At 70.6% G+C, this 57,671-nt stretch carries 48 protein-coding genes and 1 pseudogene (2 of these 49 running past the window's edge); 25 read left to right on the top strand and 24 right to left on the bottom strand.

The genetic code is table 11. The features are described from left to right. Nucleotides 1-320, bottom strand: partial view of a DNA-3-methyladenine glycosylase I gene (locus JNB61_RS08400; RefSeq protein WP_159847653.1) — the 5' portion only. 253 nt of this gene lie to the left of the window's left edge; the window shows 320 of its 573 coding nt (coding positions 1-320); its start codon is at nucleotides 318-320; its stop codon lies off the left edge, out of view. A 247-nt stretch (nucleotides 321-567) separates the two neighbouring features. Here JNB61_RS08400 and JNB61_RS08395 point away from each other — a divergent pair, with 247 nt between their 5' ends. Then, nucleotides 568-969, top strand: a complete 402-nt coding sequence (locus JNB61_RS08395; protein WP_220290297.1) for a glucose-6-phosphate dehydrogenase — start codon at nucleotides 568-570, stop codon at nucleotides 967-969. A 54-nt stretch (nucleotides 970-1,023) separates the two neighbouring features. Here JNB61_RS08395 and JNB61_RS08390 read toward each other — a convergent pair whose 3' ends face one another. Further along, nucleotides 1,024-3,129: an acyl-CoA dehydrogenase family protein gene (locus JNB61_RS08390; RefSeq protein WP_220339318.1), complete on the bottom strand. Its 2,106-nt coding sequence runs from the start codon at nucleotides 3,127-3,129 to the stop codon at nucleotides 1,024-1,026. Nucleotides 3,130-3,351: 222 nt separating this feature from the next. Between JNB61_RS08390 and JNB61_RS08385 the strand changes: the two genes are divergently transcribed. Together JNB61_RS08385 and JNB61_RS08380 are read left to right on the top strand one after the other, a co-directional pair. Beyond that, nucleotides 3,352-3,708, top strand: a complete 357-nt coding sequence (locus tag JNB61_RS08385) for a VOC family protein (protein WP_220290301.1) — start codon at nucleotides 3,352-3,354, stop codon at nucleotides 3,706-3,708. Between the two features lie 16 nt (nucleotides 3,709-3,724). Next, entirely contained in the window at nucleotides 3,725-4,537 is an 813-nt protein-coding gene (locus tag JNB61_RS08380; RefSeq protein WP_220339317.1) for a glycoside hydrolase family 16 protein, read from the top strand. Between the two features lie 53 nt (nucleotides 4,538-4,590). On the opposite strand, the gene JNB61_RS08375 is transcribed toward JNB61_RS08380, so the two are convergent. Both JNB61_RS08375 and ddaH read right to left on the bottom strand, forming a co-directional pair. Beyond that, a complete protein-coding gene (locus JNB61_RS08375; RefSeq protein WP_220339316.1) occupies nucleotides 4,591-6,288 on the bottom strand; it encodes a formate--tetrahydrofolate ligase in 1,698 nt (565 codons plus the stop codon). Nucleotides 6,289-6,345: 57 nt separating this feature from the next. Continuing rightward, complete coding sequence (gene ddaH, locus JNB61_RS08370; RefSeq protein WP_220290306.1) at nucleotides 6,346-7,110, bottom strand: dimethylargininase; 765 nt, start codon at nucleotides 7,108-7,110, stop codon at nucleotides 6,346-6,348. A gap of 173 nt (nucleotides 7,111-7,283) precedes the next feature. Between ddaH and JNB61_RS08365 the strand changes: the two genes are divergently transcribed. Together JNB61_RS08365 and JNB61_RS08360 are read left to right on the top strand one after the other, a co-directional pair. Beyond that, on the top strand, nucleotides 7,284-8,762 hold the full coding sequence (locus JNB61_RS08365) for an APC family permease (protein WP_220290316.1): 1,479 nt from the start codon (nucleotides 7,284-7,286) through the stop codon (nucleotides 8,760-8,762). Next, nucleotides 8,759-9,652 carry a universal stress protein gene (locus JNB61_RS08360; RefSeq protein ID WP_220339315.1) on the top strand — a complete coding sequence of 298 codons (894 nt, stop codon included), beginning with the start codon at nucleotides 8,759-8,761 and terminating at the stop codon, nucleotides 9,650-9,652. The genes JNB61_RS08365 and JNB61_RS08360 overlap by 4 nt, the downstream gene beginning before the upstream one ends. Nucleotides 9,653-9,717: 65 nt before the next feature. Here the strand turns inward: JNB61_RS08360 and JNB61_RS08355 are convergent, their stop codons facing one another. Both JNB61_RS08355 and JNB61_RS08350 read right to left on the bottom strand, forming a co-directional pair. Beyond that, a complete protein-coding gene (locus JNB61_RS08355; protein WP_220339314.1) occupies nucleotides 9,718-11,511 on the bottom strand; it encodes a glycoside hydrolase family 3 protein in 1,794 nt (597 codons plus the stop codon). Then, entirely contained in the window at nucleotides 11,511-12,815 is a 1,305-nt protein-coding gene (locus JNB61_RS08350) for an MFS transporter (RefSeq protein WP_220339313.1), read from the bottom strand. Before JNB61_RS08350 ends, JNB61_RS08355 begins: the two co-directional genes overlap by 1 nt. A 178-nt stretch (nucleotides 12,816-12,993) precedes the next feature. Between JNB61_RS08350 and JNB61_RS08345 the strand changes: the two genes are divergently transcribed. Next, nucleotides 12,994-14,244 (top strand): TetR/AcrR family transcriptional regulator, encoded by a 1,251-nt coding sequence (locus JNB61_RS08345; RefSeq protein WP_308289202.1) that lies wholly within the window; start codon nucleotides 12,994-12,996, stop codon nucleotides 14,242-14,244. Nucleotides 14,245-14,259: 15 nt separating this feature from the next. Here JNB61_RS08345 and recQ read toward each other — a convergent pair whose 3' ends face one another. Together recQ and JNB61_RS08335 are read right to left on the bottom strand one after the other, a co-directional pair. Continuing rightward, nucleotides 14,260-16,272, bottom strand: coding sequence for a DNA helicase RecQ (gene recQ, locus JNB61_RS08340; RefSeq protein WP_220290326.1), 2,013 nt, complete (start codon nucleotides 16,270-16,272; stop codon nucleotides 14,260-14,262). Nucleotides 16,273-16,484: 212 nt separating this feature from the next. Continuing rightward, entirely contained in the window at nucleotides 16,485-17,021 is a 537-nt protein-coding gene (locus tag JNB61_RS08335) for a DUF1697 domain-containing protein (RefSeq protein WP_220290328.1), read from the bottom strand. Between the two features lie 154 nt (nucleotides 17,022-17,175). Here JNB61_RS08335 and JNB61_RS08330 point away from each other — a divergent pair, with 154 nt between their 5' ends. Further along, nucleotides 17,176-18,054, top strand: a complete 879-nt coding sequence (locus tag JNB61_RS08330) for an SDR family oxidoreductase (protein ID WP_220339312.1) — start codon at nucleotides 17,176-17,178, stop codon at nucleotides 18,052-18,054. 24 nt (nucleotides 18,055-18,078) lie between these two features. Here the strand turns inward: JNB61_RS08330 and JNB61_RS08325 are convergent, their stop codons facing one another. After that, nucleotides 18,079-20,763, bottom strand: a complete 2,685-nt coding sequence (locus JNB61_RS08325) for a DEAD/DEAH box helicase (protein WP_308291231.1) — start codon at nucleotides 20,761-20,763, stop codon at nucleotides 18,079-18,081. A 162-nt stretch (nucleotides 20,764-20,925) separates the two neighbouring features. Continuing rightward, entirely contained in the window at nucleotides 20,926-21,783 is an 858-nt protein-coding gene (locus JNB61_RS08320; protein WP_220339311.1) for an SGNH/GDSL hydrolase family protein, read from the bottom strand. 213 nt (nucleotides 21,784-21,996) lie between these two features. On the opposite strand from JNB61_RS08320, the gene JNB61_RS08315 reads away from it, so the two are divergent. Next, nucleotides 21,997-22,317 carry a GNAT family N-acetyltransferase gene (locus JNB61_RS08315; protein WP_220339310.1) on the top strand — a complete coding sequence of 107 codons (321 nt, stop codon included), beginning with the start codon at nucleotides 21,997-21,999 and terminating at the stop codon, nucleotides 22,315-22,317. A gap of 14 nt (nucleotides 22,318-22,331) precedes the next feature. Next, nucleotides 22,332-23,318 (top strand): pirin family protein, encoded by a 987-nt coding sequence (locus tag JNB61_RS08310; protein ID WP_308291230.1) that lies wholly within the window; start codon nucleotides 22,332-22,334, stop codon nucleotides 23,316-23,318. A gap of 115 nt (nucleotides 23,319-23,433) precedes the next feature. Here JNB61_RS08310 and JNB61_RS08305 read toward each other — a convergent pair whose 3' ends face one another. Beyond that, nucleotides 23,434-26,475 carry a S8 family serine peptidase gene (locus tag JNB61_RS08305; RefSeq protein ID WP_220339308.1) on the bottom strand — a complete coding sequence of 1,014 codons (3,042 nt, stop codon included), beginning with the start codon at nucleotides 26,473-26,475 and terminating at the stop codon, nucleotides 23,434-23,436. A gap of 140 nt (nucleotides 26,476-26,615) precedes the next feature. Here JNB61_RS08305 and JNB61_RS08300 point away from each other — a divergent pair, with 140 nt between their 5' ends. The 5 genes from JNB61_RS08300 (at nucleotide 26,616) to JNB61_RS08280 (ending at nucleotide 31,538) form a co-directional block, all read left to right on the top strand. Further along, the gene (locus tag JNB61_RS08300; protein ID WP_159847700.1) at nucleotides 26,616-27,167 is read left to right on the top strand and encodes an ECF transporter S component; all 552 of its coding nucleotides are present in this window, start codon (nucleotides 26,616-26,618) and stop codon (nucleotides 27,165-27,167) included. A gap of 79 nt (nucleotides 27,168-27,246) precedes the next feature. Next, nucleotides 27,247-29,172, top strand: coding sequence for an ABC transporter ATP-binding protein (locus tag JNB61_RS08295; protein ID WP_223214696.1), 1,926 nt, complete (start codon nucleotides 27,247-27,249; stop codon nucleotides 29,170-29,172). Then, complete coding sequence (locus tag JNB61_RS08290; protein ID WP_220339307.1) at nucleotides 29,169-30,017, top strand: energy-coupling factor transporter transmembrane component T; 849 nt, start codon at nucleotides 29,169-29,171, stop codon at nucleotides 30,015-30,017. Before JNB61_RS08295 ends, JNB61_RS08290 begins: the two co-directional genes overlap by 4 nt. Nucleotides 30,018-30,048: 31 nt before the next feature. Continuing rightward, on the top strand, nucleotides 30,049-30,921 hold the full coding sequence (locus JNB61_RS08285) for a siderophore-interacting protein (protein ID WP_220339306.1): 873 nt from the start codon (nucleotides 30,049-30,051) through the stop codon (nucleotides 30,919-30,921). Continuing rightward, on the top strand, nucleotides 30,918-31,538 hold the full coding sequence (locus JNB61_RS08280; RefSeq protein ID WP_308291229.1) for an ECF transporter S component: 621 nt from the start codon (nucleotides 30,918-30,920) through the stop codon (nucleotides 31,536-31,538). Before JNB61_RS08285 ends, JNB61_RS08280 begins: the two co-directional genes overlap by 4 nt. 71 nt (nucleotides 31,539-31,609) lie before the next feature. On the opposite strand, the gene JNB61_RS08275 is transcribed toward JNB61_RS08280, so the two are convergent. Together JNB61_RS08275 and JNB61_RS20470 are read right to left on the bottom strand one after the other, a co-directional pair. After that, complete coding sequence (locus JNB61_RS08275; protein ID WP_159847712.1) at nucleotides 31,610-32,773, bottom strand: acyl-CoA dehydrogenase family protein; 1,164 nt, start codon at nucleotides 32,771-32,773, stop codon at nucleotides 31,610-31,612. A gap of 147 nt (nucleotides 32,774-32,920) precedes the next feature. Continuing rightward, nucleotides 32,921-34,264: a M15 family metallopeptidase gene (locus JNB61_RS20470; protein WP_220339305.1), complete on the bottom strand. Its 1,344-nt coding sequence runs from the start codon at nucleotides 34,262-34,264 to the stop codon at nucleotides 32,921-32,923. 121 nt (nucleotides 34,265-34,385) lie between these two features. Here JNB61_RS20470 and JNB61_RS08265 point away from each other — a divergent pair, with 121 nt between their 5' ends. Further along, nucleotides 34,386-35,513, top strand: coding sequence for an Rv2578c family radical SAM protein (locus tag JNB61_RS08265; RefSeq protein ID WP_220339304.1), 1,128 nt, complete (start codon nucleotides 34,386-34,388; stop codon nucleotides 35,511-35,513). A 4-nt stretch (nucleotides 35,514-35,517) separates the two neighbouring features. On the opposite strand, the gene JNB61_RS08260 is transcribed toward JNB61_RS08265, so the two are convergent. Then, a complete protein-coding gene (locus tag JNB61_RS08260; RefSeq protein WP_220339303.1) occupies nucleotides 35,518-36,435 on the bottom strand; it encodes an alpha/beta hydrolase family protein in 918 nt (305 codons plus the stop codon). Nucleotides 36,436-36,505: 70 nt separating this feature from the next. On the opposite strand from JNB61_RS08260, the gene JNB61_RS08255 reads away from it, so the two are divergent. Together JNB61_RS08255 and JNB61_RS08250 are read left to right on the top strand one after the other, a co-directional pair. Then, a complete protein-coding gene (locus JNB61_RS08255) occupies nucleotides 36,506-37,171 on the top strand; it encodes a TetR/AcrR family transcriptional regulator (RefSeq protein ID WP_220339302.1) in 666 nt (221 codons plus the stop codon). A gap of 246 nt (nucleotides 37,172-37,417) precedes the next feature. After that, complete coding sequence (locus tag JNB61_RS08250) at nucleotides 37,418-38,698, top strand: glycosyltransferase (protein ID WP_220339301.1); 1,281 nt, start codon at nucleotides 37,418-37,420, stop codon at nucleotides 38,696-38,698. 11 nt (nucleotides 38,699-38,709) lie between these two features. Here JNB61_RS08250 and JNB61_RS08245 read toward each other — a convergent pair whose 3' ends face one another. Further along, a complete protein-coding gene (locus tag JNB61_RS08245; RefSeq protein ID WP_220339300.1) occupies nucleotides 38,710-40,362 on the bottom strand; it encodes a DEAD/DEAH box helicase in 1,653 nt (550 codons plus the stop codon). Between the two features lie 278 nt (nucleotides 40,363-40,640). Between JNB61_RS08245 and JNB61_RS20635 the strand changes: the two are divergent. From JNB61_RS20635 to JNB61_RS08230, 3 genes and pseudogenes are all read left to right on the top strand, one after another. Beyond that, nucleotides 40,641-41,390, top strand: a pseudogene (locus tag JNB61_RS20635) (hypothetical protein); the annotation flags it as partial. Between the two features lie 134 nt (nucleotides 41,391-41,524). Beyond that, nucleotides 41,525-42,154, top strand: coding sequence for an antibiotic biosynthesis monooxygenase (locus tag JNB61_RS08235; protein ID WP_159847729.1), 630 nt, complete (start codon nucleotides 41,525-41,527; stop codon nucleotides 42,152-42,154). A gap of 68 nt (nucleotides 42,155-42,222) precedes the next feature. Then, nucleotides 42,223-43,308, top strand: coding sequence for a DUF998 domain-containing protein (locus JNB61_RS08230; RefSeq protein ID WP_220290360.1), 1,086 nt, complete (start codon nucleotides 42,223-42,225; stop codon nucleotides 43,306-43,308). A gap of 58 nt (nucleotides 43,309-43,366) precedes the next feature. Here the strand turns inward: JNB61_RS08230 and JNB61_RS08225 are convergent, their stop codons facing one another. Together JNB61_RS08225 and JNB61_RS08220 are read right to left on the bottom strand one after the other, a co-directional pair. Continuing rightward, on the bottom strand, nucleotides 43,367-44,176 hold the full coding sequence (locus tag JNB61_RS08225) for a hypothetical protein (RefSeq protein WP_220339298.1): 810 nt from the start codon (nucleotides 44,174-44,176) through the stop codon (nucleotides 43,367-43,369). A gap of 64 nt (nucleotides 44,177-44,240) precedes the next feature. Then, nucleotides 44,241-44,981 carry a hypothetical protein gene (locus tag JNB61_RS08220; RefSeq protein ID WP_220290364.1) on the bottom strand — a complete coding sequence of 247 codons (741 nt, stop codon included), beginning with the start codon at nucleotides 44,979-44,981 and terminating at the stop codon, nucleotides 44,241-44,243. Between the two features lie 48 nt (nucleotides 44,982-45,029). Between JNB61_RS08220 and JNB61_RS08215 the strand changes: the two genes are divergently transcribed. Beyond that, nucleotides 45,030-46,181, top strand: coding sequence for a hypothetical protein (locus tag JNB61_RS08215; RefSeq protein WP_220339297.1), 1,152 nt, complete (start codon nucleotides 45,030-45,032; stop codon nucleotides 46,179-46,181). Nucleotides 46,182-46,293: 112 nt separating this feature from the next. On the opposite strand, the gene JNB61_RS08210 is transcribed toward JNB61_RS08215, so the two are convergent. Continuing rightward, complete coding sequence (locus tag JNB61_RS08210; RefSeq protein WP_220339135.1) at nucleotides 46,294-47,370, bottom strand: ABC transporter substrate-binding protein; 1,077 nt, start codon at nucleotides 47,368-47,370, stop codon at nucleotides 46,294-46,296. A 377-nt stretch (nucleotides 47,371-47,747) separates the two neighbouring features. Between JNB61_RS08210 and JNB61_RS08205 the strand changes: the two genes are divergently transcribed. Both JNB61_RS08205 and JNB61_RS08200 read left to right on the top strand, forming a co-directional pair. After that, nucleotides 47,748-48,155 (top strand): YciI family protein, encoded by a 408-nt coding sequence (locus JNB61_RS08205; RefSeq protein ID WP_220289063.1) that lies wholly within the window; start codon nucleotides 47,748-47,750, stop codon nucleotides 48,153-48,155. Continuing rightward, nucleotides 48,152-49,300 carry an RNA polymerase sigma factor gene (locus JNB61_RS08200; protein ID WP_220339296.1) on the top strand — a complete coding sequence of 383 codons (1,149 nt, stop codon included), beginning with the start codon at nucleotides 48,152-48,154 and terminating at the stop codon, nucleotides 49,298-49,300. The genes JNB61_RS08205 and JNB61_RS08200 overlap by 4 nt, the downstream gene beginning before the upstream one ends. Here the strand turns inward: JNB61_RS08200 and JNB61_RS08195 are convergent. Next, the gene (locus tag JNB61_RS08195; RefSeq protein ID WP_222855232.1) at nucleotides 49,285-50,316 is read right to left on the bottom strand and encodes a fatty acid desaturase family protein; all 1,032 of its coding nucleotides are present in this window, start codon (nucleotides 50,314-50,316) and stop codon (nucleotides 49,285-49,287) included. The genes JNB61_RS08200 and JNB61_RS08195 overlap by 16 nt on opposite strands. A 263-nt stretch (nucleotides 50,317-50,579) precedes the next feature. Continuing rightward, entirely contained in the window at nucleotides 50,580-50,783 is a 204-nt protein-coding gene (locus JNB61_RS08190) for a cold-shock protein (protein WP_159849084.1), read from the bottom strand. A gap of 619 nt (nucleotides 50,784-51,402) precedes the next feature. On the opposite strand from JNB61_RS08190, the gene JNB61_RS08185 reads away from it, so the two are divergent. Further along, nucleotides 51,403-52,617: an MFS transporter gene (locus JNB61_RS08185; RefSeq protein ID WP_220289061.1), complete on the top strand. Its 1,215-nt coding sequence runs from the start codon at nucleotides 51,403-51,405 to the stop codon at nucleotides 52,615-52,617. A 68-nt stretch (nucleotides 52,618-52,685) separates the two neighbouring features. Here JNB61_RS08185 and JNB61_RS08180 read toward each other — a convergent pair whose 3' ends face one another. The 4 genes from JNB61_RS08180 to JNB61_RS08165 all read right to left on the bottom strand — a co-directional run bounded on the left by JNB61_RS08180 (nucleotide 52,686) and on the right by JNB61_RS08165 (nucleotide 57,296). Beyond that, the gene (locus tag JNB61_RS08180; RefSeq protein WP_220339295.1) at nucleotides 52,686-53,180 is read right to left on the bottom strand and encodes a hypothetical protein; all 495 of its coding nucleotides are present in this window, start codon (nucleotides 53,178-53,180) and stop codon (nucleotides 52,686-52,688) included. A gap of 52 nt (nucleotides 53,181-53,232) precedes the next feature. Then, entirely contained in the window at nucleotides 53,233-55,326 is a 2,094-nt protein-coding gene (locus JNB61_RS08175) for an iron ABC transporter permease (protein WP_220339294.1), read from the bottom strand. Nucleotides 55,327-55,337: 11 nt separating this feature from the next. Continuing rightward, the gene (locus tag JNB61_RS08170) at nucleotides 55,338-56,372 is read right to left on the bottom strand and encodes an ABC transporter substrate-binding protein (protein ID WP_201448841.1); all 1,035 of its coding nucleotides are present in this window, start codon (nucleotides 56,370-56,372) and stop codon (nucleotides 55,338-55,340) included. A 66-nt stretch (nucleotides 56,373-56,438) separates the two neighbouring features. Beyond that, on the bottom strand, nucleotides 56,439-57,296 hold the full coding sequence (locus JNB61_RS08165) for an ABC transporter ATP-binding protein (RefSeq protein ID WP_308291228.1): 858 nt from the start codon (nucleotides 57,294-57,296) through the stop codon (nucleotides 56,439-56,441). A 127-nt stretch (nucleotides 57,297-57,423) separates the two neighbouring features. Between JNB61_RS08165 and JNB61_RS08160 the strand changes: the two genes are divergently transcribed. Beyond that, a protein-coding gene (locus JNB61_RS08160; protein ID WP_220339293.1) for a SulP family inorganic anion transporter crosses the window boundary here: on the top strand, nucleotides 57,424-57,671 show its beginning. Its footprint extends 1,471 nt past the window's final position; 248 of the gene's 1,719 nt are visible here — the first part of the coding sequence; it begins with the start codon at nucleotides 57,424-57,426; its stop codon lies beyond the right edge, outside the window.

Here is a 57,671-nt window from a genome sequence, read left to right as displayed (position 1 = left end):
ATCGTGGCCTCGATCTTGGCGCGATTGCGGATGATCCCGGCATCCGTCATCAACCGTGCGACGTCGTCATCGCCGAACGCCGCCACCGCCTCGGGCTCGAAGCCCGCGAACACCTCGCGGAACCGCGGGCGCTTTCGCAGGATCGTGATCCACGACAGCCCCGCCTGGAACCCCTCGAGGCTCATCTTCTCGAAGAGGGCGCGGTCGCCGTGCAGGGGCACACCCCACTCCTCGTCGTGGTAGCGGGCGTACTCGGAGTCGTCGCCGACCCAGGCGCAGCGCGCGCGGCCGTCGGCGCCGAGGCGGACATCGGTGCTCACCGCGCCAGCCTAGGCTTCCCCGCGGACATGCAAGTGGCAGCATCCGATCCGAGCGAGACACCGCATTCGCGATCAGAAACCATGCATGCCGAGGTTTCTTCACGGATCTGCGGTTTCTCACGCTCGGGCGTCGCCGCCGGGCGCGAACGTTCAGCCGCAGGACACCGGCTCGATTCCCGGATGCCCCCTGCGTCGCTTACCTTGGAATGTCGGGCTGTTCGCGCCCGCGCAGCTGGGAGGCAGGACCATGAAGATCGTCGCGTCGGCGGATTGGCGGGACTCGGTCCCCTTCGAGAACCCCGTGCTCCTCGCAGACGTGGTCCCGGGCGAGCCGACGCGCTGCTTCTCATGCGGCCCCGACTCCGCGCTGCTGCCCCGCACCGAGCTGTGGGCCTACAAGCACCGCCACCCCAAGAACCACGACGGCTACGTGCGCTTCTACTGCGCGTACCACGTGCCCGCCGCGGCCATCGTCCCTCAGGCGGCGGCGCCGACGGCCCGCGCGAAGTCGTCCTCGCCGCGTCCGGCCGCTGAGCGCCGCGTCGCCAAGCCGGTCGTTCCCGAGCGCGTCCGCGCGATGTGCCCGAACTGCTTCATCGAGGTGTCGGCGACCGGCGAGTGCGGCAACTGCGGCTGGACGGCGGACTGATCGCACGGCGACGGGTCGCAGCATCCGTCATCACGAGCCTCCCGCTTCTCGTACCTACTTCTTCTTGAGCGACTTCTCCGACACCGGCGCGTTGCCCGACGCGGCGAGCGCGCGGTAGTACTCGCGGGCCTCGTCCTGCCGCTCGCGCTCGGCACCGGACGCGATCGGCGCGCGCACGTGCTCGGGCGCGAAACCGTAGGCGTCGACGAGATCCTGCGCGTGAGGGCGCAGTCGCGCTGCGAGGCGGTCGATGTAGCGGGAGACGGATGCTGCGCGCTGCGTCGAGAGCCGGCCGTTGATGATGTACCACGCGAGGTGCTTCTCGATCAGGTGCAGGCCGAACAGATCGCGCAGCCACGTCAGGACCTGCTTGGTGCCCTCGTCGGAGACGCGGTTCACGCCGTCGGTGAAGGCCTCCCACTGCAGCAGCTCGCCATGGGCGCGCGCCGCCTCGATCAGCTCGGCCTGGTGGCTGTTGAACAGGGCGGCGGCTTCGCCGGGCGAGAGCCTGGTCGCCGGACGCAGCGCCGCGGCGACATCCGCCACCATCTGCTGCACGCGGCCGGCGAGCAGCTCGTGCTGCTGGTCGGTGCGCAGGCCCAGCTCGATCGAGCGCGCGGTCGAGCCGAAGTCGGTCACCGTCTGCCCGAGCTGGCGCAGACCCGCACCGTGGAACAGCTTGCCCGCCGTGTGCTTGGCGGCGAATCGCGCCAGCTTCGCGGCATCCGCGCCCTTGAACTGCTTGGCGTAGTCCGACAGGAGGCGCTTGCCGACCAGCTGGAGAAGGACGTTGTTGTCGCCCTCGAAGGTGACGTAGACGTCGAGGTCCTGGTGGAGGCCGACCATGCGGTTCTCGGCGAGGAAGCCCGAGCCGCCGCAGGCCTCACGGGCCTCCTGGATCGTGCGCAGCGCGTTCCAGGTGCTGAGCGGCTTGAGCGCCGCGGCGAGCGTCTCGAGGTCCTCGCGCTCGTCAGGGGTGTCGGTGCGTCCCGAGAAGACCGCGTCGAACTTCTTGAGCAGCTCGTCGTGGCTGAAGAACTGCGCGTAGTTCTGCGCAAGGAGGGGCAGCAGGCGCCGCTGGTGCTTGCCGTAGTCGAGCAGCACGACCTCTTCGGTGCCGGCGCCCGAGTCGAACTGACGGCGCTGGTTGGCGTAGGTGAGCGCGATGTGGAGCGCGAGCGCGGTGCCGGTGGTGGCGGCGCCGTCGAGCGACACGCGGCCCTGCACCAGCGCCCCGAGCATCGTGAAGAAGCGGCGGCCGGGGGTGGGGATCTCACTGCTGTACGAGCCGTCGGCGGCGACCTGACCGTAGCGGTCGAGCAGATTGAAGCGCGGGACGCGGACGTGATCGAAGGCGAGGCGGCCGTTGTCGATGCCGTTGAGGCCGCCCTTCACGCCGTCGTCCTCGCTGACGACGCCCGGGAGCATCGCGCCCTCGTCATCGCGGATCGGCACGAAGAAGCAGTGCACGCCGTAGTTGACGCCGCCCGTGATGAGCTGCGCGAACACCGTGGCCGCCTTGCCGTGCAGCGCCGCGTTGCCGAGATAGTCCTTGTACGCGCCGCGGAACGGCGTGTGGATCACGAACTCTTCGGAGTCGGGGTCGTAGGTGGCGGTCGTGCCGATGGCCGCGACATCCGATCCGTGCCCGGTCTCGGTCATCGCGAACGCGCCCGGGAGGCTGAGGTCGATGACGCCGGGGAGCCACGCCTCATGGTGCTTCTCGGTGCCGAGCTGGAAGATCGCGGAGCCGAACAGGCCCCACTGCACGCCCGACTTGATCTGCAGGCTCGGGTCGGCGAGCACGAGCTCCTGGAAGCCCGCGAGGTTCGCGCCGTTGTCGTTCAGCCCGCCGTAGGCCTCGGGGAACGCCCGGCGCGAGCCGCCGTGCTCGACGAGCAGATGCAGCTGCGTGAGCACGCGCTCGCGGTGCTCGGACATCGACTGCCCTTCGACGCGCCAGAACGCCGGGTCCTTGATCATCTCGCGGGCCTCGCGGCGGGTGTGCGCCCACGTGCCGAGGAGCAGATCGGTGACCGCGGCGATGTCGATGCGGGGATCGGATGCCTCGGCCGCGGTGTGCGGAGCGGTCGGGGCTCCGCCGGCAGGCGTGTTCTTGTGGACGGCGGGCTTCTTGGTGCGGACGGCGGCGTCAGCCATGTGCATCACCTCTCGGTGCGACGGGGAAGGATCACGTTCCCCTCGACCGTAGGACTCCCACAACCTCCACTCAAAGCGACTGGTGGAACTCCACAACACCAGTGCGACACGGGTGACGGATGCCTTGTGCGAGACGCACAGGCGAGCCGCCGCAGGAGCCGGTGCCCGGGTCGTTGCCGGCGCACCCGCGCGAACGTCCGCGGCGAGGCCTAGGCTCAGGGCATGGCCCCGCCGACCGCGATCACGACCGCGTTCATCCCCGTGCACGATCCGCGTGCGAGCGCGCACTGGTACGCGGACGCCTTCGGCCTGGGTGTGGTGGAAGAGAGCGACTCCTCGAGCGTGCTCGCCGGCTCGCACGGACAAGTGACGCTGATGGGCCCGAAGAGCGGCATCCATGTCGACCCGGGCCTCCCGTGGGCGACGTGCAACTTCCGCGTCGACGATCTCGCCTCCGTGCACGAACGCCTCGCGCGGCTGGGCGCGCATCCGAGCGACGAGCTCGGCGACCCCGAGCGCTGCCTGTTCTTCACCGCGACCGACCCCGACGGGAACACCATCCTCGTCACCGACCGCTGAGGGCCCGATGGCCGACATGACCGACGACACGACGATTCTCGACACGTCGCCGCTCGACCTCGACGGCCGCGAGCCCGACCTGGACGAGCGCTTCGGCGAGGGTGTGCTCGACGAGAAGGTGTGGTGGCCGCACTACCTGCCCCACTGGTCGTCGCGCGAGCGCACCGCCGCCCGGTACCGGATCGCGCCCGACGCGCTCGAGCTGTTCATCGACGCCGACACCGCACCGTGGTCCCCCGAGTTCGACGGCGAGAACCGCGTCTGCCACCTCCAAACCGGCCAGTTCTCCGGTGAGCGCGGAAGCCCGATCGGGCAGCACCGCTTCCGCGACTCTCTGGTGGTGCGCGAAGAGCAGCCCGAGCGCCGGCTCCACCTCCCGCGCTTCGGTGTGATCGAAGTGCGCATGGCCGCGGTGCGCCACCCCGACGCGATGGTCGCCTTCTGGCCCATCGGCTTCGAGGACCGCCCGGAGGACTCCGGGGAGATCTGCATCGCCGAGATCTTCGGCAGCGAGATCGACGACGACGGCGGCTGGGTCGGCGTCGGCGTCAAGCGCCAGCACGACTCGCGCCTGCGCGACGAGTTCGAGAAGATCCGCGTCGACGGCGACCTCACCGAGATGCACGACTACGCCGTCGAGTGGACGCCCGATGCCGTGCGCTTCTTCATCGACCATCGGTGGGTGAAGACCGTGCATCAGCGCATCGACTACCCCGTCCAGCTCATGCTCGACCTCTACGAACTGCCGCGCGCCGACGGCACGCGCGACACCGCCGCGCTGCCCCACACCCTCCGCGTCGAGCGGGTGCGCACGTTCCCACCCCGCTGACGCGCGCGCCCTCGACGCCCTGCCGGCGCTCCCGCACCGCCCGCGAGGGCGGCTCAGAAGAGCCCGACGATGCGGCCCTGGTCGTCCACGTCGATGGAGTTGGCCGCCGGCACCGCGGGCAGGCCCGGCATCGTCATGATGTCGCCGCAGATCATCACGACGAAGCGCGCCCCTGCCGCCAGTCGCACCTCGCGGATGTCGACGACGTGGCCCGTCGGCGCGCCGCGCAGCTTCGGGTCGGTCGAGAACGAGTACTGCGTCTTCGCGACGCACACCGGGTAGCCGCCATAACCCTCGTCCTGCAGGCGCGTGATCTGCGCGCGGACAGCGGTCGACGCGGTGATCTCCGACGCCCCGTAGATGCGCGTCGCGATCGCGCTCATCTTGCGCCACAGCGTCGCGTCATCCGAGTAGGTGAAACGCAGAGCGGATGCCTCGTCCCCTGTCTCCGCCGCACGCTCGTCGCACAGCCGCACGACCTCGCGCGCGAGGTCCTCCGCCCCGGCGCCGCCCTCGGCGAAATGCTTCGCGACGACCGCCGTGACCCCGACGGACTGGGCGGCCGCGACGAGCGCCGCGGTCTCGGCATCCGTGTCCTCCGCCCGATGGTTGATCGCGACCACCGTGGGGATCCCCCACGTCTCGCGCAACGTCTTCAGGTGGCGGATGAGGTTCGACGTGCCGCGCTCGAGGGCCGCGACGTCCGGGAGCGCCAGGTCGGCGACCTCGACACCACCGTGGTACTTCATGGCGCGCACAGTGGCGACCACCACCGCGACGTCGGGGCGCAGGCCGGTGGTGCGGCAGAGGATGTCGACGAACTTCTCGGCGCCGAGGTCGGCGCCGAACCCCGCCTCGGTCACGACGTAGTCGGCCATGCGCAGCGCGGAGTCGGTCGCGAGGTACGAGTTGCAGCCGTGTGCGATGTTCGCGAACGGACCGCCGTGCACGAACGCCGGCGTGTGCTCGAGGGTCTGCACGAGGTTCGGGGCGAGCGCGTCGCGCAGGATCGCGGCCATCGCACCGTGCGCCTGCAGGTCGCGGGCGCGGATCGGGGTGCGGTCGCGGCGGTAGGCGACGACGATCTCGCCGAGGCGCTCCTTGAGGTCGGCGAGGTCGGTGGCGAGACAGAAGATCGCCATCACCTCGCTCGCCACCACGATGTCGAAGCCGTCCTCGCGGGGGTAGCCGTTCGACGGGCCGCCGAGGCCGATCACGGCGTCGCGGAGCGCCCGGTCGTTGACGTCGAGCACGCGCCGCCAGGTCACGCGCCGCATGTCGATGCCGAGGGCGTTCCCGTGGTGCACGTGGTTGTCGATGAGCGCCGCCAGCAGGTTCGTCGCGATGGCGATCGCCGAGAAGTCGCCGGTGAAGTGCAGGTTGATGTCCTCCATGGGCACGACCTGGGCGTACCCGCCGCCCGCGGCGCCGCCCTTCATGCCGAACACGGGGCCGAGCGCCGGTTCGCGCAGGCAGATCATGGCGCGCTCGCCGATGCGGCTCAGCGCGTCGCCGAGGCCGACGGTGGTCGTCGTCTTGCCCTCGCCTGCGGGCGTCGGCGACACGGCGGTCATCAGCACGAGCCGCCCGCGCGGCTTCTCGCGGAGCGTCCGCAGATGCCGCAGCGAGACCTTCGCCTTGTACCGGCCGTAGGGCTCGAGCTCCTCGTCCGGGATGCCGAGCCGTTCGGCGATCCGGGTGATCGGCCGGAGTTCGGCCAGCTGTGCGATCTCGATGTTGCTCGTGGCCACGCTCGCTCCCCGCTGCGGGCCCCGTCGCCCGCCTCCGTCAGCCTATGCGGCTGGCGCTCACTCGTCGCGGACGCGCACCGAGAGGCACGTCACGCAGCCCTCGAGCTTCTCGAACTCCGTGATCGGCGTGGTGATGACCTCCAGCCCGCGCGACCGGTAGAGCTCGGCGGTCTCGGGAGCGTCTGCCGACATGAGCACAGTGGCATCGTCCAGCACGACGACGGCGGTGCCGTGCTCCTCGGGCACCGCGAGGAAGTCCGGGTAGGCGCCCGGGTCGTCGACAAGCGGCTCGAACCCGACGACGGTGCCGTCCGGAAGCGCGGTCACGCCGCTCTTGAGGTGCAGCACCTTCGACACGGGCACGGCGACGACGCTCCAGCCGCGCGGCGAAAGCAGGTCGCGCAGCTGCGCGATCCCCTCGTCGTTCGTGCGCAGCGTCCGCCCGACGTACACCGTGCGGCCGATCTTGAGCACATCGCCGCCGTCGAGCGTGCCCGGCAGCTCGATCGCGCGATACGGGATGCCGGCACCCTCCAGCGCCGACCGCGCGGAGGCGATCTCGCCACGACGGGACTCGGCACCCGGACTCGTCAGCACCGCGAGATCGCCGAACATGACCACGGCGTCCTCGATGAACACACCGTCGGCATGCTCATCCGCCGGGTCTACCTCGACGACCTCCCATCCCCGCCGGCGGAACACATCGACGTACGAGTCCCACTGGTGCTGGGCGAGCTCGGCGTCCACCGGCACGCGCTCGATGTGAGTGAGCTCGCCCTCCGCGAGACGGGGCGACGGGCGGCGGACGAGAAGGCGCGGCATGGGCGCAAGGCTACCGCCGCGACGCCGAGAGGCAGCATCCGTTCCCGACCTCTCGTCTGTGATCTCAGACTTCAGTCCTGCCGACAGGCCTATGCCGGGTGCGCCTCGCGCACCAGACTGGGGGGCACCCCCCGGGCGCCGTGGCCCGGGCCACACCCCGTGGGGAGTCCGATATGGCCGCACTCGGCGAGCAGCTCTTTCGACGCAAGCCCATCGTCATCCAGCAGAAGCACCACAAGGGCGAGGAGCTCGCCCGGAACATCGGGACCTTCCAGCTGATGATGTTCGGTGTCGGCGCGACCGTCGGCACCGGCATCTTCTTCGTGCTGAGCGAGTCGATCCCCGAGGCGGGGCCCGCGGTGATCATCTCATTCGTCGTCGCCGCGATCTGCGCCGGGCTCTCGGCGCTGTGCTACGCCGAGCTCGCGTCCGCCATCCCGGTGAGCGGGTCGACCTACTCGTACACGTACCACGCGCTGGGCGAGATCTGGGCGGTCATCATCGCGGGCTGCGTGCTGCTGGAGTATGGTGTCGCCGTCTCGGCGGTCGCGGTCGGCTGGAGCGGGTACTTCAACGAGCTGCTCGAGAACACCCTCGGATTCCGGCTGCCGGACGCGCTGTCGGTGTCGTTCATCCCCGGATCGGATGGCGCGGCGACCGGCGGCATCATCAACCTGCCCGCTGTCGTCCTCGTCGGCCTGTGCTGCCTGCTCCTCATCCGCGGGGTCGCCGAGTCGGCCACCGTCAACACGATCATGGTGCTCATCAAGCTGGGCGTGCTGGTGCTCTTCATCGTGCTCGGCTTCACCGCGTTCAACTCCGACCACTTCGAGAACTTCTTCGCGTTCGGCGCGGCCGGCATCAGCGCCGCGGCAGGGACGATCTTCTTCTCGTTCATCGGCCTCGACGCCGTCGCGACGGCGGGCGAGGAGGTGCGCAACCCCCAGAAGGCGCTCCCCCAGGCGATCATCGGCGCCCTCATCATCGTCTCGACGGTGTACATCCTGGTCGCGATCGCGGGGCTGGCCGCCGAGCCGGTGGAGTTCTTCTCGACCGAGGAGGCCGGCGAAGCGGGACTCGCGCAGATCCTGGAGAACATCACGGGCAACCCGATCTGGAGCACGATCCTGGCGGCCGGTGCGGTCGTCTCGATCTTCTCGGTGACGCTGGTGACGCTGTACGGCCAGACCCGCATCCTGTTCTCGATCTCGCGCGACGGCCTCGTCCCCCGCCGGTTCCTCAAGGTCAACGCCAAGACGATGACCCCCATCTACAACACGATCGTCGTCTCGGTGATCGTCGCGATCATCGCCGGGTTCGTTCCGTCCGACTACCTGTGGGACACCGTCTCGATCGGCACGCTGGTCGCCTTCAGCGTCGTGGCGCTCGCGGTCATCGTGCTGCGGCGCACGAAGCCCGACCTCGAGCGGCCCTTCCGGGTTCCGCTGTACCCGGTCGTGCCGATCCTCACCATCGCCGCGTGCGTCTACATCCTGTCGGGACTCGCGGCCATCACCTGGGTGATCTTCGGCACCTGGATCGCGATCGTGCTGCTTTACTACTGGTTCTACGGGCGCAAGCACGCGACGCTGAACGACTACACCTCCCCGGAGCAGATCGCGGAGCCGATCCACCCCGAGGACGAGACGTGACGTACCTCGTCGGCTACGGCCCGCGCCACGACGATCGCAGCGCGATCGAGCTCGCGTTCCAGTTCGCCCGATCGCACCCGGAGCCGGTGGTCGCGGTGTCGGTCGTCCCGCAGGGGTGGGGCACCCCGCTCGCCGGCGGCGTGGACCGCGAGTACGAGGACTGGGCCGCCGCCGAGGGCCGGCTGAGCGCGGAGCTCGCCCTGGCGGACTTCGCCCACCACCCCGGCATCCCCGCGGAGGCGGTGTGGGTCGCGGGCAGATCGGCGCCCGCGACGCTCATCGAGCAGGCGGTGGCACGGGACGCGCGGATGATCGTGGTGGGATCCGCCGAAGAGGCGGAGCCCGGCCGGGTCCGGCTGACCTCCAAGACCGACCGTCTCGTCCACTCCTCGCCGCTGCCGGTGGCCATCGCCCCGCGCAGCTACCGTACGACGAGCCCGGTCACGAGGGTGACCGTCGGCTTCCGGGACGACGACGCCAGCTGGTCGCTGCTCAACCGCGTCGCCGAGTTCAGCCGGGTCGCGTCGGCCAGGATGCGGCTGGTCACCTTCCTCGTGAACCCGTCGCGCAGCCCCGTCACCACCGACATCAGCCACGCGCAGACCCAGGTCATCGAGCTGTGGGCCGTGCAGGCCGCCGCCGCACAGCAAGAGGCGGCGGCGCATCTGAAGACCCTGGGGTTCTCGGACGACGAGCTCGACTACGGCATCGCCGCCGCCGGCGACTGGGGCACGGCGGTGTCGTCGGTCGGCTGGAGCGAGGGCGATGTCATGGTCGTGGGGTCGTCCTCGACGCACCGCCTGGCGCAGGTGTTCCTGGGCTCCAGCGCCTCGAAGATCCTCCGCAACGCACCCGTGCCCGTCGTGGTGGTGCCGGGCGCAGCCGACTGACAGGACGACGGATGCTGCGCCGCCAGGTCCGCACAGATCAGCGGCGCAGCATCCGTGTCGATGGGTCAGAGCGAGAGACCGTGGCCGAAGCGGAACAGCGGGTCGGCGGTGTCGAACGGTACGTCGGGGCGCGAGGCCTCGACCGCGGCCATCGAGCTCGGCACGTCGAACGGCAGCTTGCCCGTGGCGGGGGTCCCGCCGGTCAGCACGTCGAGCAGCGCGTCGGCGCCAGCTCCCCAGTTCGCCGTGACCGCGGCCGCGGCCTCGACGATCGGCCCGAGGATCGCGGGGCGATCGAGGAACACGTCCACGACGGTCGGCACCACCGCCGAGACCTCTCGCACGTGGGCGACGACCTCCTCGGGGAAGTCGAGAGAGCCGGCGTGGAAGAAGTTCTCGAACATCGAGGCGCGCTGCTCGTACGGCGCCTGCAGGCGCAGGATCGCGGCATCCGCCTCCGCCGGCGTGTCGACGACCTCGCCGAATCGCGCTGCGACCTCGGGCGCGATGCCCTCGACGTAGAGCTTCCCGCCGCGGCGCAGCGGCAGGGCGCCGTCGTTCGAGAGCACTGCGATCGAGGCGCGCTGCGCGGCCTCGCCGGCGGCGCGGAACTCGGGTGAGCCGACGATGGCGTCGGCCGCCTCGACATCGACGTACGGGTTCTCGAAGAGGCCGAGCTCGAACTTCTCGCGAAGCAGGCGACGCGCCGACACGTCGAGGCGCTCCTCGCTCACGCGACCGTCGCGCACGAGGCCGATGAGCAGCGACGGGTCGTGCTCACCGCCGAACTGGTCGGCGCCGGCGTCGAGGATCTTCACCATGCGCTCGGCGGGAGTCAGGTGCTCGACGCCCCAGGCGCGCGCGGCGAAGTCCGTGCCCATGATCGGCTGGTCGGTGATGAGGCCCCAGTCGGTGCAGACGATGCCGTCGAAGCCGAAGCGGTCGCGGAGGAGTCCGGTGAGCACGCCCTTGTTGAAGCCGAAGCCGACCTCCTCGTACTCGGTGCCGACCGGCATGCCGTAGTACGGCATGATCTGGCGCCCGCCCGCGGCGAAGATCTGCTCGAAGGGCTTGAGGTGCAGCTCGAACTGACCGCCGGGGTAGACCTGCTCGCGGCCGTAGTCGAAGTGCGGGTCCTCGCCGTCCTTCTGCGGGCCGCCGCCGGGGAAGTGCTTGGTCATCGTGCTCACCGAGCCCGGACCGAAGGACTCGCCCTGGAACCCCCGCACGTAGGCGGCACCCAGCTCGCCGGCGAGATCCGCGTCCTCCCCGAACGTCTGCAGCTGACGCGCCCAGCGCGACTCGGTGGCGAGGTCGACCTGCGGGTGCAGCGCCACGCGGATGCCCACGGCCGTGTACTCCTGGCGCGCGATGTCGCCGAAGCGCTGCACGAGCTCCGCATCCCGCGTCGCCGCGAGGCCGAGCGGCTCGGGCCACTGCGAGAACGGGCCGGCGAACATCGCGGCGCCCGGGTTGTCGCTGAACGAGTGGCGTGGATCCGTCGAGATCGACACCGGAATTCCCAGGCGAGTGGATGCTGCGAGCTTCTGCAGCTTGTTGTGCCAGGCGGCGATATGACCGGCCTTGGGCGCGACGCCCAGCAGGTTGAAGTGGTTCATGTGACGCCCGGCCACGTACTCGCGGTTGGACGGGATGCCGAAGGCGGAATCGCCCTCGGACAGCTCGCCGGCCTCGCCCATCACGATCATCGTCTGGAAGAAGAGACCCGCCTTCTCCTCCAGGTTCATCTCGGCCAGCAACAGCTCGACGCGTTCGTCGACCGGCAGGCTCGCGTCGAGCCATGGCCGGTTCTCGGGCGAGCCCGGGGCTGCAGCATCCGCCTTCAGAACGTCTGTCATCACTTCACTCCCTTGATGCGGTAGACGAGCACGGCGCCGGCGAGGGCGACGAGCGCGCCGAAGAGGTAGTACACGGTGTATCCGCCGAGGGCGGTGGTCGCGCCGATCGCGATGATGCCCGGGGCTATCGCGGGTGCGATCGACTGCGGCAGGGCGTTGGCGATGTTGAGCACGCCGAGGTCCTTGGCGGTGTCGTCGGGGTTGGGCAGCACCTCGGTCGCGAGGGCCAGGTCGACGGAGAAGAACGAACCCGCGCCGAGGCCGATGATCGCCTGCGCCACGACGAGCGTGGTCACGTCGGGGGCGAACGCGAGCAGCACGAGGCCGACCACCATGACGACGCCGGCGATCGCGACGAAGGGGCGGCGCTTGCCGATCTTGTCGGAGAGGATGCCGCCGATCGGCGACGAGATCATCATCGCCGCCATCGACGCGACGTTGGCGAGGAGGATCGTCTGGATCGCGGTCTGCTCGTCGAGCTGGAACTTCTCGGTCAGGTAGAAGGGCAGGAAGGTGGCGATGCCGGCGTAGCCGAACATCACGAGGAACTTCGTCAGCCACGTCCATCCGAAGTCCGGGTGCTTGACCGGGTTGAAGACGAACGAGCCGAAGAACTGGCCGATCGTGAATCTCTGCGCCGGCTTCTCGTCGAGGCGGCGGTCCTTGAGCACGAGCACGAACAGGACCGCGAGCGCCGTCGCGATCGCGGCGGGCACCACGAAGCGCGCGAAGTCGTCGGACAGGAACGTCACGAGGAACGAGCCGCCGAGGATGCCGAGCGGAGTGGTGATGCCGACGACGCCCGAGACCTTGCCGCGGCTGGCCAGCGGCACCTGATCGGGCAGGGTCGCGTTCGCCGCGGCGAGCACGGCGTTCATCGACGCCTGCACGATGCACCACGCGATGAGCACGACCCACACCGAGTCCGCGATGCCGATGAGCGCGAAGCCGCCGAGGCCGACGAGCGCGCCGCCGAGCACCCAGGGTCGACGCATGCCGAAGCGCGACGTCGTGCGGTCGGAGAGACGGCCGGCGAGAGGGTTGGCGATGAGCGCGAAGAAGGCACCCACACCCAGGACGAGACCGAGGTTCGCGGTCGCCTGCTCGGTGGTCGGCGAGATGTGCTGGATCTTGAAGGCCATCGACACCATCACCGGTGTCAGGAGCGCCAGGTAGACGCCGAAGTTCACCGCGGCGAGGCCGGGCGTGTAGCCGCGGGGAGTCTTGCCGGGCGTCGTGCCGGGCGCCTTGAAGCCGGTCGTGCCGGCGGCAGCAGCCATTGCGGCGGGCGACATCTCTGTCATCGGAGTCCTTTCTCGGGTGCGACGCGTGTCTGCTCCGACGCGCGTCCACGCACGAGCGTACATGAAACCAGACCGATTGGTAACTGAACTTCGACCGCTTGGTAATAGACGAGGATAGAATGGTGCACGGCGAGCGCAGAGAGGCGGGTTTCAGGTGACGACAGCTGCTCCTGGCGCCGTGCGCACCGCTCGCGCCGAGCAGACGCGCGCCGCGATCGTCGCCGCGGCGCACGACGCGTTCGTCACCCGCGGGTACCGCGCCACGTCGCTCCGCGACATCGCGGCCGCCGCGGGCATCAGCCACCCCGGCCTGCTCCGCCACTTCGCCACGAAGGACGAGGTCCTCGCCGCCGTCGTCGGCCTGTTCGAGCGCGACAACGAGACGTTGATGCTCGAGCGTCTGGCGGCCGAGGATCCCGGGACCCTCGCGTACAGCGAGCTGGCCCGTCGCAACCAGACCGTACCCGGCTACCTCGCGCTGTTCGCCGCACTGACCGGCGAGGCATCCACCGCCCGTCATCCCGCGCACGAGATCATGCGCGACCGGTACGCCCGCCTGCGCGAACTGTCGATCGACGCCATCGAGGAGGCGATCACGCAGGACACCGTGGCCGCTGACCGCGACGCCGCGGGCGAGGCCGTGCGCATCGCGGCCGCATGGGACGGGCTGCAGCTGCTGGCGCAGTACCTTCCCGAGCGCGTCGACATCGCCGAGACCCTCGAAACCTACGAGGAATCACTCGCGCTGCCCGTGGGCTGGCGCGACGCCGACGACCCGCCACCAGCGTCGACGGCTGCTCCGGTGCCGCCGCTGCCCTCATTCTCGACGACGGATGCTGCGCCCCCGGGTTACCGCGTGGGCCGCGAGCGCCGCGCGCTCATCATCGCCGGCGCCACGGCTCTCTTCGCCGAGGAGGGGTACGGCGACACCAGCCTGCGCGACATCGCCGAGCGGGTCGGCGTCTCGAAGTCGACGCTGCTGCACTACTTCGGGTCGAAGGAGGATCTCCTGAGCGCCGTGCTGAGCCACCGCGACCAGCAGATCGAGTCGCGCACGGACCACACGCCCGCCGAACGCGCGGCCGACGAGCTGCGGGGTCTCCCCCGCGGGGCTGTCATCGACGCGGCGACGGCACCCGGACTCATCGAGGTGTACGCGGTCCTGTCATCGGAGGCAGTGCCCGCCGACCACCCGGCGCACGCGTACTTCGAGCATCGCTTCCGTAGCGTCGTCGACCACTTCGCCGCGCTGTTCCGCGCCGCCCAGGCGGACGGCGATCTCCCCTCCCACCGAGATCCGGAGTTCGAGGCCCTCTGGCTCACCGCCCTGTGGGACGGCCTGCAGTACCAGTGGCTCTACGACCGTTCCTCGGTGGATGTCGCGGCCCAGCTGTCGGCCCACCTCGACGACGTGCTGCCGCGGGCCTGACGCGGCAGCACGGATTCAGGCGGCGGCGACAACCGCGAGCACGGCCTCGCCGTAAGCCTCGCGCTTCTTCGCGCCGATGCCCGAGACACCGTCCAGGTCGGCGAGACTCTCGGGCCGGCGCTCGGCCAGCGCGCGGAGCGTCGCATCGCCGAACACGATGTAGGCGGGCACGCCGAGCTCCTTCGCGACGCCGGCGCGCCACGCCCGCAGAGCCTCGAACAGGCCGGCGTTCGCCGGGTCGAGAGCTTCGGGAGCGGTGGTCTTGCGCACCCGTGCCACACCGCCGGAGCGGCCCATCACGTCGCGGCGCAGCGGCACCGGCGTCTCGCCGCGCAGCACGCCGCCCGCCGATTCGCCGAGCGCGAGGGTGCCGTACTCGCCGCGGGCGACGAGAACGCCGCGAGCCAGCAGCTGGCGGATCACACTGCGCCAGTCCTGGTCGCTGAGGTCGGCGCCCAGACCGTAGGTCGAGAGCTGGTCGTGACCCTGCTGACGGATGCGGTCGGTCGAGGCGCCGCGCAGGATGTCGACGAGGTGGCCCGCACCGAACGCCTGACCGCGCTCGCGCTGCAACCGCACGATGGTCGACAGCAGCTTCTGCGCCGGAACGAGGCCGTCCCACGTGTCGGGCGCCTCGAGGCAGGTATCGCAGTTGCCGCACGGGGCGGAGGCTTCGCCGAAGTAGGCGAGCAGGTTCTGGCGGCGGCATCCGACCGTCTCGCAAAGACCCAGCATGGCGTCGAGGTGCTGACCCAGCCGGGTCTTGAAGGCACGGTCGCCGGGCGACTGGTCGATCATGCGCCGCTGCTGCACGACGTCGCCGAGTCCGTACGCCATCCAGGCGACGGATGCCTCGCCGTCGCGACCCGCGCGACCCGTCTCCTGGTAGTACCCCTCGACGGACTTCGGCAGATCGATGTGCGCGACGAAGCGGACGTCGGGCTTGTCGATCCCCATGCCGAACGCGATCGTCGCGACCATGACCACGCCGTCCTCGCGGAGGAATCGGGACTGGTTCGCGGCGCGCGTCTCGGCCGGAAGACCCGCATGGTACGGCAGCGCATCGACACCCTGGGCGCTGAGGAACTCGGCCGTCTGCTCCACGGACTTGCGGCTCAGCGCGTAGACGATGCCCGCCGCACCCGACCCCTGAGAGCGGATGAACGCGACGAGCTGACGCCGCGGGTCGGACTTGGCCTCGATGCGGTACTGGATGTTCGGCCGGTCGAAGCTCGACACGAAGTGACGCGCCCGCGGCAGCTGCAGCCGGTCGGTCATCTCGCGGTGCGTCGCCGGTGTCGCCGTCGCGGTGAGAGCGAGACGTGGCACACCGGGGAACCGCTCGGCGAGGGCGCCCAGCGCGAGGTAGTCGGGCCGGAAGTCGTGGCCCCACTGCGATACGCAGTGCGCCTCGTCGATCGCGATGACGCTGAGCCTTCCGCGCGCGAGGAATCGCAGCGTCGCCTCGGTGTTGAGCCGCTCGGGCGCGACGTAGAGGAGGTCGAGCTCGCCCGAGAGGTAGGCGCGCTCGACGGCCGCGCGCTCCGGCGGCGCCTGCGTGGAGTTGAGGTACGCGGCGCGAACGCCGTTGGCGACCAGCGCGTCGACCTGGTCGTGCATGAGGGCGATGAGCGGACTCACGACGAGTCCGGTGCCCGCACGCACGAGCGCCGGCACCTGATAGCAGACGCTCTTGCCACCGCCGGTGGGCATCAGCACGACCGCGTCGCCGCCGGCGATCACATGCTCGACGATCGCGCCCTGCTCACCGCGGAACGCGTCGTACCCGTACACCTCGCGCAGCACGGTGCCCGCGTCGGCGCCGGTGAAGTCGCGACGCGGACCTGCTCCGGCGAACGGGTCGATCGACGTCGAGCCGCCCGCCAGCGGATCGGGCGGCGGCATCCATCCGTCCTCCGGCGGCGCCCACGAGTCGTCCGGCGGGGGCGCACGGTACTCATCGGCCGGCGGCGCCCAGGCGGGCTCCCACGCGAGGTCGGCGTACGGGTCGCCCTGGGGGGTGGTCACCTGTCCCAGGGTAGCCGCGGCATCCGACGCCCTTCCCCGCGCGCCCGCCACGGTGCACAACCTGAGCCGAACCTCTCTCACCGGGTCGTGTGGAGGAGCGGGCCGGCGTCCTCAGCTGAGGACCAGGGCCGGACTGAGGAGGGCGTCGCGTGGCGTGATCCTCATCTCAGCTCATGTCCTCAGATGAGGATCGAAGCGGCGCAGACGTGGACTCAGCACCACTTGTCGGCGATCGCCGTGATCACGTTGAGGTTGCGGTTGGTCGCGACGCCGAGGAGCTTCTCGGCCTTGAGCGCGTCGACCGAGCCGGCCTGATAGCCCGGGCCGAGAAGCGCATGCGCCGCGCGACCTGACACGACCATCTCGCCGGCTGCGGAGTCCAGCGCAGCGATCCGGGTCCGGCTTTCGGTGGACGGTTCCTCTTTGAGCAGATAGACGTAATGACGCGCGAGGCCCGGGTTCTCCGCCGTCAGCGCCGAAGCCTCGGCGGCGATCGCCTTCAGCTCGGCTGTCGTGAACACGATCGTGGGCACGTCGAACCCGCGATCCGCGGCGAACGCGTCCTCGAGGGTCTTCTCGATCTTCGCTCGCGAGCGCATCGGCGTCGTGAACCGCACATTGCCCGTGTTGATGTGGGTCTCGACATCGGTGAACCCGACGCTCTCGACCACGCGCACGATATCGGCCTTCGGGAACTTCCGGTTCGCCCCGAGGTTGATCGCACGCAGGAACGCCACGTATGTCGGCATGACGCCATCATCCCGGATGCCTCCTCCCATCGCATGCGGTAGCCTCGCCGTCATGCAATGCCTGTGACCCGCATCCGTCACCCTCCCGTTCGTCGCATTCCGCGCCGACACAGAATCACGGATGCCGCGTGCCGGCGTCCCGGAAAGGCATCGCATGTTCTCCTCCTCGTCGTCCCTGCCGCTCGCCGGCAAGACCGCTCTCGTCACCGGCGTCTCCCGCCGGCGGGGCATCGGCTTCGCCGTCGCCACCCGGTTCGCGCGCCTCGGCGCCGACGTCTTCCTCCACCACTACCGCCCGCACGACACGCGTCTGCCGTGGGGCGGCGACGACCTCGACGCCGTGCGCGAGGGCCTGCGCGCGGAGCTCGCCCCCGGGGCGCGGCTCGGCGACATCAGCGCGGACCTGCGGGACGCAGCATCCGTCCCCCTGGTCATCGAGGCCGCTCGTGCGCTGACCGGGCGGCTCGACATCCTGGTGTGCAACCATGCGCAGTCGGGCGACGACGGGTCGATCCTCGACATGACCGCCGAGCGGCTCGACGCGTTCTGGCAGACGAACACGCGCTCGACGCTCCTGCTGACGCGGGAGTTCGCGGCGCTGCACGCGGGTCCGCTCGATCCGGGGTCGCGTCCCGGCGAGCGCGTCGAACGCCGCGGTCCGTTCGCGGAGCCGACCGGGCGGGTCTTCTGGATGACGTCGGGGCAGATCCACGGCGCCATGCGGGGCGAGGTCGCCTACGCCACGAGCAAGGCGGCCCTCGCGGGCGTCACGAAGACGGTGGCGGCGGAGCTCCTCGACCTCGGCATCATCCTCAACACGATCGATCCCGGTCCCGTCAACACCGGCTACCTCGACGCTGAGACGACCGACCGGCCGCTGGACGAGATCGAGGCGTGGATGCGGTCGACGCCCTTCGGCCGCTACGGCGAGCCTGCCGATCCCGCCCGGCTCATCGGCTGGCTCGCGACCCCCGACGGCGCGTGGGTGGTGGGCCAAGTGCTCTCGACCGACGGCGGCCTCGGGCTCGGCTGACTCGGGGACGAACCGCGCACCCGTCTACAGCCGCACGACCTCCGTGACGCGCACCACCGCGGTGCCGGCCTCCTCCGAGGCCGCGAGGTCGACCACGCCGCGGATGCGCCAGTCGTGGTCACCCGCCGGGTCGTCGATCGTCTGCTCGACGCGCCACAGGCCGGAGGCCGCAGCATCCGTCTCGTCCACGGTCACGAGCCTGGGCGAGCGCGCCGCCCCGCCGGTCAGGATCTCGTCGTGATCGTCGAAGTAGGCGTCGAGCGCGGCCGGCCAGTCGACCTCGGGGTCGAGCTCGACGAGCTCCTCGTCGCGCTGCAGCGCAGCCAGCTGCACGCGGCGGAACAGCTCGTTGCGCACCAGCACGCCGAACGCACGCCGGTTGGTGAGCACCGACGGCGGGGCGGGCGGCACGACCGGTGCGTCGGGGTCGTCGGCGGGATTCACCAGCGCCTCCCACTCGTCGACGAGGCTCGAGTCCACCTGTCGCACGACCTCGCCGAGCCACGCGACCAGGTCGTGCAGGTCGTCGGTCTGCGCCTCGGCGGGCACGGTCTGGCGGACCGCGCGGTACGCGTCGGACAGGTACCGCAGCACGAGGCCCTCGCTCCGAGCCAGCTGGTACAGCGAGATGAGCTCCGAGAACGACAGCGCGCGCTCGAACATGTCGCGCACCACGGACTTCGGCGACAGCTCGAAGTCGCGCACCCACGGCTGGCTCGACGCGAACACCTCGTAGGCCTGACTCAGCAGCTCCTCGAGCGGCTTGGGGTACGTGACCTCTTCGAGCAGCGCCATGCGCTCGTCGTACTCGATGCCGTCGGCCTTCATCGCGGCGACCGCCTCGCCGCGGGCCTTGAACTCCTGTTGCGACAGGATCGGCCGGGGGTCGTCGAGCGTCGCCTCGATCACGCTGACGACGTCGAGCGCATAGTGCCCGGTGCCCGCGCCGCTCCCACGCCGTGGTGAGGCGGTCAGACTTCGCAGAACCGCGCCGTCCTCGGACGATTCCGGCGAGATCGTGCGAGCTTCGTCAGATTCTGCGAAGTCTGTGAGTCGCGAAGGCGTCGCAGACCGGTCCTCAGGGTCGAGCAGCTCGATCGCGGCGAGTGCGAACGGCGACAGCGGCTGGTTGAGCGCGAAGTTGGGCTGCAGATCGACGGTGAGACGGATCTGATTCCGGATGCCGGAGGCCGCGGCATCCGTCCCGCCCCCGCGGTCGACCTCGACGACCCCCGCAGTCACGAGCGTGCGGAAGATCGCGATCGCCCGTCGCGCAAGCTCATAGCGGCGGGCGCGCGGCTCGTGGTTGTCGAACACGAGGCTGCGCACGTTCGAGAACACGTCGCCGCCGCGCGCGATGACGTTGATGAGCATCGCCGCCGTCAACGAGAGCTGGGGCACGAGGGGCTCGGGCTCGGCCTCGACGAGGCGCTCGAACGATCCGATGCCCCAGTTGACGACGCCCGTCGGGGCCTTCTTTCGCACGATCTTCTTGCGCTTGGCGGGGTCGTCGCCGGCCTTGCGCAGCGCCGCCTCGTTCTCTATCTCCCACTCGGGTGCCATCACGACGACGGTTCCGGAGGTGTCGTAGCCGGCGCGACCGGCACGACCTGCGACCTGATGGAACTCGCGGGCTGTGAGCTGGCGCATCTTCGTGCCGTCGAACTTCGACAGGGCCGTGATGAGCACGGTGCGGATCGGCACGTTGATGCCGACGCCCAGCGTGTCGGTGCCGCAGATCACGCGCAGGAGCCCCCGCTGCGCGAGCGTCTCGACGAGGCGACGGTAGCGCGGCAGCATGCCGGCGTGGTGCACGCCGATGCCCGCGCGCACGTAGCGCGAGAGGGTGCGGCCGAAGGCGGTCGTGAACCGGAAGCCGCCCATCGCCTCGGCGATGGCGTCGCGCTGCTCACGCGAGACGATCCTGATCGACGACAGCGCCTGCGCGCGCTCCATCGCGGCCGCCTGTGAGAAGTGCACGATGTACACCGGCGCCTCGTTCGTCTGCAGCAGCTCCTCCACGGTCTCGTGGACGGGCGTCCGCGCGTACGAGAAGTGCAGCGGCACCGGGCGCTCGACGCCGGTGATGCGCGAGACGGGCCGGCCGGTGCGGCGCTCGAGATCTTCGGCGATCGAGGTGACATCGCCGAGCGTCGCAGACATCAGCACGAACTGCGCACGCGGCAGGAGCAGCAGCGGCACCTGCCACGCCCACCCGCGCTCGGGGTCGCCGTAGTAGTGGAACTCGTCCATCACGACCTGGTCCACCGCGGCGTCCGCGCCCTGGCGCAGCGCGAGGTTCGCCAGGATCTCCGCGGTGCAGCACACGATCGGGGCATCCGGGTTCACCGACGAGTCGCCGGTCACCATGCCGACGTTCGCGGCGCCGAAGATGTCGACCAGGGAGAAGAACTTCTCGCTCACGAGCGCCTTGATCGGCGCCGTGTAGTACGTGCGCCCGCCCCGCGCGACGACGGCGGCGTGCGCCGCGACGGCGACGAGCGATTTGCCCGTGCCCGTCGGCGTCGACAGGATCACGTGCGACCCCGACACGATCTCGATGACGGCCTCGTCCTGCGCCGGGTACAGCGCGAAGCCCTGATCCCCGGCCCACTCGACGAACGCGTCGTACAGGGCGTCGGCGTCGGGCGCCCCCGCGGGCGCGCCCGAGGCCTCGGCCGCGGCCCTGATGGTCTCGAGAAGCGTCACCGTCCGAGTCTGCCAGGTCGCAGTATGCGTCCTTCCTCGCTTCCGGCGACCGCGACGGCGTGGGGCGAGCCGACATATCGATGACGGATGCTGCGGCCCGCAGCATCCGTCATCATCTTCGGCCGCCCGTCTGCGGTGACGCCGGCGCCCCGCCGGTCGGTCTCAGAGCTTCGAGAGGATGACCTGCATGTACGCGGTATAGCCCTCGAAGGTCGGATGCAGGAAGCCGGCCGGATCGTTCACCGGGTCGGTCCCGAACCACGGGTCGTTCGGCGCCTCCGGCACGAGCTGCATGCCGTGCCCGGCGAACGCGTCGACCACGTCCGCGTAGACCACGTTCGCACCGGTCCCGGCGGCAAGTGCCACGGCGCCCTCGATGGCGGCGTTGAGGGCGTCCGTCGCGGTGTTCACGGCGACGACCAGGGAGCTGAGGGCCTGGCACACCTCGATGCTCAGGAATTCCAGACACAGTTCGAGATTCACCGGCTCGAGCAGATGCGGGTAGCCCGTGACGACGATCGTGGCGTTCGGCGCGCGCTGCGCGATCGCCCCGATCAGCATGGCGAGCGGTTCGACGAGGGCGGGCGCGCCTCCGATGGCTGCCTGGACCGCTGCCAGGCACGCGTTGAGGTCGCCGCCGTCCGGAACCGTCGCGCACTGCGCGTACACCTCGTCGAGGCCGAGGTCGTTCGCGCCGACGGTGAGCGTCACGAGCGTGGTGCCGCGGTTCACCTGCGACAGCTGGTCCCAGGTGTCTTCGATCGTGGCGCCGGTGCACGCGGCGTTGCGCAGCAGATTGATCCTCGGCACGTCGTCGAGCTGGGCGGCGTAGCCGCCGTCGGTCCGTGCGCAGGAATCGAGCGGCACTCCCCCACCCTGCCCCGCCGCGATGGAGTCGCCGAGAGCCACGTATTTCACAACGGCAGGCGGCTGTGCGGCCGTCGCGCTCGCCGCGCCGGCCCCTGCGAAACCGAGTCCGAGTGCCACCGCCGCGAGCGCGGCGAGAATGCGTCGTTTCATGATTCCCCTTCGAATCCTTGACCGGATCGACTCCCCCGAATCGAACCACGGGTGCATCGCCGTGCTCCTCGCCTGCCACGACGCCGCGGATGAGCCTGACGATAGACCTGCCGCCCCCTTCCCGCCAGGGGTGCGGCGTGCACGCACGTGCACGCGCGGTGGCGGAATCACGCCGCGCACACGTACGTTGAGAAAGACGACGAAGGGACCGAAGTGACCGAGACGCAAACGCAGACCATCGTGACCCGCAACGACGAGGACCGCCGCTACGAGGGGCACGTCGACGGGGTGCTCGCGGGATTCACCGTGTTCCGCATCGACGCGAAGGGCCGCCTGCACTTCCCGCACACGGAGGTCGACCCCGCATTCCGAGGCCGGGGCATCGCCCAGACGATCGTGGCGGAGGCGATGGCGGATGTCGCGCGCCGGGGCGAGACGGTCGTGCCGCACTGCCCCGTGGTGGCGAAGTACCTGCGCACGCACGAGGTGCCCGGGCTCACGATCGAATGGCCCGACCAGCCCCGCCCGGAGTGATCGGAGCCGCTGACGTGACCCGACTGGACGCCGACGACGCGGTCGCCACCGAATCCGCTGTCGAGTGCGCCGGCCCGCGCACCCTGCTGCTCGAGGCGAGGGAGGTGCCGCTTGGCGGCGTCCGCGCGATGTCGGTGCACCGGGCGCTGCCGCAGCGCGAGCTGCCGCTGGTGGGCGCGTGGTGCTTCCTCGACCGGTTCGGACCGCAGGAGACGCGCATGCGCGTCGAGCCCCACCCGCACATCGGCCTCCAGACGGTCACCTGGCCGTATCTCGGCGAGGTGCGCCATCGCGACTCCGTCGGCAGCGACGTGGTCGTGCGCCGCGGCGCGCTCAACCTCATGACGAGCGGCGCGGGGATCGCCCACTCCGAGTACTCGGTGGGTGAGGATGCCGCACCCCTCGACGCACTGCAGCTGTGGGTGGCGCTGCCCGAGTCGCGACGTCACGGGGGCCCCGCGTTCGAGCAGCACGCGGTGCTGCCCGAGCTGGAGCTGCGGCCGGCCGCCGGCGAGGCGGGCTCGGCGACGGTCGTGCTCGGCGAGCTCGCCGGCGTCGCCTCTCCGGCCACCGTGTACACGCCGATCGTCGGGGCCGAGCTGCGGATCCCGGCGGGCTCGACCGTGACCGTGCCACTCGACCCCGCCTGGGAGCACGCACTCGTCGCCGTGTACGGTGAGGCCCTGGTCCCCGCGGACGCCGGCGGCGCCGTCGTGGTCGACGCGGCGCACCTGCTCTACCTGGGCACGCACCGCGACGACGTCGTGATCTCGAGCCCCGCCGGCGCGACGCTGTTCCTCCTCGGCGGCGAGCCGTTCGAGGACGACGTCGTCATGTGGTGGAACTTCGTCGGCCGCACCCACGAAGAGATCGTCGAGGCCCGCGAGGCCTGGGAGTCGGGCGCCGACCGCTTCGGCCACGTCGTGGACCACGGGGATGAGCGCATCCCCGCCCCGCCGATGCCCGCCGTACGCCTTACCCGGCGCCGGCGCCGCCTGTGACGCGTGCGCGGCACACGTCTTCGGTGAACGGATGCTGCGGCCCACAGCATCCGTCACCCGAAACGCGCAGAGGCGCCCGGGCCTGAACCCGGGCGCCTCCGCCGTGGCGAGAAGGTCAGCCCCTCGCGCCGGCGTCCACCGTCACCACGGTGCGGACGGCGGAGTCGCCGTACTGCACGAGGCCGAGGTAGCGGGTGTTCGCCCTGAGCTTGCTCCAGCTCAGCGTGTACTCGGCGTTCACGCCCTGGGTCACCGACAGCGGGTTCGGCGTGGCGACGAGCGACGGCTTGGCCGCGGCGACGTTCGCGTAACGCAGATCCCACGGCAGCTTGCCGTCGGCGGGGACGCTGAACACGTCGACGCGCACCAGGTAGGTGCCCGGCGTCGGGGTGAACAGGGTGACCTGCTCGTCCGCCGCCTCGGTGGCCGACTGGGTCACCGACGTGGCCGTCCAGTCCTGCTTGCTCTTGATCTTGTAGACGAAGAGGTCGAGGTCCGCCCCGTCCGCCTCGGTGGCGGCGTCGAGGTCGAACCGCGACACCGTCGTGCCCGCCGGCACGTCGACGACGAAGTACGTCGTGCCGCCGTCCGCCGCGCCGGAGTTCTCGTTGCCGGAGTGACCGCCGGCCTTCACCGACCTGTCGTACAGCTGGGTGAAGGGCGTCAGGCCCGAGACGTTGAGCGGCAGGTCGCCGTTCACACCCGACAGGATCGTGACCTTGGCCGAGCCGCTCGTGCCGGTTCCGGTGACCTCGGTGGGCGCGTCGGCCGTGACCGGGTACACGGCCAGCGGCGAACGCACCGCGGTGTCGCCGCTGGTCCAGGTGAGCGAACCCGTCGACCAGGCCTCCACTGCCGTCTCCGACGTCGGGGTGAACGTCACGGTGAACTGCTGGCTCGCGCCGGCGGCGATGGTGAACTCGCTCGGCGAGACCGCCACGTCGAGGCCCGGCACGCCCTCCACCGACGCCGTGTACGTGCCGGCGGTCGTCGCGGTCACCGTGCGGGTGACCGTCTGCTCCTTCGCGAGCGTCCCGATCGCGATGGACGCCAGGTTCAGGTCGCTGGGGTCGATCGGCTCGGCGTCCTCCGTGAGGTCCGTCTGGAAGACCCCCTCGAGGTACGCCGCCCAATCATCCACGTCGTTGAGGTAGAGCAGCCCGGCGTCGAAGAACTTCTCCGGGTCGACATGACCGGCACCCTGTGCGAAGACGTCGGTGCTGGTGCTGCCGTCGCCGTTCTTGCTGTCGTACGCCGTCGTCATGAGCGCCGACTTGATCTCGGCCGGGGTCGCATCCGGCCGCTCGCCCAGGTAAAGCGCGCCGAGGCCCGCGACATGCGGCGACGACATCGAGGTGCCGGACTTGAAACCGAAGGTCGGCTCGGCGTCGGGTCCGTTGTGCTCCGCGGCGAGGATGGCGACACCCGGTGCCGTGAGGTCGGGCTTGAGCACGTCGCTGCCGTCCGCGAGCATCGGGCCGCGGCTCGAGAAGCCCGCGATCACCGGGGTGGGCGTCTCGACGCCCGTCGTGTTCCCGCTCACCAGACTCAGCGTCGCACCGGACGTGCCGCGCACGAAGTCGAGCAGCGCCGTGCGGTGCTTAGCATCGATGTGCACGGTCGGCACCGAGTGGAAGTCGTTGTCGAGCGAGCCGGCCGTGACGTTGACGAGCACCATGCCGATGCCGCCCGCCTCGTCGACCGTCTGCGACTTCTGGACGCGGGCGTTGGTGCCGCGGTCGCAGACCACGATCTTGCCGGCGACCTTGGCTGCGTCCAGCGTGTCGAGGAAGCAGAGCGCCGCCTGCGCCGGGTCGGCCCCGGCCGCCGCGACGTCGCCGGCGTAGACGACCTCACCCTGCACGGATCCGCCGAACGGCACCGTGACGGAGACACCCGCCGCCTGCTGGCCGTTCCACTGCACGGTTCCCTCGTAGGTCGGGATGGTGGATGCTGCCACCGTCGTGTACCAGGGCGACGCGTGGTCGGCGGTCGACGCACCGGGTCCGTCGTTGCCGGCGCTCACCGAGACGAAGACGCCGGCTGCGGCGGCGCCCAGGAACGCGTCGTCGAAGGCGTCCCACACCGAGGTGGCAGCGCCACCGCCGATGGAGAAGTTGATGACGTCGACGCCGTCCTCGGTCGCCGCGTCGATCGCGGCGACGAGGTCGACACCCGAGCAGGTGTCGTCGTCGGTCACCAGCACGTCAGGCCCGGCGTAGCAGGCCTTGTAGGCCGCGACCTTGGCCGCGGGCGCGACGCCCGAGATGGTGCCGAAGTCGATGCCTTCGACGGACGCCGGGGTGTCGAGATTGCCCGCCGCGGTGCTCGCGGTGTGCGAACCGTGGCCGTCACCGTCGCGGGGCGAGAGGTAGTCGTACTGGAAGTCGAAGCCGCTCGCCGCCGCGCCCTCGGAGAAGTAGCGCGCGCCGATGAGCTTGGTCGAGTAGTCGTCGGCCGTCCAGTCCGCCGTCGTGCCGACCGGCGAGCGGAACTGGGTGCCGTCAGCCTTGTCGAACACGACCTCGCCGGCCTCGATGTACGGCTCGGCACCGGCGGTCGTTCCGAGCGCGTCGCCGGCGAACGCGGGGTTCTCGGGCGAGATGCCGGTGTCGATGACGCCGACGACGACGCCTGCGCCCGCAGCATCCGTTCCGCCGACCTGCTCCCACACGCCTCCCTGGCCGCTCAGGCCCAGGAACTCGGTCGAGGGGACGGCGGTCGGGTGCAGGATCTCGTCGGGGTAGACCGCCTTCACGCCCGGGGTGTTCTGAAGCTCGGCGGCCTGCTCCGGCGTCATCGTCGCGCTGAAGCCGTTGAGGGCCGTGTCGTACGTCGCGATCGGAGTGACGCCGACGGCATCGGCCGCCTTCTTCTGGTTGCCCTTCAGATACGCGGAGTACTTCTTGGCCGCCGGCGTGTGGGCGTCGAACTTCTTGCCCTTCTGCGGCGTCGTCGGAGCCAGCCCGGCTGTGCCTCCGGAGTACCGAGCGACCGGCGCATCGTCGAGGACCACGATGTACTGGCCGGTGGGCGAGACGATCGGGGCGGGTGGTGTCACCTCCTCCGGGACGGCGCCGAAACTTGCGGTGGCGGTGCCCGTGAACAGGGCGGCGAGTGTGACGACCGCGACTGTTCTGACGGAGGAACGACCCATGTATGGCCTCCATTGATTTGTGGGGGATTCGCCGCGACGCTTCATCAGGGCGCAGCGAACTCCAACGTAACTGCCAGGTGAATCCCAGTTAATGAGGATTCTGTGAGAAACGCGAGCGCGGCTCCCAGTACGCTGGGCAGGTGGCTCCCCGGACCCGGATTTCGACGAGCGTTCTGCTCACCTGTGCGGCGATCGGCGTCGCGACCGGAATCCTTCAGGCGGGCGCCGGGGCGATCAGCGGGTTCGTCTCGGCGGGCGCCCCGATCCTCTACGGCCTCGTGCTCGGTGTGCACGTGCTTCCCGGCGTGGTCGCCCAGGAGCTTCTGCGCCGCCCCTGGGTCGCGCTCATCACCCATATGGTCGCCGCGCTCGTCGCCAGCGCGGTCGTGCCGCTCTGGATCGGCCGCTACATCGGCACCGCCCTCCTCATCGGGGGACTGCAGGAGCTCATCGCCGCGACCTCGCGCTACAAGCGCTGGGAGCCGTGGCGTTTCTTCCTCTCGGCCGTGATCGTGGGCGCCGTCATCGCCGCCGCGATCTGGTTCGCGGCCGATGTGACGCGCTTCCCGCTCTGGGGCCAGATCGTCTACGTCGCGCTGTTCATCATCGGGCCCGTGGCATGGACGGCGGTCGGACTCGCCATCGGCTCCGCATTGCGTCGTGCGGGGGTCGCCCGGCGCAGTCAGCGCTGATTCTCGCGGTGAGGCGCCGTTTCCCCGGCGCCGGGTAGGCCGGTAAGTTAGGGAAGGCTAAGTTTCCCTCGACGATCGGATGACCGTGTCCTCTGCCGTGCCGCTGCTGCGGGTGCGCGAGCTCGGCGTCACACACGACGGCGAGACCACGCCGGCGCCGGCATCCGTGTCATTCGATATCACCCCCGGCGAGGTGGTGCTGCTGCTCGGTCCGAGCGGGTCGGGCAAGTCGACGCTGACACTCGCGCTGAACGGGCTGCTGCCGCAGGCCGTTCCGGCGACGGTGACGGGATCGATAGAGGTGGACGGACTCGATACGCAGACGACACCGGTCGCCGAGCTCAGCACCCGCGTCGGAATGGTCTTCCAGGACCCCGACGCCCAGCTCGTGACCGGCACGCTCCTCGATGAGGTGGCCTTCGGGCCGGAGAACCTGCGCATGCCGGTGGCCGAGGTGCTCGCCCGCGCGGAAGAGGCCCTGCGTCGCGTGGGCCTGTGGGAACGCCGGCGCGAGAACCCCGATCGGCTTTCGGGCGGCGGGCGCCAGCGGCTCGCGATCGCCTGCGCGCTCGCGATGGGATCGCCTCTCCTCGTGCTCGACGAGCCGACGGCCAACCTCGATCCCGCCGGAATCGAGGAAGTGTACGGCGCACTCGCCGAGCTCGTGACGGCCGGCGACCGCGCCATCCTCCTCGTGGAGCACAACCTCGACGCCGCCGTCGCCTTCGTCGACCGGGTCGTCGTTCTCGACCACGACGGCTTCGTCGCGGCAGACGGCCCGGTGGACGACGTGCTGCGCGGACGCGCCGAGGATCTGCACGCCATGGGCGTGTGGCTGCCGGTCTCGACGATCGCCGCCCTGCGTCTGCGCCGCGCCGGCTTCGCACTCGAACCGTTGCCGCTGACACCGGACGAGCTGCGGGAGGCACTCGACGCCGAGCCTGCCCCGATTTCTCGCTCGTTGAGCGAGCGAGCAACGAGCGAGTCGAAACGCGCCGAACCGGCGAGCAGTGCCACTCGAGTCATCACCGTCCGGAACCTCACCCTTCGGCGAGGACGCACCGAGGTGCTCCACGGCGTCGACCTCGACGTCCTCCGCGGCTCCTTCGTGGCCATCGTCGGGGCGAACGGCGCCGGCAAGACCAGCCTCATCCAGGCGCTCGCCGGCGTCGTCTCGCCTCCCAAGGGCACCGTGCACGTCGACGGGCTCGATGTCGGACGGGCCGACGCGCGCACCCTGAGCTCGCGCATCGGGTTCGTCTTCCAGAACCCCGAGCACCAGTTCATCGCGCACACGGTGTTCGATGAGATCGCCCACGGTCTTCGCCGCCAGCACCTCCCCGACGACGAGGTGCGCACCCGCACCGAGTCCCTGCTCACGCGGTTCGGTCTCGTGGCGAAGGCCGACAGCCACCCGTTCCTCCTCTCGGGCGGACAGAAGCGCCGCCTGTCGGTCGGCACCGCGCTGGTCGCCGGCGCCCCGGTACTCGTGCTCGATGAGCCGACCTTCGGCCAGGACCGCGCCCGTGCCGACGAACTCCTCTCGCTGCTGTCCGAGCTCAACGCCGAGGGAACCACCATCGTCGTCGTCACCCACGACATGCAGCTCGTGACCGACTACGCTGACCACACCGTCGTGCTGGCCGACGGGCGCGTGCTCGCCGAGGGCCCGACCGCCGACCTCTTCGCCGACGACGCGCTCATCGCCCGGGCGGGCCTGCGCCCGCCTCCGCTGCGCCGCGCGCTCCGAGGCGTGCGCAACCACCCCGAGCTGTCCCGCATCGCCCGCCTCGCCGACCTCCCCGAGCTGTCCCGCATCGCCCGCCTCGCCGACCTCCCCGAAGCTCCCGAACCCACCCCGACGTCCCGTTCGCAATTCAGGACGGATGCCGTGGAGACGACCCGAAGCCACCCGCCGCGCGCCATCGATCCTGAATTGCGAACCAGATCGGCGCCGACGGCCACGCATCCACCGGCCCCGCACGCCTCGGGAGGTGCCGCGTGACCGGCACCGGCCCGCTGACCGCGGCGACGGCGGCGCACTCGAGCTTCGATCCGTACGCGCGGCGGGTCGAGGCATCCGCCGTCAGGTTCCTCTATGGGTTGAACCCGCTCGCAAAGCTCGCCGCACCGCTGCCCGCGATGGCGCTGCTCGTGTTCGTGCGGGATCTCGCCACCCCTGCCGCGTTCCTTGCGCTCGCGTACGTCGTGCTGCTGGTGGGGGTGTCGTTCACCCGGCGTCTCGCGGCGATCCTGTTCCTGGCGCTGCCGCTCAGCGCGGTCGTGATCGGCTTCGGCTTCGCGCTGTGGACCGACGCGTCACGCGTCGACCAGTCCGTGGTGGTGTGGCAGATCGGCGCTTGGACGATGTACGGCGGTGCGCTCCAGGTGGGTTTCGCGACGGGGCTGCGCCTCGCCGCGATCGTCGCGCTCACGCTCATCGCCGGCCTCTCGACCACCGGCCCCGACCTCGTGCGCGCGGCCGTGCAGCAGCTGCGGGTGCCGTACCGCATCGGCTACACGGCGCTGGCGGCGTTCCGGTTCGTGCCGCGGTTCGGGCACGAGCTCGACGTGATCCGGCAGGCGCACCGGGTCCGCGGCGCCCACGGCGGCCGCGGGCCGTTCGCCGCGATCGCCCGCTGGTTCGGCTACATCGTGCCGCTCATGGCCGGCGCCATCCGCCATGCCGAGCGCGTCGCCCTCGCCATGGACGCCCGCGCCTTCGGCGCCCACCCCGACCGCACCGAGCGGTACCTCGTGCCGTGGCGCGTGCGCGACACCGTGTTCGTGATCGCGTTCTGGGCGGCCTCGGCCGCATTGTTCGCCGTCTTCTTCCCCTGGGGCATCTGACCCCCTCGCCCCCCCAACAAGGAGCACCGACATGGCTCACCCCCGACTGGTCAAGCCCGAGACACAGGGGCTCGTGCACCTCACGGTGCTGCACTCCGAGCGCCTGTCGCCGCACTGGATGCGCGTGACGCTCGGGGGCGGTGAGATCGACCGGTTCCGCGCGATGGGCTACGACCAGTGGTTCCGCCTGTTCCTCCCGCTGGGCGGCGACGAGGGTCTCGAGCGCCTGCCCGCGAAGGCGAACAAGATGTTCGGGTACCTGAAGTACCTCCGCATCCCCGACGGCGTGCGGCCGGTGATGCGCAACTACACCGTGCGCGCGTTCCGTCCCGCGACGGTCACGACAGGCGCCGAGATCGACGTCGACTTCGTGCTCCACGGCTCCGCCGCCGATGGCACGGCGGGCCCGGCCTCGCGCTGGGCGGAGTCCTGCCAGGCGGGCGAGAGCGTCGTCGTGATCGACGAGGGCCTCACCTTCAACCCCGACCGCGGCACCGACCGCGTCGTGCTCGTCTCCGACGAGACGGGGCTTCCCGCGATCGCCGGAATCTGCGCCTCGCTGCCGTCGCACGCGACCGGACGCGCGATCGTCGAGGTCCCCTCGGCCGAGGACGCGCTCGACTTCCCTCGGCCCGCCGGCGTCGACCTGCGCTGGATCGTGCGCGAGCACGGCGTGAAGCCCGGAACGCCCGCCCTGCAGGCACTGCGTGAAGCCACGATCTCGGATGCCACGACCCACGCGTACATCGTCGGCGAGCAGGCCCTCGCGACCGAGGGTCGCCGGCACCTCGTCGGCGAGCGCGGCGTCTCGAAGGACTTCGTGAGCTTCTGCGGCTACTGGCGCGTGGGCGCTGCGTCGCCCGCACCGAAGTCCCAGCGCGTGAGCGCCGAGGCCCACTCGTGAGCGGGCCCGCCGCCCCCGCCGCGCCCACGCCACCGCGGAGCAGTCGCGGCCGGGCGACGACGGCCTACCTGCTGACCTGCGCCGCGATCGGAGTTGCCGGCGGCGTCATGCTGTGGGGCGCCGGCTGGATCTCGACCGTGCTGTTCGCGACCGTCCCGTTCGTCTCGGTCGCGATCGCGGGGCTCTGGCTGCTGCCCGCGACCGTCGCGCTGCGGCTGCTCGAGCGTCCCTTCGCCGGGATCCTCGTCGGCCTGATCTCGGGATTGGTCGTGTTCCCGTTCCTCGGAGCCGCGATCTGGTGGGCGTTCTTCGCCGAGCTGGCGTTCCTGGTCACTCTGTACCGGTCATGGCGCACCTGGCAGTACTACGCCGGCGCCGTCTTCGTCGGCGCGATCTACCCCGTGCTCGCCGCCGCCTCGTTCGACCTGTGGGCGATGCAGCCGTGGGCGCTCATCACGTTCTTCGCCCTCACGATCGCGAGCTGCGTCGCAGGCGTCGCGCTGGGCATCCTCGTGGCCGACCGCCTCCGCAAGGCCGGCGTCGCGAAGCTCGCCCGCCGCCGCGGCCTGGCATCGCGCGGCCTCGGCCGGGGTGCGGGGCCTGCCGGCCAGCACTGATCCGGACGACGGATGCCGCGAACCGGCGCCTGTGAAAGGCGCAGGTCGCGGCATCCGGTGTCGAAATCGGGTCAGCGCTTGCCGACGATCTGGCGCGACACGATGTCGCGCATGATCTCGTTCGTGCCGCCGTAGATGCGGTGCACGCGGGCGTCGAGGTAGGCGCGGGCGATCGGATACTCGGTGATGTAGCCGTAGCCGCCGTGCAGCTGCACACCGACGTCGAGGAGCTCGGCCTCGCGGTCGGTCGTCCAGAACTTGACCTTCGCGGCTTCTTCAGCGGTCAGCTTCTCGTCCTTGTAGAGCATCATCGCGCGGTCGACGTACGCCCACATCACGTCGACGGTCGTGGCCATGTCGGCGAGCTTGAAGCGGGTGTTCTGGAAGTCGGCGATCCGCTCGCCGAACGCCTCGCGGCTGAGCACGTAGTCGCGGGTCCAGACGAACGCGGCCTCACCCGCGGCTGCCGCGGCCACACCGATCGACAGGCGCTCGAGCGGCAGGTTCATCATGAGCTGGATGAAGCCGAGGCCCTCCTTGCCGCCGATGAGGTTCTCCTCCGGCACGAAGACGTCGGTGAACGACAGCTCGGCGGTGTCCCAGCCGTGGAAGCCCATCTTCTCGAGCTTCTTGCCGTGGTCGAAGCCCTGCATGCCGTCCTCGAGGATCAGCAGGCTGAACGCGTCGGGGCGGTTGCCCTCGCCGGTCTTCACGAACGTCACGACCATGTCGGCGGTCTTGCCCGAGGAGATGAAGGTCTTGGCGCCGTTGACGATGTAGCCGCCCTCGACGCGCTTGGCCGTGGTCTTGATGCCGCGCAGGTCGCTGCCCGCGCCGGGCTCGGTCATCGCGAGGGCGCCGAGGATCTCGCCGGTCGCCATGCCGGGGAGCCACTTCTCCTTCTGCTCCTGGGTGCCCATGTGCACGATGTAGGGCACCGCGAGGTCGTCCTGGATGCCGAGTGCGCCGGCGAGCGAGCCCAGGCCGGCGCCGATCGTCTCCTCGAGCACGATCGAGCGGAAGCGGTAGTCCTGCAGCATGCCTGCGCCGCCGAACTCCTCCGGAACAGAGAGGCCGATGATGCCGGCCTCGCCCGCGGCGAGCATCGTCGCGCGGTCGATCTCACCATCGGCGTCCCACTGCTTGCGCTTCTCGTCCGACGCGTAGCGCTTGACGAACTCCTTGACGACGTCTCGGAACGCCTCGTGGTCCTCGTCGTAGATCTCGCGCTCCATGGTGCGCCTTCCTCTCGTCCTCGAGTTTGTGGGAGACGCGCCTCCGGATGGAATTGCATCTCACGAGATATGGTACTCAGTTTCAGCCGTCACGGATGCCTCTTCCCGCGGCATCCGTGATCCGCACAGTAGTGCAGACGCCCGACGTCAGCCGAGGTAATCGGGTGCCGGATCGAGGGCGAAGAACTCCTCGAGGGAGGTCCAGCCGCCCTCGTGATACGCCTTCGCGAGCTCGGGCCCGATGTAGCGGAGGTGCCACGGCTCGGGGAGGTAGCCGGTCACCGGCGTGGCTCCCTCCGTGTAGCGGACGATCCACCCGTGCTCCCACGCGTGCGCGGCGACGAATTGACCCTGCGGCGTCGCGGCGAGCTGGTCGAGCGTGCCGCACGAGCCGGCGCATGCGACGACGTCGGCGCTGAGGCCCAGCTGGTGCTCGCTGTATCCGGGCCGCGCGCTCACCTGGTCGGCACGCTCGCCCTTCTCGGCGAAGTGCCGCCCGTACGTCGCCTGCTGGGTCTGGTACGAGCGGAACCCGCTCTCGAGTGCGATCTCGCCGGCTCCGGCGGTGCGGGCGGCGGTCACGAGGGAGGCGAGAGCGGATGCCGCGTCCGACCGCAGCGCGCCGCCTTCGACATTGCGCACCCCGTCGGGGAGGACGAGCGCGCCGGGACGGTAGTCGATGGGATTGGCCGGGCGGATCTTGTCCATGACGGTCCAGACCCGGGCGGAGTCGCCGAGATCGACGCAGGGAGCGCGCCCCTCGACCACCGCGGTGCGGAACGCCTCGCCGCCGCCGGCCGCGACGATCGCGGCCTCGTCGTCGCCGCGCTGCACGGCCGAAGCGACGTCGGGGAGGGAGCAGATGTCGGCTGCCGGCGGGGATTCCTCGACCTGGGGAACGGGAAGCTGCTCGATCTCGGGCAGCTCGAGCGTCATCGTCAGCGCGGGAGCGGCGCCGGCGGCCTGCGGCTCGGACGGAAGCATCATCGCGGTCATCGCCGCCGACCCGAGCAGCAGCGCCGCGCCGGTGGCGAGCCCGGCCACCAGGACGAGGCGCTTGGTCAGCCGGCGCGGTCGTGCGTGGCGGACGGGCTGTGCACCCTCGTCGACGTCGAGCAGTTCGGCGGCGCGCGCCGCGCGCCGCTCGCTGACCACGGGCCGGGGCGACCGGACCGCTCGTCGACGCCCGCGAACCCGCGCCTCGGGGATGTGATGCGGCGTCGAATCCGTCCGTTGCGGCGCGATGCCCGTCGGGCGGAACTCGAGCGGCAGCGACGAGGGCGCGCCCGCCGAGATCGAGCCCGGCACGAAGTCGTCGCTGGGCAGTTCGAACGCCAACAGGTCATCGGGTGCATCGGCGGCCGGGGTGCTCGCGGCCGGAGCGGCTTCCGCCGTGCGGGCACGCTTGTCGGCCTCCTCGCGCATCGCCCGGGCGGCGCGACGAGTCTCGGGGACGGCTCGGGGGGTAGCGAGCCGGCCAGGCTCCGTCACGTCAGCCATTCTCACCTGTGACGGCCCGTTTTGGCCAGGCACGCGGCATCCGTCCCGTTGATGTTCTAGACACCGCCACGCAGCGCTTGACTTAAGTTCGAAGCTTTGTTCTGATGGACGCATGCGATGGCAGGGTCAGGAGTTGGGGGTGGCGGATGCTGCGGCCCTGCCCGGCCTCGAACAGCTGAACGGTCTGGTGCGCTCGGTGACCACCCCCGAGTTCGCGGGGGTGACCTTCCACGAGGTGCTGTGCAAGTCCGCCCTCAACCACGTGCCGAGCGCGTCGGCCATGCCCTTCGACTGGACGGTGAACCCGTACCGCGGATGCTCTCATGCATGCACATATTGTTTTGCCCGGGGCACCCACGAGTACCTCGAGCTCGATGCGGGGCGGGACTTCGACACGCAGGTCGTCGTGAAGGTGAACGTCGCCGAGGTGCTCCAGAAGGAGCTGCGACGCGGCAGCTGGCAGCACGAGCCGGTCATGCTCGGCACCAATACCGATCCGTATCAGCGCGCGGAGGGGCGCTACAAGCTGATGCCGGGAATCGTGTCGGCGCTCACGGAGTCGGGCACGCCGTTCTCGATCCTCACGAAGGGCACGCTGCTGCGGCGGGATCTGCCGCTGTTGACGGATGCCGCCAGTCAGGTGCATGTGACGCTCGCCATGTCCATCGCGGTGTTCGACGACGAGCTGCAGCGCCTCATCGAACCGGGCACACCCAATGCGACGGCGCGGCTCGAGACAGTGCGCGCCGCGACGGAGGCGGGGTTCCGCGTCACGGTGTTCCTGATGCCGATCATCCCGCACCTCACGGACTCGATCGCCGCGATCGACCACGCGCTGTCGCGCATCAAGGAGGCGGGCGCCGTGCGGGTCGTCTACGGCGCGCTGCACCTGAGGCCCGGCGCGAAGCAGTGGTTCCTCGAGTGGCTCGCCGAGCGGCACCCCGAGCTCGTGTCGTCGTATCGAGGGCTCTATCCGGGCGCGACCGCGTACGCACCCAAGGCCTACCGGTCGTGGCTCGCCAAGCGCGTGCGCCCGCTGCTGCGCGTCCACGGCCTCGACGGCCAGGCCGAGGAAGAGAATCCGCGGGGTGCGCCGGTGGCGGGTCTCGCCGATCGCGCCGATGCGCGCAGCGCACCGCCCATCGTCGTGACATCGCGCGGGCGCGCCGCGGCGACGTCGCTGAGAGCGGCCTCTGCACGGTCGGCGCCCGGGGCAGAGGCTTCCGCTCGCCTCTTCTGACGCGCTACGCCGCGGCCGGGGCCTCGCCGAGTTCCTCGACCTCGGCCGGTGCGGCCACATCGAGCGGCGAGCGGACGTGGCCCAGCACCGCATCGAGCACCGCGTCATCGGTGAGGATGCGGTTGTGCCCGAGGCCCTGGGTGGCGAGCAGCCGCGACCCGTGGTTCGCGGCGATGATCCGCCCGGCCTCGCCGAACGGCACGACACGGTCGCCGTGGTCGTGAGCCACGAGGAGCGGCACACCGGCCGGAAGCGGGCGCCGCACGCTCGACAGCCAGGCGAACGGGTCGGCTTCACCCGGGAAGTACCGCCTCGCGAAGAGCTCCCGCATGCTCGTCGCGACCGCGTCGGGGTAGCCGAGCATGCCCTGGAACTGGCTCAGCAGCAGGTCCGCGTCCGCGGGTGCGGCGATGGTGACGACACGCGCGGCATCCACGCCGCCTGCGACGCCGACGAGGGTCGCGAGTCCGCCGAAGGAATGCCCGACCATCGCCTCGAAAGCGCCGTGGCGCTCCTGAAGAGCGGCGAACACGCCGAGCCAGTCGACGAGATACGTGCGGCGACCGCCCGACGCTCCGTGGGCGGGGGCGTCGAACGAGACGACCCGATACCCCTCGGCCACGAGCTCGCGCACGAGCATCGAGAACTGACTCGCGCGCCCGTTCCAGCCGTGCGACAGCACGACGGTGCGGGGGCCGTCGCCCCACTCGTAGGTGTCGACGTCGACGCCGCGCCGGTCGACCCCCGGCACGCGGACTGTGCGAGGACGTGCGCGCAGCATCGTGGGCTCGTCATCGGCGTGCACCGGCCGGGGCTTCGCGACGTAGCCGAAGAGAGGCATGGCCACCGCGGCTCCCCACCGCGGCGAGAGGGCTGCCGCGGCGCGAACGGAGGCGCCTGCGGCGGTGAGTGCGAGATTCATGGTGCTCCGATCAGAAGAATACGAACGGTCGTACTTATGAATACGAACGATCGTACGGTAATCTCGAGGCGTGACACAAGCCCCCGTCGACCGGCGCCGCATGAGAGGCGACGAGTCACGCCGCGCCGTGCTCGCTCGCGCGGTCGACGCCGCGACGGTCGACGGGCTCGACGGCCTCACGATCGGCCGACTGGCGGATGCCTCGGGGCACAGCAAGAGCGGGATCGCGACGCTCTTCGGCTCCAAGGAGCAGCTGCAACTGGCCGTCGTGGCCGCTGCGCGCGAGGTCTTCATCGACCGCGTCGTCGCTCCGGCCCGCGCGCGGACGCCCCGCGGGCTCGTGCGTGTGTGCGCGCTGCTGGGCGACTGGCTCGCCTACTCGCGTGATCGCGTGTTCCGCGGCGGATGCTTCTTCGCCGCGACGTCCGTCGAGTTCGACGCGAAGCCGGGCGTCGTCCGCGACGCGATCGTCGCCGCGTCGAGCGAGTGGGAGGACTACCTCACCGTGAGCATCGAGTACGCGATGGCCGCGGGTGAGCTGCCCCTCCTCGACGACGCGCGCCAGCTCACATTCGAGATGGTGTCGTTCCTCGAGGCGGCGAACACCCGCTCGCTGCTCCACGCGAGCGAGGAGCCCTACCGCCGGGCCGAGGCCGCGCTCCGTGCGCGCCTCGTCTCACTCGGCGGCGGCGATCCCGAGCTCATCGCCACGATCGGCGCAGCGCCCGCGGCCTGACCCGGCGCCCACGCCCCGCATCGCCGCCGAGGCAGGGCCGGCTCCCACCCCGCCTTCGCTGGGCTGCAGCATCCTCAATCGAGGAACAGAGCCGAAATGCGGCCACACCCGGCGCATCTTGGTCCTCACGTCGGCCCATAACCTCGAATGAGGAACGGATGCCGCGGCCCACCGTCCCCCCGGAAGCGCGTCCTGCCGCGCGCGAGGGCCCTGGTGCGTCTGCCCTGCTTGCGACACGATGTCTCAATGGCCCGATTCCTGATGACGGCCATGCCATTCACCGGGCATGTCCTCCCGCTGTGCGCGGTCGCCCAGGCGCTCGTCGCACGCGGCCACGACGTGCGCTTCTACACGGGCGGCGCGTTCCGCGCGCGGGTCGAGGCATCCGGAGCCGTCCACGTGCCGTGGCGCGATGCGCCCGATTTCGACGAGAACGACCTGCGCGCGACGTTCCCTCGGCTCGAGGGTCGCAAGGGCCTCCGGCAAGTCTTCCTGAACCTCGAAGACGTCATGATCGACACCGCTCCGGCGCAGGTCGCCGACCTGCAGGCCGAGTGGGATCGCGAGCCCTGGGACGCGCTCGTCACCGACGACACCTCCATCGGCGCGGCCCTCTTCGCCGACCGGTCGGGTTGCCCGCGAGCGACCATCGCCGTCCTGCCGCTCAACCTCACGAGCCGTCAGGGCCCGCCGAGCGGCATGGGCCTCAGGCCGGGCCGCACTCCCCTCACGAAGGCACGGGATGCCGCGCTCAGAGGCATCGCACCGCTCGCGATGCGGCCGCTGACGAAACCCATCGTGCGCGCGCGGGTCGCGGTCGGCCTGCCGCCCGCCACGCTGACGTTCGAGCAGACGGTGCTGTCTCCCCAGCGCATCCTCGCGAGCGGATCGCCGTCGCTGGACTTCGCCCGCACCGACCGCCCCGCGCACCTCGACTTCGTCGGCCTCCTCGCCGCGCCGCCCGCCACCGCGCCGACCGACCTCCCGCGATGGTGGGGAGATCTCGACGGCCGCACCGTGGTGCACGTCACGCAGGGCACGCAGAACATCGACCCCACCGACCTCATCCGCCCGGCGCTCGAGGCCCTCGCCGGCCGCGACGTGCTCATGGTGGTGGCGACGGGGGTGCGCGGCCGGAACGAGCTGCCCTTCCCCGTCCCGGCGAACGCGCGCGTCGCGGGATTCCTCCCTTATGACGCGCTCCTCCCCCGCACCGACGTGGTCATCACCAACGGCGGCTGGGGCGGCACTCTGACCGCGCTCAGCCACGGCATCCCGCTCGTCATCGCGGGCGGCGACCTCGACAAGCCCGAGATCGCGGCGCGCGTCGCGTGGGCGGGCGCGGGCGTCGACCTCCGCACCGGCACGCCCACTGCAGCCCGGGTCGCGGCGGGCTTCGAGCGTGCCTTGACGGATCGGACGATGAGGGATGCCGCCGCCCGCGTCGCGGCCGAGCTCAGCTCTCTCGGCGGAGCGCCGCGCGCCGCCGAACTCCTCGAAGGGTTCGCGGCCCGGGCGGGGCGGTGAGCGACGTGACGTCAGCGCCCGGCGAGCTCCTCGAGCAGGTCGTCGCCGGGGCGCACGTCGTCGAACGGCGCCTCGATGTCGGCACGTTCCAGCAGGTCGGCGAGGCGCTCGCGCCGGGCCCGCGTCACCAAGGTGACGACGGTTCCCGAGCGCCCGGCACGGCCGGTGCGGCCCGACCGGTGCAGGTACGTCTTGTACTCGTCGGGCGCGTCGGCCTGCACCACGAGATCGATGTCGTCGACGTGGATGCCGCGTGCCGCGACATCCGTCGCCACCAGCACGTCGATGCGACCCGACGTGAGCTTCTCGAGGTTGCGCGTGCGTCGCGCCTGGTCGAGGTCGCCGTGGAGCGCGAGGGCGCGGATGCCGACCTCGTCGAACTGCTCGGCGAGCATCTCGGCGAACGCCCGCGTGCGGGTGAACACGAGCGTCTTCCCCGAGCGGTCGACGAGCGAGCGCAGGACGTCGCGCTTGTCGCGGTGGTCGACGACGAGCACGCGGTGGTCGATCGTGCCGGTGTGCTGCGTCTCGCCGGCGACCTCGTACACCGCCGGCTCGCTGAGGAACTCGCCCACCAGCGACGACACCTCGCCGTCGAGCGTCGCGGAGAACAGCAGCCGCTGCGCGTCGCGGGGCGTGCGGCGCATGATCCGCTGCACGGGTTCGAGGAACCCCAGCTCGCACATGTGATCGGCCTCGTCGAGCACGGCGATGCGCACCTGCGAGAGGTCGAGTGCGCGGGCCTCGACCAGGTCTTCGATGCGACCCGGCGTGCCGATGACGATGTCGATGCCCTTCTTCAGCGCCCCGAGCTGCCGCGCCTTCGGCACGCCGCCGTAGATCTGCGTCGTGAACAGGCCCACGCTTCGGGCGATCGGCTGGATGGTCGCGTCGATCTGCAGCGCGAGCTCGCGCGTCGGCGCGAGGATCAGCGCACGCGGCGGCCGGCCCATCTCGCGCTTCTGCCCCGCCTGCGACCGCAGCACGCTCTCGACGAGCGGTGCGCCGAACGCGATGGTCTTTCCCGATCCGGTGCGCCCGCGCGCGAGCACATCGCGACCGTCGAGGATCGCCGGGATCGTCGCCGCCTGGATGGGGAACGGATGCTGCGCCCCGAGCTCCGCGATCGTCTTGACGATGTTCTGGCCGAGTCCGAGATCGGCGAACGTCGCGCCCTCGACCGCGGCGGGGGCGAGCGCGTCGGCCGCGAGCCGCTCGTGCACCACATCGCGGCGAACCGGCTCATCCCGGCGCGGGCCAGCGTCCGTGCGCGCACCAGAGTCCCGGCGCACACCAGAGTCCCGGCGCGGCGCAGCGTCTCGACGCGGCGCCTCGCCGCGTCGAGGATCGCGGCGGTCGTCGCGTTCCCGACCCGGTCGCCCGCGGTCGTCCCGCGAGTGCGTCCGGATCGCCCGGGCCTCGTCGCGCCCTGCGCGCTCCTGCTCGGTCCAGCGGCGCTTCGGAGCTGCCGCATCCGTCGACTGCGGACGATGCCCGCGGTGCCCGGCGCTGCGGCTGCCCGGCTTTCCCGCCGAGGACTCGCCGGGGCGGCGCTTGGCGTCCTGACCGTCCCGGGCCTCGCCTGCCGCACGGTACTTGGGGTTGTACCGGGGGTCGAAGTTCTTGGCCGCGCGGCCCCCGCCGGGCTTCTTGTTCTTGGGCATCCGGCTCCTCCAGGTGCGGGTCAGCGGCACCCGCACGCCGTCCACGCGGCGCGGCGCGTGGACCGGCATGTCCAGCGTACCCGGCGCGCCGCCGGCACCACGGATACCCCATATACCACCGAACAGCGCATTCCCGGTTCCACCGGATACAGTTTCGGTAAGCGGTTCGCCGCTGACCTGGGGATCTACCGTCTTGACCAACGGGCCCCGGACCGGGGGTTCTTTGGGGGGATGTCCGGCTTCGGGCACGCCGTGCAGAACCGATCGTGAGTCGAATAATGCCTCCCACGACCCTTTCCGACGCTCCGCCGGTCACCGTCTCGCCGTCGTGCGCGACGGCCGCCGTCACCGCGTCGACGCTCACCCGCGTCGACCCCGAGCCCGCCGTGGCGCGGGTGCTCTCGCACGCCGCGACGAGCACCACCACGGACGCAGCATCCCTCTCCGCGACGACGACCACCGCCGTCGCGGCCACTGCCACAGCCACCGTCACGACCACGACGGTGGCCACGATCCCGGCCCGCCCCGCGGCCCCGGAAGGCGATAACGGCTACATCGCCCACCGCATCGGCCGGCTGGCGGTGCTGTCGCTCCCGGTGGGCGTCGCCGTCGCGATCCTCACCACCCACGACGCGACATGGTGGCAGCTGCATTTCTCGCAGCTCGGCACCCACAGCGACCTCTCGGGCCGCACGTTCAACAGCATCACGATCTTCTCCGGCTTCTTGCTCGCGGTGTACGGCGTGCTCATCGCGGTCGCGCTGCCCGGCCGCATCCATCGTCGTGCATCACGTGCGTTCCGCGGATCGGTCGTCTCCGCCGGCCTCTCACTCACCGGCGTGGGGCTCGTGCCGATCCCGGTGAGCCCGGTGGGGCACGACCTCATCGCCACCACGCTGGGTCTGTCCTTCCTCTCGACGGTCGCGACGGGACTTGCGATCCCCGGTCGCAGCCGGCGGTTCCGCGGGGCCACCATGCTCTGCGTCGCGCTGCTCGCGGCGGGCATGGGCGTGCTCACCGCCGGGCTCATCACGCTCGCGCTCTTCGAGTTCGTCGCGTTCGTGACGATGGGCATCTGGCTGCTGTCGCTGCCGCGCGCTCTCGCGTACGCACCCGCACCCGCACCCGTGACGGTGACGACCACAGCGCCGGCGTCCGCAGAATGGATGGCATGGCAGAACCCGTGGCCCACCCCATCACCGTCGCGATCGAACGACGCATCGATCCCTCTCGCACCGTCGAAGCCACGAGCTGGATGCAAGCGGGCACCGATCTCGCCGCGGGCTTCGCGGGCTTCCTCGGCTCCGGCTGGGTACGCGCGGGCGAAGGCAGCGACCTCTGGTACATGCTCTACCGCTTCCGCGACATCCCGACCCTCGAAGCCTGGGAGGACTCGCCGCAGCGGTCGTGGTGGCTCGACTCCGGCCGCGCATTCGCCAGTGAGGTCAGGGTCGAGCGTCGCACCGGCATCGAGGGGTGGTTCGACGCCCCGTTCGCCACGCACGTCGAGTCGCGGCATCCCGATCACCCGACTTCACCGGTCACCGGCCCGGTGCAGCAGCCCATCCCGGCCGCCCCGCCGCGCTGGAAGCAGGCCGTCACGATCTGGCTCGGCTTCTTCCCCACGAACCTCCTCGCGTCGTGGCTCCTCGGTTTCGTCCCGGGCTTCGCGGAGTGGCCGCTGATCGCTCGCGTGCTCCTTTCGACGGCGCTCCTCACCCCCGTCATGACGTACGCGGTGCTCCCCTGGGTGACACGGATGCTGCGCCCCTGGCTCCAGCGCGGCGCTTGATGATTCCGTGACCGAATCTTCCCTCGCCGATCACCCTCGGGGTGCTCACGCGGTCGTACTCTGACCTCGTGAGCACTGTGAACACCTCGCCGCTGCCCGACGCCGCTGCCCCGACACCAGGTCGCCGGGCGGAGTCCGAGGCGATCTACGCCGCGTTCGCCGCCGGAATCCTCGGCGCGATCTACGGCCTGCTGGTGGGGATCTTCGCCCCCGATCTGCAGCTCGCCGGCGTCGCCGACTCGTTCTCGGTCTGGGCCGCGTGCGGCGCCGCAGTCGTCGCCGCGGTGGCGTCGACCCTGGAGTACTGGCGCTCCCGCGACCGGCCCGGCCAACAATGGCGCCAGTCGCTGGCGCCCTGGAAGTACATCGTCAACACGATCTCGGTCGTGATCGTGCACACTGCGCTCGCGTTCGTCGCGGTGTATGCGCTCTACCGCGTGCTCGCGATGGGCTTCATCGGGCTGCCGATCGTGACGTTCTGGGCCGTCGTGCTGATGTCGGTCACGCTCGGCCTCACGACATGGTTCGTCTACCTGTCGGTGTCGGCGATGACGACGCAGCGCATGTCGTCGCTGCTGCTCACGTTCATCGCGATCGGCACGCTCACCGCCATGGTGACCACACCCGATCCGAAGTGGTGGACGATCCACTTCAGCCACCTCGGCACCTTCGAGGACGACCTCTCGAGCTGGGTCTTCAACGGCACGCTCATCGCCGCCGGCCTCCTCGTGACCACGTTCGCCGTCTACGTCGCCAACGACATGCGCGAGCTCTCCGAGGCGGGCATTCTCGAGAACCCCCGTGCCGTGCGGACGGTCCCCGTGCTCTTCGTCATCATGGGCATCATGCTCGCGTGCGTCGGCATCTTCCCCGTCGACGTGAACATGCCGGCGCACAACCTCTCAGCTTCCGGCATGGCCGTGATGTACCTGGTGCTGCTCATCGGCGGCCCGCGGTTCTTCCGCGGCATGCCGCGCACCTACTTCGTCGCGTCATGGGCGTTCCTCGCCGCGATGATCGCCTCGGTGATCCTCTTCATCCCCGCCGTCGGCTACTTCTCCCTGACGGCATTCGAGATCATCGTCTTCGCACTGATCTTCGGCTGGATCGCCGTGTTCATCCGCTTCCTCGGCGTCGCCGGCCGCAAGGACTAGCAGCCAGCGCGTCGACAAGCGGACGGTGGATGCTGCTGCGCGCGGCATCCGTCATCCCTCAGGAGTCGCCGGGGGCGAGGAAGACGCCGATGCGGGTGCCGTCGAAGACGAACTGCAGGGCGCTGTCGGCGGGGAAGCGGTCGCGGAGCTGCTGCGGGGCGCTGCTGTCCACGACGAATTGGATCGTCGCCGGGAACGAGCCCGCGCGGCAGCCGTTGTACATGATCCCGGAGATCGACCACGTGTTCATGTCGGCGTCTGGCTCGGGCAGCTGCTCGCTGTCGACCAGGGCGAAGCAGTCGGTGCCCACGCCGGTGTAGCCGCCCGTGCTCTCGAACAGGGTGAGGCCGTAGTACTCGAACGCGATCGAGCTCGGACCGGCGCCGAACCAGCCCGAGGGGACCTCGATGAACGGATCGGGCTCGAGCGTGTCGATCTGCGTCGCACCACTGGAGTCGTCTATCGGCGTCACGGCGGTGAGCGAGTACGTGAGCCCCGCGGCCAGGCACGCCGCGGCGATGACGGAGAGTGCCCAGAGCGCCGCGTTCCGGCTCGACAGCAGATGGAGCTTGGGCGGGCGTGCCGGCTCGTGGTCACCCGATTCGGCGGGCAGGCCGGAGCCGACGCCGCCGGGCGCGATCTCGCCGCTGAGCGGTTCCGGCACGGTCACCTCGGCCGAGACCGGCGCGGGCTCGTCGGTGGGTTCAGGCGGGTCGGAGGGCAACGCCGTCTCCGCGTGGGGCGCGCCACGGCGGGCCTCGAGCTCGTGGAGCCGCTGCACCGCCGCAGGGTCCTGGTCGATGTCGGCCGAGGGGCCGTAGGCACGGGCCCGCAGCGTGCGCAGCTCGGCGAGGGTTGCAGCATCCATCTCGTGCATCGTCTCACGCGGGTCGGAACAGCTGACGGATCCGGCACAGCCGGGAGTCTCCCGATCAGTCGGACGGCGGTCTCACGAAGACGTCCACCGCGTTCTCGCCGAAGCGGAAGTCGACGCTGCTTCCGTCGGGCAGCCATCGGCCGAAGTCGTCGCCATCGGATGCGACGATCAGCGTCAGCGTGACCTGTGTGCCCGGCGGGGCGCACTTGATGGAGAACCTGCCACTGGACGTGAGGTCCCATACGACGAAGCAGACCTTCCCCGCGGCGTTCTCGACCGACCACACGCCCACGTCGTGGTACGGCTCGAACTGGCGGAGCGTGGACGCGTCGGGCCCCCTCCCCTGTGCGCTCAGCACGCGGATGACGTCGCTGCCGCCGCCGGCGTCGGTCTGTCGCAGCGTCGCGTCGGGGCGCTGCACGAGGTTCCAGACGGTGGCGGCGACGATCGCGAGAAGGCAGATCGCCCCCGCGACCACCCAGGTCCGGCCCCGAACTCCGCGGGATCCGCCCTGCGATGAGGAGGGGCCCGTCGGCTCCCCGGGCGTCACGGTGACGGCCGTGGCGACGGCGGCGGGTCCGGCGGATCGCGCAGCCCGCGCGGCGCCCAGGTGCGCAGCCTCGAGCTCGACGAGCCGCGCCAACGCCGCCGGATCCGCGTCGATGTCGGCGTCCGGTCCGTACGCCCGGGCGCGCAGTCCGTCGAGCTCGCGTTCGATGTCTGACGGGCGCGAGCTTCCTTCCGTGAACTCGAGCGAATCGGGGCCGGAATCGGGTGCGGAGGGCGATCCACCCACACCCTCAAAGTACGCCCAGAAGGGACGCAACGGGTGGACAATCAAGCCATGGCACGCGGTGCGTGGTCGCAGGGAGCACGCCTCGAGGCTGCCGCGGTGCGGGTCGAGAGACAGCTGCACCGTGACGGGGTGATCGAAGCGCGTCGGTTCGCCGTGCGCACCGAAGCACGGGCGATCGTCGTCGCCGCCCTCGCGTTCGCCATCGGTCTGGCCGGCGGAGCGTTAGGGTTCTGGGGCCGCGCGGCACCCGTGTGGGAAGGGGCATCGGTCGGTGCGGCCGGCATCGTCGTCGCCGCATCCGTAACCCTCACCTCGGCGTCGGTGAGCTACCGGCTCGCCGCCCGCGATCCTCGGCAGGCTTGGCTGAAGGGCGTCACGCACTCGCGGCGCCGGTGGATGACCGCAGCCCTGGCAGTCTCGCTCGCGGCCGTGTTCGCACTGGTGCAGTGGATGCTGTTCCACGCCGCCTCGCTGATCTGGCCGGGCGCCGCGGTCGACACGATGACGGCGAGCATGATCGTCGCTCTGGTGGCCGGCGGCTGCGGCTACACCGCTTTCACGCTCGCCGCACATGTCACCGCGACCCGGCTCGTGCTGCTGCTGTTCGCCGTCGTGGCCACCGGGTTCACGGTGAGCGTCGCCACGACACAGGACGACGAGTGGTACCGCCTCAACTTCAGCGAGCTCGGCGGGCGCGGCGGTGTGACGTCTGCGGTCTTCAACGCGACGCTGATCCTCGCGGGCGGGGTGACGGCACTGCTCGCGATGTATCTGCTGAAGAGTCTGGAGGCATGGGCGCGCACCGAATCCCGCGTCACCCGAACGAGGGCGCTCATCGTGTACGTCGTGTTCCTCGTACTCGCGGCGTGCTTCATCGGCGCTGCCCTGGTGCCTGTCTCGTTCAGCCAGGTGGGCCACAACATCTTCGCCATCGGCATGGCCATCGTCTTCGGAGGCTTCCTCCTCGGCCTTCGCTGGGTGCTGCCGTGTCTGCACTGGCCGATCATCGCGCTCGCCTTCGCGGTCGCGGCGGGCATCTTCTTCTCGGCGAGCCTGTTCTGGATCGGGTACTACACCCTCGCCACCCACGAGATGGTCTGCGCCGGACTCGTGGTCGGCTGGCTGCTGCTGTTCACGCGCACGCTCGCTGCGGCCGAACGAGCCGACTCGGCGGCGGCGGAGACGGATGCTGCCGCCTGACGCCGGCGGACACCTGCCGAACGAGCGGTTCGGCCGGTCGGTACCGGAGCCCGACCCGCAGGAGCGAGAGGGCGGCTGGTGCCGTCCCTCTCGCTTCTGCTCGTCCGGGCGTTCAGTCCTTGCCGAGTCCGGCGGCGGAGACGGGTTCTTCTCCGGCGGCTTCGAGCTGCTCGTTGAGCAGGGTCAGGTCGAACAGGCCGTCGATGGAGCCGTCTTTCTGGGTGCCGGCCTGGATGCCGTTCTCGACGAGGGTCTGGAAGGTGTCGGCGTGCGGGTCGACGGAGAACGACACGTGCTGCAGCGCCCGGGTGATGACCTCGTCGGCCAGCGGCTTGCCGGTCTCCTTCTCGATCGCCCCGTTGATCACCGCCGGCGCCTGGTCGGGGTTGTCCGCGATCCACTGCACGGCGGCCTCGTGGCCGGTGAGCAGGTCGGCGACCACGTCGGGGTGCTCGTCGAGGAACTCGGTGCGCACCAGCAGCACGGTGGTGGGGAACTGGCCGTCCTCCCACAGCTCGGCCTCGTCCTGCAGCACGTGCGCGCCGGCGTCGACGATCAGCCGGGACACCCACGGTTCGGGCAGCCAGGCGCCGTCGAGCTGCCCGTCCTGGAACAGCGTCAGCGTCTGCGCGTTCTCGGTCGGGGTGATCTGCACGTCCCCGCCGCCGGAGGTGTCGGTCTCGAACCCCTGGTCGGCCAGCCACACCCGGGCGGCGACGTCCTGCGTGTTGCCCAGCTGCGGCGTCGCGATCGTGGTGCCCTCCAGGTCGGCCGGGTCGTCGATGCCGTCGCGGACCACCAGCGCCGCCCCACCGGTCGCGGCCCCCGCGATGATCCGGGCGGACTCGCCACCGGACTGGATGAACGTGTTGATCGACGGGTTCGGGCCGATATAGGTCGCATCGATCGCGCCCGCCGAGAGCGCCTCGATCGCCGCCGGGCCGGCGTTGAACACCTGGGTGGTCACCTCGACATCGCCCAGCGCGTCGGCGAACAGCCCCTCCTCCAACCCGACCAGCGCGGGTGCGTGGGTCACGTTCGCGAAATACCCCAACCGCAGCTCATCCACCGACGGGCCACCATCACCCGCGGTCTCGCCCGGCTCCGCTGCGGCGGAGGCGCAGCCGGCCATCATCGCGGCCACGAGTCCCAGGGTTGTGAGTGCTGTCGCGGTGCGGATCTTGTTCACGGTGTCGCCTCCTTAGTCGGGTCCTGCTCAGGGTGAAGGGTGCGCGCGGGACCACCGTCCCGCACGATCCCGGCGACGCTGAAGGCGCCGGGCGAGGACCCTATCTGGGCCCATCCGCGAGCGTAGAAGCGCCGAGGCCCCGCGCCTATCCGGTCGTCAAACCGAGTCACCCAGCGTCATCGTTGGTCACCTGAGTTGCGTTCGGATGACCGATCGCCACGCAAGCGCCAACGGGCAGACCAGCCGAAGTGGCGCCCATTCGGCGACCCGGCTCGGATATATCCGCAGAAATTCCATCGGCCGATGTAGAGATCGCCGGGTCGGTTCCGTCTCCTCTGTGAAGCGGCAGAATGGGCCGCACCGAACGGGAGGCTCTCATGGCCAAGTACCTGATGCTCAAGCACTACCGGGGCGGTCGTCCCTCGGTGAACTCGGTCCCGATGGACCAGCTCACGGCGGACGAGTGGGCCGCGCACGTGCAGTACATGCAGGACATGGAGCGGCGACTCATCGACTCGGGCGAGCTGGTCTCGTCCGAGGGTCTCGCGATGGGCGGCGCCTGGGTGCGCTTCGACGGCGAGGGGCGCCCGCCTGTCGTCGACGGGCCGTTCGCCGAGACGAAGGACCTGATCGCGGGTTGGATGATGATCGACGTCGACTCGTACGATCGCGCCGTGGAGCTCGCCTCCGAGCTGTCGGCGGCGCCGTGGGCCGGCGGTGAGCCGCTCGGCGAGTGGCTCGAACTGCGTGAGGTCATGTTCACGACGCCCATCGACGCCGGATGACGCAGACGGATGCCGCGGCACTTCGCCGCGCGATCCCCGAGGTCGTCGGCATCCTCGTCCGGCGCGGCGCGGACTTCGCGTCGGCCGAGGATGCCGTTCAGACCGCGCTGCTGCGCGCACTCGAGCGACCGGTGCGGGAAGGAGTCCGCGACATCCGTGCGTGGCTCGTCACCGTCTCGTGGCGCGCGTTCCTCGATCAGCTGCGCAGCGACAACGCACGGGCCGCCCGTGAGGAGCGGCTCGCGCAAGAGCCCGAGCCCGGTGCGGTGCCGCAGCACGACGACACGCTCGGGCTCTACTTCCTGTGCACCCATCCCGCGCTCACCGCGACATCGGCGATCGCCCTCACGCTGCGGGCGGTCGCGGGCCTTACGACGCGACAGATCGCGGACGCCTTCCTCGTGCCCGAGGCGACGATGGCGCAGCGCATCAGTCGCGCCAAGCAGCGGCTCACCGGGATCCCGCTCGATCAGCCGGGCGATCTGTCTCGGGTGATGCGCGTGCTCTATCTCGTGTTCAACGAGGGCTACTCAGGCGAGATCGACATCTCCGCCGAGGCGATCCGCGTGACACGGCAGCTCGCCGCGCTCACCCGTGAGCCCGAAGTCGACGGGCTTCTCGCCCTCATGCTGCTGCACCACGCCCGGCAGCCGGCCCGGGTGATCGGGGGACGCCTCGTCCCGCTCGCCGATCAGGATCGCACCCGGTGGAACGTGGACGCGATCACGGAGGGAGTCGCCGTCCTGCAGTCGGCGCTCGCACGCGACCGACTGGGGCAGTACCAGGCGCAGGCCGCGATCGCAGCGCTGCACGCGGATGCGCCGACCGCGGCCGATACCGACTGGGTGCAGATCGTGGAGTGGTACGACGAGCTGCTCGCCTTCGGGGATTCGCCCGTCATCCGGCTGAACCGCGCGGTCGCGGTCGGAGAGGCGGACGGGCCGCTCGCGGGTCTCGCCGCCCTCGATCAGGTCGGCGAGGATGTGCCGAGGTACCACGCCGCTCTGGCGTACCTCCATGAACGGGCCGGAGACACGGATGCCGCCGCCGCCGAGTACGGGGAGGCCGCACGCCGCGCGACCAGCGCCCTCGAGCAGCAGCACCTGCTGCGCCAGGCCGAACGTCTCCGTCAGCTCCGGCGGTAGGCTCCGACGACAGGGCAGTCGAAGGGGTCGCGCGCGGCGAGGCCGACGCGGTTGAGGTAGGCGATGACGATGCCGTACGAGCGCCACAGGGTCGTCTCGGTGTAGGGCACGTCAAGGGCTCGGCACTGGTCGATCACGATATCGCGTGCGCGCGCCAGGTGCGGGCGGGGCATGTTCGGGAAGAGGTGATGCTCGATCTGATAGTTGAGCCCGCCCATCAGCCACGTCGCCCACCAGCCGCCCCTGATGTTGCGGGAGGTGCGCACCTGCTTGCTGAAGAAGTCGAGCTTCGCGTCCTTTGCGATGATCGGCATGCCCTTGTGGTTCGGTGCGAACGATGCGCCCATGTACACGCCGAAGACCGCGAGCTGCACGCCGACGAACGCGAACGCCATTCCCAGCGGCAGGAACAGGAAGATCGGCGTGAGGAGAAGAGCGAAGCGCGCCGCGATGAGCGCGAGCTCGATCCAGCGGTCCTTGACGCCCTCGCGCGAGGAGAGGTGCCGGAACGCGTGCGCGTGCAGGTTCAGACCCTCGAGCGTGAGCAGCGGGAAGAACAGCCACCCCTGCTTGCGCGTCACCAGAGCACGCCAGCGACCCGCGGACGCGGCATCCGTCTCGAGAAATGAGATGGTGTCGATCTCGATGTCGGGATCCTTGCCCACCCGGTTGGGGTTCGCATGGTGGCGGTTGTGCTTGTTGTTCCACCACGAGAGGCTGATGCCCACGATGCCGGCGGCGAGGAAACGGGCGAGCCGGTCGTTCGCGGGGCCCGAGGCGAGGATCTGCTTGTGCGCCGCCTCGTGCGCGAGGAACGCGACCTGCGTGAAGAGGATTCCGAGGGCGCCGGCCATCAGCAGCTGGTACCAGGTCTGCCCGAGCAGGACGAAGCCTGTCACCACACCCCCGAAGCCCAGAAGAAGGGCGGCCCCGACGAGGGCGTAGAACCACTCGGCGCGGCGGAGGAGACCGGTCTCGCGGACGACCTGCGACACCTCGGTGTAGGCCCGGGTCATCTGCGGGAACTCGGCGGTGCCGGCGTACGTCTGACGGATGGGGCCGAGTCGGGACTCGATGGCGGTGGAAGAGATGATGCACCAGTTCCGATGGGGACCTATTGGCCGTTGAAAGCCAGAGGCGGTTGCCCATCGCTGCCCTCAGGCTACGTGTGCCCGCATGAGCCGCGGGGAATACTTCCGGGGTTCCTGGGTGATGCCCAGGTGAACAGCAGCGCCCGCCCAGGCCGAAGCCTGGACGGGCGCCTGTGAACGCGGGAGCGTCAGAGCGGGCGGATGTTCGCCGCCTGCATGCCCTTGGGGCCCTGCTCGGCGTCGAACTCCACCTTCTGGTCTTCGCGGAGCTCCTTGAAACCGCTGCCTGCGATCGCGCTGAAGTGTGCGAAGAGATCGGCCGAGCCGTCATCGGGTGCGATGAAGCCGTAGCCCTTCTCGGAGTTGAACCATTTCACGGTGCCAGTGGCCATCGTGTCTTTCCTATTCTTCGGGCCGCCGGAGCGACCGGGGGTGCCGCGCCGGCGAATGCGGCGCGGACGGACAGGGACCGGTGCCGGTGTCGACAACGGTGAGATGACGGATGCTGCGACCGCCGCGCGTGCGAAATCCGGCGTCGCGTGGAGCCCGAGGTCTTCACCGCGGGGTCCTTGCGCGCGGAAGCCGCGCGGCGTCGTGTCGATGAAGCCGGCGTACTCGTCGGCGCGGGTCGCGACATGGACGTCGTCGTCGGCCTGTCGCCAGGCGAGCGCCGGTGGGGCGGAGTGCATGATCGTGTGTTTCGTTCGTCAGGCGCGAAGCGATGAAGCTTCACGGGAGGCGGCGTGGAGAAGCCGCGGAAAGGATGGGGCGTTCAGATCTGCGTCTCCACGATGAGGCAGAGAGGTGAGCGCACGATTCCCGTAAGGAACTCACAACAGTAGCACGCGCACCGGCCGGCACCCAAAGCGGGGTAGCCGACGGGGCGCGTGAGGGATACGTTCGCGGTGTCGTCCGGTTCCCGTGGAAAGAGGCGGTGTCGCCATCTCTCAGACGAATATCGCGCAGTCCCTGCCCACTCCGCGCAGGGTTCAGGGCACGTATTACACGCTGATGCTCGGCAACACACTCGCCGCATCGCTCATCTGGGGCGTCAACACGCTGTTCCTGCTCGACGCCGGGCTCTCGAACCTCGAGGCCTTCGCGGCGAACGCCTTCTTCAGCGTCGGGATGCTGATCTTCGAGATCCCGACCGGTGTCGTGGCCGACACGGTGGGACGTCGCGCGTCGTACCTGCTCGGCACCGTCACGTTGGCGGTGACGACGATCCTGTACTGGTTGCTGTGGGTCTGGCGATCGCCGTTCTGGGCATGGGCGGTCGTCTCGGTGCTGCTCGGTCTCGGCTTCACGTTCTTCTCCGGGGCGGTCGATGCGTGGCTCGTCGATGCGCTGAAGGCCACCTCCTACCAAGGCAGCCTCGAGACGGTCTTCGGCCGAGCGCAGATCGTCGGCGGGGTCGCGATGCTGTCGGGATCGGTGCTCGGCGGCGTCATCGCGCAGGTGACGAACCTCGGCGTTCCTTTCCTCATGCGGGGCGCGATCCTGCTGCTGATGTTCGTCGTCGCCGCGCTGCTGATGCGCGACCTGGGCTTCACCCCCGACCGGAGCGAGAGGCCGCTGCGTGCGACCCGCACCGTGCTGCGGGCCTCGATCCGCTACGGCCTGGGCGATCCGCCCGTGCGCTGGCTGATGCTCGCGAGCCCGTTCACCGCGGGCGTCGGAATCTACGTGTTCTATGCGCTGCAGCCGTACCTGCTGGAGCTCTGGGGCGACGAGGAGGCGTACACCGTCGCCGGCCTTGCGGCCGCGCTGGTGTCGGGCACCGCGATCCTCGGCGGCGCGCTCGCCCCGTGGGTGCGGAGGCTCTTCCACCGGCGCACGTCATCCATCCTTCTCGCGACGGTCACCAGTGCGCTCGTGTTGGTCGGGGTCGGACTGGTGCGCAACTTCTGGGTCGCCGTGGTGCTCGTCGCGCTCTGGGGCATCGCATCGGCGATCGACGACCCCGTCCATCGGGCCTACCTCAACGACATGATCCCGTCGAAGCAGCGAGCGACGGTGCTCTCCTTCGATTCGCTCATGGGTTCGAGCGGCGGTGTCGTCATCCAACCCGTGCTGGGCCGAGTGGCGGATGTCGGCGGCTACGGTGCTTCGCTGGTGTGCAGCGGCGTGATCACCGCGATCGCCGTTCCCTTCGTGCTGTTGAGCAGGGCACAGAATCCGCCGGCCGACACCGCCCGGGAAGTCTCCTCTCCGAAGCCACAGTGATGCGGGGATGGCGTCCGCCCCTGGTCACGCCTCACGCCCTACCCGGCCTGGGCCAGAGCGGTGCGCCTTCACCAGTCGCGCGAGTCGCCCGAATTCTCGTGGTCGCGGCTCAGGATTCCGGGCACACCGTGGCGGTGATGCGTCCGTCCTCCGTCGACGGGCGCCGTCTCGTGCCCGGCCAGCTGGTGGATCCACGGCGGCTGGTGGTCCATCGTCACCGACCCCGCGCCCGTCGTGAAGTACGCGACGACCGCGGGGCTCCCCACGAACGCGGCGGCCACGACGACGCCATCGCGGATGCGCACCAGCGCATCGCGCGCCAGCAGATCGCGCATGAGCTGCGCGAACGCGTCGGGATCGACGGATGCTGCCTCGTCGGGCGCGTCCGGCAGTTCGGCGCTCAGCTGGCCGACGACGTCCTCGCGCTGCGCCTGCGAGAGCCGCGCGAAGGCGGCGGCGTACGCCTTGTCGGCCACGCTCGCCGGCACGGTTCCGAGGACGTACGCGTACCGCGCGATCTGCTCGTCCGGCGTGATGGCCTGCTGGGTGCGCCGCCTCTTCACGATCACTCTCCTCTGATGACGTCAGAGTACGCTCACGGCGCGGCGCCGTCGATCAGGCGTCGCGCGAGCGCCACAGCAGCCACACGAAGTAGGGAGCGCCGATCAGCGCGACGACGAGTCCCGCAGGAAGCTGGGCCGGCGCGATGACCGTCCGCCCGAGAGTGTCGGCCGCTCCCACGAGCACCGCGCCGAGCAGCACCGAGACCGGAATCACCCGGCTGTGCCGCGCCCCCACGAGGGCGCGGGCGGCATGCGGTGCGACGAGCCCGACGAAGCCGATGACCCCCACCGCGACGACGCTCAAGCCCGCGAGCACGGCCGCCGCGATGAGCAGGAGCAGGCGGGTGCGCTCGAGGCGGATGCCGACGAGGCGCGGAGTGTCCTCGTCCATCGCGAGGATGTCGAGGTCGCGCCGGTGCGCGAACACGAAGGGCAGCGCGACGGCGAGGACGATCGCGAGCGGAATCACCTGCTCCCAGATGCGGCCGTAGGTGGTCCCCGACAGCCACGTGTAGATCTTGGGCGTGTCCCAGGGGTTCGCACGAAGCAGCACGAAGGTCGTCAGGGCGACGGCGCCGTAGGAGACCCCGATGCCGATGAGGATGAACCGGTCGGCGCTCAGGCCCCCGCGCCAGGCCAGCCCGTACACGAGCGCGAACGCGAGCAGCCCTCCGATGACCGCGGCGACCAGCATGCCGAACGTCGTCGCGGTGGCGCTCGTCACCACGAGCACCGCACCCAGACCCGCGCCACCGGTGATGCCGAGAAGGCTGGGATCGGCCAGCGGGTTGCGGCTCACCGCCTGCGTGACGCTGCCCGCAAGCCCCAGCGCGGCGCCCGCGACGACGGCGGCGATGACACGCGGGGCGCGCTCGTCGAGGGCGAAGGCGATGCGCGGGGGCGCGGCATCCTGCAGCCACAGCACGATGTCTCCGGTCAACAGCCGCGTGCTCCCCAGGAGCATTCCGGCGAGCACGACGGCGCCGACGGCCAGCGCCGCGACGACGACGACGATCACGAAGCGGCGGCCGCTGCGCACGCCGATGCGGATCGTGGGCGGTCGTCGCGTCGGCCCGGAGTCGCGCAGTCGCCGTGCCATCACGACCAGCACGATCGCGCCGAACACCGTCGTCGCCACACCCGTCGGCACGGCGATGGCGCCTTCGGCACCGATGAGGGCGCGCAGCAGCGCGTCGGCGAGGATCACGACGATCGCGCCGACCAGTCCCGAGAGGGGGATCAGGAGCAGGTGCCGGCCGAGCGCCGGAACGACGCGCGCGAGCAGCCGGGCGAGCACCGGCGCGCACAGGCCGACGAACCCGATGGGGCCGGCCAGGGTCACCGCTGTCGCGGTGAGGAGAACGGAGAGAAGGATGCCGCAGATGCGCGTGGAGCGGATCGGCACACCGAGCGACGACGCGGTGTCGTCGCCGAGGGCGAGCACGTCCAGTCGGCGGGACATGACGAGGGCGAGCACGACCCCGACGACCACCACGGGCGCCGCGCGCAGGAAGCTCTCGAGTCCGAGCTGAGACAGGCCGCCGCTCCCCCACGCGAGCAGGCCCTTCGTCTGCTCCGAGAACAGCACGAGCAGCGCCGAGGTGCCGGCCTGCAACGCGAGCGCGAGGGCGGAGCCCGCGAGGACCAGACGGGTGGTGGACGTGCCGGCACCCCCGGCGAGGCCGAGCACGAGAGCGGCGGCGGCGAGCCCGCCGGCGAAGGCGACGAAGCCGGAGGCCCAGATCGGCACCGCGATGCCGAAGGCTGCCACCGCGGTGACCGCCAGGTACGAGCCTGCAGTGACGCCCAGCGTGTCCGGCGAGGCGAGCGCGTTGCGCGAGAGGGACTGCATCAGCAGGCCCGCCACGCCCAGCGCGATCCCCACGGCGACGCCGGCCGCGAGACGCGGGACGCGGGAGCCCCACACGATGTCGGGGTCGGCGAAGACCGCGCCGCTCGTCCCCTGTGTCAGGTGCCAGCCGGCGGCGAGCGCCAGCACCACAAGCAGGGCGACGAGCACACCGACGGCTGCACCGGTCGTTGAGCGAGCGAGGCGAGCCGGCGCAGCACCCTGCACGGGCGCCGAGTGCGCAGCATCCGTGCCGTCAACGGCTTCGCTCGGCGAGGGAGTGGGTCGCTCGCTCAACGACCGACCGCTCACTGGGTGATCGCGGCGACGTAGGCGTCGATCAGCTGCTCGGCCGAGCGGGGGCCGCCGAAGGTCCAGATTCCGCCGGGGAACGGGGCGATGCGGTCCTCCGCGACGGCCGGGATCGAGGCCCATGCCGGGTTCTCGGCCGCGGCGTCGACGAAGCTCTCGGAGTCGGGATCGACGGTGCCGGTGTAGAAGAGGCTGGCGTCGCCGATCGTCGTCATGCCCTCGATGTCGGTCTGTCCGAGGCCGTAGGCCGGGTCGACCTCGCCGGTCCACGCGTTCGTGAGACCGAGCTCTTCCCCGATCTCACCGACGAGCGAACCCTGACCGAACGGACGCAGCGACACATTGCCGCCGTCGACCCAGCCGTCGAAGTAGACGAAGTCGGTGACGGCCGGTTCCGAGCCCGCGATCTCGGCCTTCGCGTCGGCGAGGTGCTGCGCGAACTCGTCCTTCACGACGTCTGCGCGCTCGGTGCGCCCGGTCGCCTCGGCGATCAGGTCGAAGGTGTCGAGCATCTGGCCGATCGGGTCCTCCGCGTTCGCACCCAGCGTCGCGAGCACCGGCACCCCGTACTCCTCGAGCTGCGAGATGATCGCGTCGTCGCGCGTATACGCCTCGACGATGACGAGGTCGGGCTCGGCCGCGAACAGCGCATCGAGGTTCGGCTCCTGGCGCGTGCCGACGCTCTCGACGCTCGCCGGCAGCTCCTCGGCGGTGTCCCAGGTGCGGTAGCCGTCCGCATCAGCGACCGCCACGGGCGTGAGGCACAGCGAGAGCACGTCCTCGATCTGCTGCCACTCGAGCACCGCCACCTTCGCGGCCGGTTCGTCGAGGGTGACCGTCCGGCCGAATGCGTCGGTGAGTTCGACCGGGTCGGTCGACGTCGTGGTGGTGTCCTCGGCGCAGCCTGCACTGGTCGAGACAGCGGTGTCGGTGTCGGCGTCGGCACTATCGGCGACCTGGGTGGTGCCGCACGCGGTGAGGGCGAGGGCGACGGCGCCGAGGACGGCGAGGGCGGCGATGGGCTTGGGCATCGGGCAGGCTCCAGAACTGTCGGATGGGAGGGGGGTAGGGAGGTAGTCGAGGGGGCGGCGTCGGCGTCAGGCGGGGAGAGCTGCGCTGCGGCGGACGCGTTCGTGATGACGCCCGCGCGGGATCACACGCACACGGCCGGTCGCGTCATCCACGGCGGTGTCGATGCGGAAGCCGTACACCGCGCTGAGGTTCTCGCCGGTGAGCACGTCGCGGGGCGCGCCGGCCGCGTGGACACGGCCGCGGCACATGAGCACGACATCGTCGGCGACGGATGCCGCGTGGTCGAGGTCGTGCAGCACGACACCGACCGCGGTGCCCTGGTCGGCGAGATCGCACACGAGGTCGAGGGTCTCGATCTGGTAGCGCAGGTCGAGGTGGTTCGTGGGCTCGTCGAGCAGCAGGATGCCGGTGCTCTGCGCCAGCGCGGTCGCCAGCCACACGCGCTGCAGCTCGCCGCCCGACAGCTGGTCGACCGGGCGGTGCCCCATCTCGGCGAGACCCGTCAGGCCGAGAGCGCGGTCGATGGCCTCGCGATCGGCGTCGGTGACTCCGGAGAAGCGGCCGCGGTGAGGGTGCCGACCGTACGCGACGACATCACGCACCTCGAGGCCCGACGGGTGCGGACGCGACTGCGAGAGCATCGCGACCGTGCGCGCGAAGGCCTTGGCAGAGAGGGATGCCGCATCCCGCCGTCCGTCGGCGCCATCGATGTGCACGGAGCCGGCGTCGATCCGGTGCAGGCGCGCGAGGGCTCGCAGGGCGGTCGACTTGCCGCTGCCGTTCGGACCGACCAGAGCGGTCACCGTCCCCGGACGCAGGTGGAGCGAGACCTCGTGCACCACCCGGGTGCGACCGTAGCTGAGCGCCAGCGCGTCGCCGTGCAGCTCGTCGGCCGTTCGCGTGGCGTCGCCATCCGTGATCACGTTAGGTGAGCCTAAGCTATGTAAAGGGGCGCCTTCAACCTCGTGACGTCACGCGGGCCGCGGGAGGTGGGCTCTCCCCTATCCCGCTGACTTGTTCAACCATCGGGCGTTGCGGTAAGACATGCCCATGGCGAGGACCCGTGCTGCACGTCCGACCTGGGTTCCGATCGTCGGCCAACTCCGGTCCTACAGGCGCGACTGGCTGCGCGCCGACGTGATCGCCGGGGTCACCGTCGCCGCCCTGATCGTCCCGAAGAACCTGGGTTACGCCGGTATCGCCGGTGTGCCGTTGCAGAACGGTCTCTACGCGGCCGCCGCCGGCGCGATCCTCTATGCGATCTTCGGAACGAGTCGACAGATCTCGATGGGTCCCAG

Origin of the sequence: Microbacterium ureisolvens, from assembly GCF_019511645.1 — a bacterium.
Lineage (GTDB): Bacteria > Actinomycetota > Actinomycetes > Actinomycetales > Microbacteriaceae > Microbacterium > Microbacterium ureisolvens_A.
The sequence above is the reverse complement of the archived record's forward strand: the minus strand, read 5'-3'. Positions and strand labels throughout refer to the sequence as shown.

Coding starts and splice junctions, on each gene's coding strand:
- JNB61_RS08285 (WP_220339306.1), top strand. CDS start 30,049: ATGGCTCACCCCCGACTGGTCAAGCCCGAGACACAGGGGCTCGTGCAC.
- JNB61_RS08295 (WP_223214696.1), top strand. CDS start 27,247: ATGACCGTGTCCTCTGCCGTGCCGCTGCTGCGGGTGCGCGAGCTCGGC.
- JNB61_RS08260 (WP_220339303.1), bottom strand. CDS start 36,435: ATGAATCTCGCACTCACCGCCGCAGGCGCCTCCGTTCGCGCCGCGGCA.
- JNB61_RS08330 (WP_220339312.1), top strand. CDS start 17,176: ATGTTCTCCTCCTCGTCGTCCCTGCCGCTCGCCGGCAAGACCGCTCTC.
- JNB61_RS08215 (WP_220339297.1), top strand. CDS start 45,030: ATGGCACGCGGTGCGTGGTCGCAGGGAGCACGCCTCGAGGCTGCCGCG.
- JNB61_RS08245 (WP_220339300.1), bottom strand. CDS start 40,362: ATGCCCAAGAACAAGAAGCCCGGCGGGGGCCGCGCGGCCAAGAACTTC.
- JNB61_RS08385 (WP_220290301.1), top strand. CDS start 3,352: ATGGCCCCGCCGACCGCGATCACGACCGCGTTCATCCCCGTGCACGAT.
- JNB61_RS08195 (WP_222855232.1), bottom strand. CDS start 50,316: ATGACCCGGGCCTACACCGAGGTGTCGCAGGTCGTCCGCGAGACCGGT.
- JNB61_RS08335 (WP_220290328.1), bottom strand. CDS start 17,021: ATGCCGACATACGTGGCGTTCCTGCGTGCGATCAACCTCGGGGCGAAC.
- JNB61_RS08390 (WP_220339318.1), bottom strand. CDS start 3,129: ATGGCTGACGCCGCCGTCCGCACCAAGAAGCCCGCCGTCCACAAGAAC.
- JNB61_RS08225 (WP_220339298.1), bottom strand. CDS start 44,176: ATGGATGCTGCAACCCTCGCCGAGCTGCGCACGCTGCGGGCCCGTGCC.
- JNB61_RS08365 (WP_220290316.1), top strand. CDS start 7,284: ATGGCCGCACTCGGCGAGCAGCTCTTTCGACGCAAGCCCATCGTCATC.
- JNB61_RS08355 (WP_220339314.1), bottom strand. CDS start 11,511: ATGACAGACGTTCTGAAGGCGGATGCTGCAGCCCCGGGCTCGCCCGAG.
- JNB61_RS08350 (WP_220339313.1), bottom strand. CDS start 12,815: ATGACAGAGATGTCGCCCGCCGCAATGGCTGCTGCCGCCGGCACGACC.
- JNB61_RS08395 (WP_220290297.1), top strand. CDS start 568: ATGAAGATCGTCGCGTCGGCGGATTGGCGGGACTCGGTCCCCTTCGAG.
- JNB61_RS08275 (WP_159847712.1), bottom strand. CDS start 32,773: ATGGAGCGCGAGATCTACGACGAGGACCACGAGGCGTTCCGAGACGTC.
- JNB61_RS08205 (WP_220289063.1), top strand. CDS start 47,748: ATGGCCAAGTACCTGATGCTCAAGCACTACCGGGGCGGTCGTCCCTCG.
- JNB61_RS08185 (WP_220289061.1), top strand. CDS start 51,403: ATGCTCGGCAACACACTCGCCGCATCGCTCATCTGGGGCGTCAACACG.
- JNB61_RS08320 (WP_220339311.1), bottom strand. CDS start 21,783: ATGAAACGACGCATTCTCGCCGCGCTCGCGGCGGTGGCACTCGGACTC.
- JNB61_RS08200 (WP_220339296.1), top strand. CDS start 48,152: ATGACGCAGACGGATGCCGCGGCACTTCGCCGCGCGATCCCCGAGGTC.
- JNB61_RS08170 (WP_201448841.1), bottom strand. CDS start 56,372: ATGCCCAAGCCCATCGCCGCCCTCGCCGTCCTCGGCGCCGTCGCCCTC.
- ddaH (WP_220290306.1), bottom strand. CDS start 7,110: ATGCCGCGCCTTCTCGTCCGCCGCCCGTCGCCCCGTCTCGCGGAGGGC.
- JNB61_RS08380 (WP_220339317.1), top strand. CDS start 3,725: ATGACCGACGACACGACGATTCTCGACACGTCGCCGCTCGACCTCGAC.
- JNB61_RS08235 (WP_159847729.1), top strand. CDS start 41,525: ATGGATGGCATGGCAGAACCCGTGGCCCACCCCATCACCGTCGCGATC.
- JNB61_RS08250 (WP_220339301.1), top strand. CDS start 37,418: ATGGCCCGATTCCTGATGACGGCCATGCCATTCACCGGGCATGTCCTC.
- JNB61_RS08305 (WP_220339308.1), bottom strand. CDS start 26,475: ATGGGTCGTTCCTCCGTCAGAACAGTCGCGGTCGTCACACTCGCCGCC.
- JNB61_RS08190 (WP_159849084.1), bottom strand. CDS start 50,783: ATGGCCACTGGCACCGTGAAATGGTTCAACTCCGAGAAGGGCTACGGC.
- JNB61_RS08265 (WP_220339304.1), top strand. CDS start 34,386: ATGCGATGGCAGGGTCAGGAGTTGGGGGTGGCGGATGCTGCGGCCCTG.